General features: G+C 57.5%; 24 protein-coding genes. 15 read left to right on the top strand and 9 right to left on the bottom strand.

The window, feature by feature from the left end:
- Positions 1 to 197 precede the first annotated feature (197 nt).
- Positions 198 to 1,235 (bottom strand): SMP-30/gluconolactonase/LRE family protein, encoded by a 1,038-nt coding sequence (locus RISK_RS19430; protein ID WP_047815987.1) that lies wholly within the window; start codon positions 1,233 to 1,235, stop codon positions 198 to 200.
- Between the two features lie 359 nt (positions 1,236 to 1,594).
- The gene (locus tag RISK_RS19425; protein WP_047815995.1) at positions 1,595 to 4,270 is read right to left on the bottom strand and encodes a hypothetical protein; all 2,676 of its coding nucleotides are present in this window, start codon (positions 4,268 to 4,270) and stop codon (positions 1,595 to 1,597) included.
- 470 nt (positions 4,271 to 4,740) lie between these two features.
- Between RISK_RS19425 and purM the strand changes: the two genes are divergently transcribed.
- A complete protein-coding gene (purM, locus tag RISK_RS19420) occupies positions 4,741 to 5,820 on the top strand; it encodes a phosphoribosylformylglycinamidine cyclo-ligase (RefSeq protein ID WP_047815986.1) in 1,080 nt (359 codons plus the stop codon).
- Between the two features lie 15 nt (positions 5,821 to 5,835).
- Here purM and RISK_RS32280 read toward each other — a convergent pair whose 3' ends face one another.
- The gene (locus tag RISK_RS32280) at positions 5,836 to 5,994 is read right to left on the bottom strand and encodes a hypothetical protein (protein ID WP_160311464.1); all 159 of its coding nucleotides are present in this window, start codon (positions 5,992 to 5,994) and stop codon (positions 5,836 to 5,838) included.
- Between the two features lie 2,152 nt (positions 5,995 to 8,146).
- Here RISK_RS32280 and RISK_RS19405 point away from each other — a divergent pair.
- Positions 8,147 to 9,649, top strand: coding sequence for a S1C family serine protease (locus tag RISK_RS19405; RefSeq protein ID WP_047815994.1), 1,503 nt, complete (start codon positions 8,147 to 8,149; stop codon positions 9,647 to 9,649).
- Between the two features lie 498 nt (positions 9,650 to 10,147).
- Here RISK_RS19405 and RISK_RS19400 read toward each other — a convergent pair whose 3' ends face one another.
- Complete coding sequence (locus RISK_RS19400; protein ID WP_102017633.1) at positions 10,148 to 11,773, bottom strand: 2-isopropylmalate synthase; 1,626 nt, start codon at positions 11,771 to 11,773, stop codon at positions 10,148 to 10,150.
- 1,313 nt (positions 11,774 to 13,086) lie between these two features.
- Here RISK_RS19400 and RISK_RS19395 point away from each other — a divergent pair.
- Together RISK_RS19395 and RISK_RS19390 are read left to right on the top strand one after the other, a co-directional pair.
- Positions 13,087 to 16,197 carry a vitamin B12-dependent ribonucleotide reductase gene (locus tag RISK_RS19395; protein ID WP_047815983.1) on the top strand — a complete coding sequence of 1,037 codons (3,111 nt, stop codon included), beginning with the start codon at positions 13,087 to 13,089 and terminating at the stop codon, positions 16,195 to 16,197.
- Between the two features lie 632 nt (positions 16,198 to 16,829).
- A complete protein-coding gene (locus RISK_RS19390; RefSeq protein WP_047815982.1) occupies positions 16,830 to 17,945 on the top strand; it encodes an EAL domain-containing protein in 1,116 nt (371 codons plus the stop codon).
- 391 nt (positions 17,946 to 18,336) lie between these two features.
- Here RISK_RS19390 and RISK_RS19385 read toward each other — a convergent pair whose 3' ends face one another.
- Positions 18,337 to 20,076 carry a YTV domain protein gene (locus RISK_RS19385; RefSeq protein ID WP_047815981.1) on the bottom strand — a complete coding sequence of 580 codons (1,740 nt, stop codon included), beginning with the start codon at positions 20,074 to 20,076 and terminating at the stop codon, positions 18,337 to 18,339.
- Positions 20,077 to 20,528: 452 nt separating this feature from the next.
- On the opposite strand from RISK_RS19385, the gene RISK_RS19380 reads away from it, so the two are divergent.
- Complete coding sequence (locus RISK_RS19380; protein ID WP_047815992.1) at positions 20,529 to 21,209, top strand: redox-sensing transcriptional repressor Rex; 681 nt, start codon at positions 20,529 to 20,531, stop codon at positions 21,207 to 21,209.
- Between the two features lie 335 nt (positions 21,210 to 21,544).
- Here the strand turns inward: RISK_RS19380 and RISK_RS19375 are convergent, their stop codons facing one another.
- Positions 21,545 to 23,077, bottom strand: a complete 1,533-nt coding sequence (locus RISK_RS19375; protein ID WP_047815980.1) for a sulfatase — start codon at positions 23,075 to 23,077, stop codon at positions 21,545 to 21,547.
- Between the two features lie 146 nt (positions 23,078 to 23,223).
- The gene (locus RISK_RS19370) at positions 23,224 to 24,942 is read right to left on the bottom strand and encodes a hypothetical protein (protein ID WP_047815979.1); all 1,719 of its coding nucleotides are present in this window, start codon (positions 24,940 to 24,942) and stop codon (positions 23,224 to 23,226) included.
- A 618-nt stretch (positions 24,943 to 25,560) separates the two neighbouring features.
- Between RISK_RS19370 and RISK_RS19360 the strand changes: the two genes are divergently transcribed.
- A complete protein-coding gene (locus RISK_RS19360) occupies positions 25,561 to 26,106 on the top strand; it encodes a DOMON domain-containing protein (RefSeq protein ID WP_047815991.1) in 546 nt (181 codons plus the stop codon).
- A 52-nt stretch (positions 26,107 to 26,158) separates the two neighbouring features.
- Here the strand turns inward: RISK_RS19360 and RISK_RS19355 are convergent, their stop codons facing one another.
- On the bottom strand, positions 26,159 to 27,664 hold the full coding sequence (locus tag RISK_RS19355; RefSeq protein ID WP_236696470.1) for a S10 family peptidase: 1,506 nt from the start codon (positions 27,662 to 27,664) through the stop codon (positions 26,159 to 26,161).
- A 359-nt stretch (positions 27,665 to 28,023) separates the two neighbouring features.
- Here RISK_RS19355 and hmpA point away from each other — a divergent pair, with 359 nt between their 5' ends.
- The 9 genes from hmpA (at position 28,024) to RISK_RS19310 (ending at position 40,967) form a co-directional block, all read left to right on the top strand.
- Positions 28,024 to 29,253, top strand: coding sequence for an NO-inducible flavohemoprotein (hmpA, locus tag RISK_RS19350; protein ID WP_047815976.1), 1,230 nt, complete (start codon positions 28,024 to 28,026; stop codon positions 29,251 to 29,253).
- A 448-nt stretch (positions 29,254 to 29,701) separates the two neighbouring features.
- On the top strand, positions 29,702 to 30,166 hold the full coding sequence (gene mscL, locus RISK_RS19345) for a large conductance mechanosensitive channel protein MscL (protein WP_047815990.1): 465 nt from the start codon (positions 29,702 to 29,704) through the stop codon (positions 30,164 to 30,166).
- Positions 30,167 to 30,173: 7 nt separating this feature from the next.
- On the top strand, positions 30,174 to 31,076 hold the full coding sequence (locus RISK_RS19340; RefSeq protein WP_047815975.1) for an alpha/beta hydrolase: 903 nt from the start codon (positions 30,174 to 30,176) through the stop codon (positions 31,074 to 31,076).
- 1,629 nt (positions 31,077 to 32,705) lie between these two features.
- Positions 32,706 to 33,980 carry a tetratricopeptide repeat protein gene (locus tag RISK_RS19335; protein WP_047815974.1) on the top strand — a complete coding sequence of 425 codons (1,275 nt, stop codon included), beginning with the start codon at positions 32,706 to 32,708 and terminating at the stop codon, positions 33,978 to 33,980.
- A gap of 182 nt (positions 33,981 to 34,162) precedes the next feature.
- Complete coding sequence (gene rsmG / locus RISK_RS19330) at positions 34,163 to 34,858, top strand: 16S rRNA (guanine(527)-N(7))-methyltransferase RsmG (protein WP_047815973.1); 696 nt, start codon at positions 34,163 to 34,165, stop codon at positions 34,856 to 34,858.
- 106 nt (positions 34,859 to 34,964) lie between these two features.
- Positions 34,965 to 35,876, top strand: a complete 912-nt coding sequence (gene cysD, locus RISK_RS19325) for a sulfate adenylyltransferase subunit CysD (RefSeq protein ID WP_047815972.1) — start codon at positions 34,965 to 34,967, stop codon at positions 35,874 to 35,876.
- A gap of 155 nt (positions 35,877 to 36,031) precedes the next feature.
- Positions 36,032 to 37,975, top strand: a complete 1,944-nt coding sequence (gene cysN, locus RISK_RS19320; protein ID WP_047815971.1) for a sulfate adenylyltransferase subunit CysN — start codon at positions 36,032 to 36,034, stop codon at positions 37,973 to 37,975.
- The gene (locus RISK_RS19315) at positions 37,972 to 40,164 is read left to right on the top strand and encodes a M3 family metallopeptidase (protein WP_236696469.1); all 2,193 of its coding nucleotides are present in this window, start codon (positions 37,972 to 37,974) and stop codon (positions 40,162 to 40,164) included. Before cysN ends, RISK_RS19315 begins: the two co-directional genes overlap by 4 nt.
- On the top strand, positions 40,161 to 40,967 hold the full coding sequence (locus RISK_RS19310; protein WP_053061235.1) for a glycoside hydrolase family 16 protein: 807 nt from the start codon (positions 40,161 to 40,163) through the stop codon (positions 40,965 to 40,967). Before RISK_RS19315 ends, RISK_RS19310 begins: the two co-directional genes overlap by 4 nt.
- A gap of 91 nt (positions 40,968 to 41,058) precedes the next feature.
- On the opposite strand, the gene RISK_RS30070 is transcribed toward RISK_RS19310, so the two are convergent.
- On the bottom strand, positions 41,059 to 41,283 hold the full coding sequence (locus tag RISK_RS30070; RefSeq protein ID WP_083435056.1) for a hypothetical protein: 225 nt from the start codon (positions 41,281 to 41,283) through the stop codon (positions 41,059 to 41,061).
- Positions 41,284 to 41,500: the final 217 nt, after the last annotated feature.

Below are 41,500 nucleotides of genomic sequence, written 5' to 3'. Positions count from 1 at the left end.
GATGGAAGCTCGTTTTCCGGGGGTACGCTGCTACGCAGCAACCCCCGGCTACCATCTGAAATCCCTACCGGGATGAAGAAAGACAGAAGCCAGAAGAAAAATTGCATTCGCGATCGGAACGCCAATAGCAAACATTTCGCAACCCAAGGGAAGCTCCGTGCCGGGGAACGTGCCTGGCACCTTGCCCCGCGGAGCGATCAGTGGCCAATCTGAATTCGGCAGAGTTTGTCGTCGGCGGTCATGTACAGCCACTTTTCGTCGCTGTCGAAGGTGCAGTTGCTGGTCCGCCCGCCGGTGAGGATCCGGCCGAGCAACTTGCCATCGGGAGTCATCACGTAGATTCCGCCGGGACCGCTGGCGAACAAGGTCCCCTGGCTATGAACGGCCATGCCGTCGGGAAGGCCGGGGAATTCCTTCATCGCATCGCTGGCGTTGCCGAGCACTCGTCGCTCACCAAGAGAGCCGTCGGACTTCAACGGGTAAGCCATCCAAGTGGGTTCTTGGGGATCGCTTTGAGCGATGTACAACGTCTTCTCATCTGGCGACAAGCCGATGCCGTTTGGCCGCGCGATGGAATCCGTCAACAACGTCACCTCACCCGACGTTGAGACGCGGTACACGCCGCAGAAATCCAATTCGCGTCGTTTGTCTTCGGCACGCTCGGGCAATCCATACGGCGGGTCGGTGAAGTACAGGTTGCCGGCTTGGTCAAACACCAGATCGTTGGGGCTGTTCAGCCGTTTGCCTTGGTAGTTGTCGACGATCGTTTGCTTGCCACCGCCGATCGTCAGCACCGACACGCGTCGGTCGCCATGCTCGCACATGACCAAACGGCCTTTCGCGTCCAGCATCAACCCGTTGCTGCCCGGTTCCAACCCGTAGTACGTGTTGCCGGTGTAGCCACTGGGTTCCAAGAACAACTCCACGCCTTGGCTTTTGCTCCAGCGATAGATCGTGTTGCGTGGGATGTCGCTGAACAGCAACGCGTCTTCTTGACCGTCCTCTTGAGCGGGAACCCAAACCGGGCCTTCGGTCCAAGTGAACCCGGCCGCCAGGACTTCAATCTTGACATCCACTGCGAGGAACTGATTGAGCGAATCATCGAGTCGTTCCACTCGGCCGATGGTCGATGGCGTTTGAGCGACCGCCGCCGAATCGATTCCGACAGAGGCAATCATGGAGGCAACGAAGGCGAGCACGGCGGTGCGTGCCAAGGCACGTGGCAACAAAATCATGGTGGGAATCTCGATGGGGAAAGGCGAGAAGAACGGGAGGGGCCAAGCATCTTATCCACCGCACGATCACGACACAAATTTTTGCTGCTTGGGCATCATGCCCGTCCCAACCGCGGAGCGGTGACAGGTGTCGTGATGCAGGGGCACCTGTCGTCGCTCCGCGACTTGCCGATGCATGGCAATCTTGGGCACCTTGGGTTGAAACCCAAGGCTGTCCCATGCCGTCGCTCCGCGACTGTTGCCGGGAACGTTTCAACCGCGGAGCGATGACATTTGTCAGGCTCGGGTTTCAACCCGAGTTCTCGGCCGCAGCTCCTCCGCCCCAAAGCCGCGGCGCGGTGACAGGCGTCGTCGTGGCATCAATCCTCGGCTGTGTACCGAATGTCGCCGCGGCGCAGTCGTGCTTGCCACTTCTTGATGTCGCTGTTTCGACGCGACACGTTTTCTTGGTCGGGACGGTACCCCAGGGTGTCGCCCACGATGTCTCGCAAGTTTTCAATCGCCAGCACGCGGACCGACATGGAACTCGAACTCAGGTACTCGACCAACTTGGCATCCGCACCGGCCTCGAGTTGTTCGTTGTTGTATCCCACCAACAATTCAAACAGAGTTTCTCCATCGGCCTGTTCGGCTTGCTGGATCGCGTTGTCGATGGCTTTGGCTGCTTCCGCGTCGGACGCCATGTGTTGGCGGAGTTGCTGGAAGTGCTCGGTGAAGTACAGGCGATGACGGGGCGTGCTGAGGATGCCGGTGGCACCGAAGTACACGTCCGCTCGTCCGATCATCAGCAACGTTTGAGCTGCCAAGGCCGAGACTTCGACGCGGCGAAACGCCATTGCTTCCCGCAGTTCCTTTTCCAATTGTTTGTCATCGAACGAACCATCGCGGCTGACAAATTCCAGCAACCCTTCTCGAGCGGAGGTGACCAGCAGGTCCGCTTTTTCAGGAGGATCGATCCAGTTGGGCAATCGTTCAACGTCGCTGACCTCTGCTTCCCCGGTGCCGCGTCCCCGCCATTGCTGGTTCGGTTCCAAGGTCACCACCTCGGGGGCTGATTCCGCGTCACCGTCGATTGGAGTTGAGGCTTGGTCCTTCAGTTGGACGGAGCCCTGAACCGCCGTGACTCGGTAGATCGGCATTCGGTTGCCGGGAACTCGCGGGTCCATACCAAGAGGTCGCAGGTGCGTCATCTCAATCGCCAGCACGGTTTGGGATTCCGGCATCGTCATCTCGATCGTCCGTGGACCCAATTCCCAAGTGGCGGTCACGTTGTCTCGCGTGGATGCCAGCAGCAAGCGGCCGTCCTGCAAACGGGTGACCGTCGTGACGGATGGGGTTGGCTCCGTCTCGGGCGGCTGGGCGTCGTCACCGGGTTCTTCGGAATCGATGGCGTCTGGTTCCTCGATGGTGGCAGTGGATGGAGTCGCCGCGACGGACTGGGTATGTGAGATGGTCAGGCGTGTGGGACCCGCCAATGTCCATTCGACGCCTTGGTCACCCGCCAAGATCGGGCGGTACAACGAAGGGGCCAAGACGGTCTGGCTGGCACCGACGAAACGCAAGCGATCGTCTGGGGCGGCTTCTGGATTCGCTTCCGCGGATTCATCCTCGGGCTCTGCCAGTGCAGGCCACAATCGACGCCAGCCAGCGGTCTTGACCGCGTCAGCCTCCTCGCTGGCTTCGGCCGAGTTCGCGGTGGGGTTCTGAACCAGGACGACCGATTGGCCGTTGACCAGATGGGCGACTTCCGTGCCACTGGCAACGTTGGAAACCTCCGCCACTTCGGGTGGAGTTGTCGCGGTGGCGTCGGCGGTTGGTGCCGTTTCCGCGGGAAGTGTCTCGGGCGGCTTCGGCGGTGCGACTTCGGCCGTGTCGGTCATCTCGGCTGGCGTGACGTCCGGGGCATCGGCGCTGGTGTTTGGTGTGGAGGCTGGGGCGGTGTCGACCACATCGGTTTCAGGCGTGGTCGTTTCCGCTGGCGTCTGCGCGGTGGTCATCGGGACATCGCCGGTCGCCGAATCCTCTTGGGGTGATGGGACTGTTTCTTCCGAGCTTGTTTCGGCGGACGCCTCGTCGGGGATGGGTGTGGTCGGTGGCGAGCCCGGAACAGGCGGTGCGGGACCCGAGGGCGTGGCGGCGGGGGTTTGCTCGGATGTATCGGGAGTAGTCACGGCATCGTCGTTCACTGTGTCTCGATCAGCGATGCGTTGCTCGATCAAGGGCGCGAAGATCTTGCCCAACGAAAACAGCAGCACGGCGACCAAGGCCAATGAAACCAGCCAGGGTGTGATTCGCGAGGGACGCACCATGCCGCCGTAGCCGTCCTCTCGCATCATTGCGCGTGTGGTTCGGGCGACCAATTCGGCTTCGGATCGCGACGAGGACGGGTTGGCGGCATGTCCGACCGGGTTCCGCAATCGCGTTGGCGCGTCCGCCACGCCCGAGTCGCTGGGGCCGACCGGAGCGATCGGGGTGGCCGCATGCGTGTCGTCTTGACCGATGGTGGGGTCCCCGGATGCGTCTGCCGCCGCCTTTTCGTTGGCAGGAATGTCCAGCGAAGAATACGAAGCGGTTTCCGCGCTGGAGATCGATTTGGAAGGATTCGCGTCGGGGGCCCGTTCGATCTGTTGTTCCATGTTGCGAAGCGCCTCGCTGGCGGGCAACGTGTAGATCCGTTCCTTCAATCCATCGCTCACCCGTGCGGGCTGGCCCAGCACCATCGTCAGGATTTGGTGGCAGGCGGCCGCTTCGGCCAGCGTGGTGTCGGATTCCAAGCAGACTCGTTCGACCTCGGCGATTTGTTCGGCTGACAGCGTGCTGTCGAGGTACTCGCTGATGACGTTCGCATTTTCCAGTGGCCCAACCGCGTCGGGCGACATCGCACCCAAACTCGGGTGGTCCATCGCGGATTGGATTCGAGCGACCAGGGACGTCGCGTAGGTGCTTTCGTCGATCTTCTGCTTCAGCAATTTCTCGTCTTGCTCGTCGAGCATGTCGTCGAGGTAGGCCAGCAGGGTTCGAAGGGTCAAACGCATCGGAAATTTCCGGTGAAAAAGCAAGGTTGGATCGAAGCAAGTTTGCAAGCAGGAACTCGTCGGAACGCGGCCCGCGGCGTTCCATTTTCTCAATGCGAATGGAATCGACGCGGCAGGTCCCCACCCTTGTTAGTGACAACGCCACGAGCGATCCGTGCAAAGAATGCTGAAATCCGGACCGGTTTTATTTTTTGCCCGACAAACCGGAGGCTTTCGGCTTGTTGATTGAATCCTAACCCGAAGCATGAGCGAGGGATCGTGTGCGATTGCAACGAGCCTGTGGGTCCCTCGCTCACGCGTCGGGTTGTGAACTCGAGTGAATCAACAGGCCGTTTCGGCTGGCGAATTCGGCTTTCGGGCAGCAAAACGGAATATCTCAAGGCAATTCGGGGCCCGGTCTCGTCATTTCGGGGTTGGGCGGTCATGATTGGGCGTTTCCTAGCCCGTTCTCCCCGTCAAATTTCTCGTTCATGGCTTCGACCTACAAAGACGCCGGCGTCGATCTGGATGTCTACGCTGAATCGATGAGCCGCTTGCCTCGGCTGATGCACCGTACGTTCAGCCCTCGCGTCATGCCCAGCGACGGTGGTTTCGCGGGACTGTTTCGCCTGGATTTTCCCGGCAAACTGTTCGCTCGGAATTACGAAGAACCCGTCTTGGTCAGCGGCACCGATGGGGTCGGGACCAAGCTGAAAATCGCTCAAACGATGAACCAGCACGAAACGGTGGGAATCGACCTGGTCGCGATGTGCGTCAACGATTTGATCTGCACCGGCGCCGAGCCGCTGTTCTTCCTCGATTACGTCGCGATGGGACGAGACGATCCAGCTCGCTTGGAACGCATCGTCCAAGGCATCAGCGATGGCTGCGTCGATGGGGATCTCGCCCTGCTTGGTGGCGAAACCGCGATCATGCCCGACATGTACGGCACGGAAGATTATGACTTGGCCGGTTTTGCGGTCGGTGTCGTTGAACGCAAGCGGTTGGTCGATGGGCACCTGATCGCCCCAGGCGATGTCGTGTTGGGACTGCAAGCGTCCGGGCTGCACAGCAACGGGTTCTCCCTGGTTCGAAAAATCATCGCTGATCATGGGCATCAATGGAGCGATGTGATTGACGAACTGAACGAAGACAGCTCGTCACCTGAAACGCTCGCTCAGGTTTGCCTGCGTCCGACCAAAATTTATGTCTCGGCGATTCGTGCGATCCAGTCTCATTACCGCGTCAAGCAAGTCCTTCACGGGATCGCTCACATCACCGGTGGTGGGATCGAAGAGAACCTGGACCGGATCTTGCCGCCAGGCGTGAACGCGGAGATCGATCCGAACGCTTGGACGCCCAACCCCATCTTCCGCTGGTTGCAACAAACCGGTGACGTGGCCACGTCCGAGATGCGGCGCGTGTTCAACATGGGCATCGGCATGGCCGTGGTGGTCAATGAGTATTACGCCGCCAGCGTCGCCAGCCAGCTTTCCGAGGCCGGCATCACTTGCTCACCGATCGGCCGGATCGTGGAAGGTTCGTCGAAGGTCGTTTACAAGGACGCCTGAGGGCGCTGCCGGAACCTACTGGTAGCCGGATTCGCCAAGAATTCGGATCGTCACGCTGGTAGCCGGATTCGCCAAGAATTCGGATGGCTCGGTTGCTTGAGAGGCTTGCGTGTCGTGACGTGCTGAGCGGTGGGATGTTTCTTGACGCAGAGACGCCAGGACGCAGAGACGCATGGGATTGCTCGAGAGGAGAGAGAGGCTCAGCGGGAAGCCGTTGCGTTGAATCTCGCGATTGGGTGACTGGAATTGTCCGGCACTCTGCGCCTCCCCGCCTCTGCGTCCAACCATGCTCACGATCGCGTCATGCCGCTCGACGAGTCGGTCCCCTTCACGCAAACAGTTGAGACAACTGTTCTACTCTGCGCTGCCGGAACTCCGCTTCGCTGCGGTCCGGCCTACATTGGTAGCCGGATTCGCCAAGAATTCGGATGGCTCGGTTGCTTGAGAGGCCTGCGTTTCGTGCCGTGCTGATCGGTGGGATGTTTCTTGACGCAGAGACGCAGAGACGCAGAGACGCATGGGCGCAGAGACGCGTGGGATCGCTCGAGAGGAGTAAGAGGATCAGCGGGAAGCAGTTGCTTGGAATCTCGCGATTGGGTGACTGGAATCATCCGGCACTCTGCGCCTCCCCGCCTCTCCGCCTCTGCGTCGAACCATGCTCACGATCGCGTCGTGCCGCGCGACGAGTCGGTCCCTTCACGCAAACAGTTGAGACAACTGTTCTACTCTGCGCTGCCGGAACTCCGCTTCGCTGCGGTCCGGCCTACTTGTAGCCGGATTCGCCAAGAATTCGGATGGCTCGGTTGTTTGAGAGGCCTGCGTTTCGTGCCTCAATGAGCGTTGGAATGTTTCTTGACGCAGAGACGCCAGGGCGCAGAGACGCATGGGATCGCTCGAGAGGAGTGAGAGGTTCGGCGGGAAGCAGTGGCTTGGAATCTCGCGATTGGGTGACTGGAGTCGTCCGGCACTCTGCGTCTCCGCGCCTCCCCGCCTCTGCGTCGAACCATGCTGGCGATCGCGTTCGGTTCGTCTTCGGTGACCGTGGGCTATCGCCCATCGGCAGATCGCTCCATCTGCGAGACGCACTCCATCAACTGCCGATGCCACACTTGATCAGCGCGCAAAGAAAAACCCTCGCGTTCGAAACCGAGGTTTCAAACACGAGGGCAATCGGAATCTCAAGGGCGACTCAGTTCGTGGCTTCGTACACGAACGGGGTCATTTGAGTCAGTGTTGCGTCGGACGGATCAGTGTCCGCATCCGCAAGCTGGTGCTTCGAAGCCACAGGAAGGCTCGATGTATTCGCAACCGCAAGTTGGCTCAACGATGTCACATCCGCTGTCGCAGCAAGCGTTCTTGCGGCTGAACAGCTTCTTGAACATGCCCAAGACGGGACGGTCGCAGCAAGGTGCGCTGTCACAGCAAGGATCGACAACTTCGCAACCACAAACTGGTTCGCAAACGGATTCGCATCCGCAAACTGGCTCACAAACTGGTTCGCAGCAAGCGTCGCAGCCATGCTTCTTAGCGAACAAACGCTGCAGCAAGCCTTGTTTGGGTGCACAGCAAGGTTCGATGACTTCGCAACCGCAAACGGGTTCGCAAATTGGCTCGCAACCGCAAGTTGGTTCGCAAGCGACGTCACATCCGCTGTCACATCCGCCGAACAACGATTTCAGGTGTCCGAAAGCACTTGCTTCTTGAACGTTACAAGCAACAACAGCCAAAGCCAAAACGGCAGGAACGAGGAAACGGCTCATAGGGAATCTCCATGGAAGGTTTGGTTTAATTTGGTCGTCCGTGGAACCACTTGTTTGCTTTGGGCAAACCTTGCTGGGAGGCAATCGGTGTCCGGGACACACCTAGATATCGGACATTCCAGAAGACCAGGCGGTGGAATCTTCTCACAAAGGTTCGAAGTCGGTGTTTGGGTGGTCAGGACAGCAGGGTTGCTCCGGCAAACATCAACACAACGGATGCACGAATGGAGATCCAATTCTTGGGAGCTTTCAAACCGATTTTGTTTGACCGCGCACGGAACGCGCGCAGCAAGTCTAGGTTTGAAAACGCTTCGATGACGTCCGAAAGGGGGTTCGCGCTGCGGCAGCCCCAATCCGAGACGTTTCAGCTGCGAAAATCGCTGCGATCGGCCCCCCTCTGTGCTCGTGGACCCCTCTGCCGTGCGGTGTGAACCAAAATTGTTACGAAGTCGCTTCGCCAGGTCGCTACAATCAGGCTCCCTCCCTGACTGCATCTCTCCCACGGGGACCAGCACTTCCTCGTTTCAGTTTTGGATCTGGAACGCCTTCCTTTTGGAATTGTGGCCATGCGAAACGACCAGCCCTCTGACGAACCGATGTCGCTCGATGGGATCACGCCCATCCCTGTGCCTTCGGTGTTCTCGGCGGATCAAGATGCCGAATCAGCCATGCTGAACGCGGCCAAAGACGGGATGAGATCTGGGTGGGAGGGTTCTCAGGCGGAGGAGCCTTCGTCGGATCCCGAGATGGAGGCGGCTGGATTTTGTTTCGGCAACTTCCCTGCGGATTCGTCCTCCGCGCGAGACGACAGTCACTCGGAATGCCCTTCTCCACCTGTTGCCAGCCCACCTGTTGCCAGTTCATCGGCTGACGAACCGCGGTCGGATGCCGAGAGCGGCCCGTCAGTCACGGTGCAACCGCATCCGGTTTTGCAGAGCCTGACACTGTTGGCCACGATGGCACTGATGTTGTTGCTGGCTCGGTACAGCGTCCCGCACATCGTTGAAGAGATTCGATACGCCTGGCATCGCGGCGAGATGCGTGCCGAAAATGAAACCGGCGTCGAAGGTTTGCGAAACGTCTCGCTGGATTCTCTCAGTCGAGCGTATGAGATGGTCACGTCCGCGGTGGGCCCCACCGTGGTTCACATCGACGTCGAACGATCCGTTTCCGAGGAAGATCGCAGCCTGCAGCGTTTGCTCGGCGAAGACAGTTACACCTTGTCCGACCAAGGCAGCGGTGTGGTCATCGACGAGAGCGGCTACATCTTGACCAACCGGCATGTGATCGCCGATGGCGTCGCGATCAGTGTGACGCTCAGTGATGGGCGACGTTTGCCCGCCGCGTTGGTGGGCAGTGACACACCCACCGATTTGGCGGTGTTGAAAGTCCACGCGGACGGTTTGATTCCGATCGCTTGGGGCGACAGCGATGCGTTGCGGGTGGGGTCACCAGTTTGGGCGGTGGGCAGTCCCTTTGGTTTGGATCGCACGATCACGTTTGGGATTTTGAGCGGCAAACACCGGGTCGTTCGGGCGGGTGTGCAACACGGTTCCAGCGCCCGGTACCAAGACTTCATGCAAAGCGATGTGGCCGTCAATCCAGGCAACAGTGGCGGCCCGTTGGTCGACGCTCGCGGGCGTTTGGTTGGCATCAACACAGCGATTGTCGGTGACACTTATCAAGGCGTCAGCTTTTCGATCCCCAGCAACGTGACTCGCCAGATCTATGATCGGATTCGTGAAACGGGCAAGGTGGAACGCGGATGGCTGGGGGTTCTGTTGTCAGAGGTCCCGGATTCGATGCATCGCGGGGAGGACCTGCGAGTTCGCGGGGCCCTGATTTCTGGGGTGACCGGCGAAGATTCACCGGCCGCGATCGCGGGGCTGGACGTCGGCGACATCGTGCTGAAAGTCGACGGTGTGCGAGTCAGCGATGTCGGGCACTTGATGCGTCTGATCGCGAATCTGGGGCATGGAACGTTGCTCAACGTGGAACTGACTCGGGACGGGGAACCGATGACGGTCGAGGTGAGGCTCAAACGCCGACCCGAAAACTTGGATCGATAGAGCGAGGTTGTAGGCCAGCTCGAACACCACGCTGGTAGCCGGATTCGCCAAGAATTCGGATGGCTCGGTTGTTGGAGAGGCTTGCGTTTCGTGCCTTGCCGTGCTGAGCGGTGGGATGTTTCTTGACGCAGAGACGCCAGGGCGCAGAGACGCATGGGATCGCTCAAGAGGAGTGAGAGGATCAGCGGGAAGCAGTTGCGTTGAATCTCGCGATTGGGTGACTGGAATTGTCCGGCACTCTGCGCCCCTGCGTCTCCCCGCCTCTGCGTCCAACCATGCTCACGATCGCGTCATGCTGCTCGACGAGTTGGTCCCTGGCACGCAAACAGTTGAGACAACTGTTCTACTCTGCGCTGCCGGAACTCCGCTTCGCTGCGGTCCGGCCTACTGGTAGCCGGATTCGCCAATAATTCGGATGGCTCGGTTGTTAGAAAGGCTTGCGTTTCGGGAGCACTTCCGAAGAACCAAACCGAGCTCGGCGTTCAATCAACTTCGCGATCAGGGCTGAGGCAATTCGCCTGGATCGGAAGCGATTCCCGCGACGACGCGGTTGATCGCATTCAGCATGGCCAGGATCGTGCTCTCGACACTGTCCGTGCTGACGCCAGTCCCGCGATAAGTCTTGCCCTCGTGCTCGACTTCCAAGTTGACTTCGCCGATCGCGTCACGACCGAGCGTGGCACTGCGGACCCGGAAGTCTTTGCAGACGAGTTGAATGCCGGTGATTTTTTCGACCGCCCAAAACGCGGCGTCAATCGGTCCGTCGCCCTGAGCAACCTGTTCCGTGAAGTCTTGCTCGTCACGTCGCAGGGTGACCCGCACGTTCGGGGTTTGGTTCTTGCCGCTGGTGACTTCGTAATCGATCAGGGTCCATTCCGGAGCGACGGTTTCGCTGATTTTCTGTTGGACCAACGCGACGATGTCACCGTCGTAGATCTCCTTTTTCTTGTCGGCGAGTTCTTTGAAGGCTTCGAAGACCTCTTGCAACTGTTCCCCGGTCAACGTCATGCCCAATTGCTTGGCACGATCAGCCAGTGCGGCGCGTCCACTGTGTTTGCCCAAGACCAAATCGGTTTTGGTGAAGCCGACTTCTTCGGGCGACATGATTTCGTAGGTGGTGCGTTCCTTCAACATCCCGTCTTGGTGAATGCCAGATTCGTGTGCGAACGCGTTGCGACCGACGATCGCTTTGTTGCGTTGCACATTGATGCCCGTCGTTTTGCTGACCAAGCGGCTGACGGGGACCAAGCGTTTTGAATTGATGTTGGTTTGGCAGTGATAGAAGTCCTGGCGGGTCTTCATCGCCATCACCAATTCTTCGAGCGCCGCGTTGCCGGCTCGTTCTCCGATGCCGTTGATCGTGCATTCGATTTGTCCGGCCCCGGCGTCCACGGCGGCCAGCGAGTTGGCAACCGCCATGCCCAAGTCATCATGGCAGTGCGTGCTCAAGACGGCTTTGTCCATGTTCGGCACCCGGTCCCGCAACATTTTGAAGCGGTCGAAGATTTCGCCTGGCGTGGTGTAGCCGACTGTGTCGGGCACATTGATGGTGGTGGCTCCGGCGTCAATTGCGGCTTCGACGACGCGGCACAGGAAATCGTGCTCGGTCCGGCAGGCGTCTTCGGGCGAGAACTCCACGTCGTCGCAATGCGAAGCGGCGCGGCGAACCCCAGCCACGGCTCGTTCGACGATCTCGTCCGGTGTCATCCGCAGTTTGAATTCGCGGTGAATCGCGCTGGTGGCCAAGAACACGTGGATGCGAGCCTGAGGAGCCGTCTTCAGCGCTTCCCACGCCCGGTCGATGTCCTTCTCTGCACAACGAGCCAACCCGCAGATGGTGGCCCCGCGAATCGTGGTGGCGATTTGCCGGACCGATTCGAAATCCCCTGGGGAAGCGATTGGGAAACCGGCTTCGATGATGTCGACCCCCAAATCAACCAGCGCCGACGCAACCTCGAGCTTCTCCGCCAAGTTCATGCTGGCACCGGGCGATTGCTCGCCATCACGCAGCGTGGTGTCAAAGATTCGAATTTGGCGAGTGGCCAAGTTCTCGGTGGCTGGGGAATCGGCAGACTGGGATTCGGCGGACTGGGTCATGGCATCAGGTGTCGGTTGGTCAGACATGGGACTGCAATCTCGGAAAGGGGAGAAGATAAACTTCGGAGCCCCCGAATCGCACCCGCCACACAGGGATTCGGGCACAAAAAAACCCGAGTCGCGGCAAGTGCGGCCCGGGCAAATTCATTCGATGGAAAATTAAGACAACCGCCGTCAGGCGTCCACCACGAATCCGCTCAGGCCGTTCGCTAGAAGGCTGAGGTCGAGATTCAGTAGGAGGCAAAGTTGTCCGCTCATGCGTCTGACGATAATCGGATCCCGCCACACCGGTCAAGGCGTGAAGTGGGAAAGGGCCTCCGAAGCTCAGGGCCACAGTGGTTTTTTTCTAGCTTCTAGCTTCTAGCTTCTAGCTTCTAGCTTCTAGCTCGTGCTCGTGCTCGTGCTCGTGCTCGTGCTCGTGCTCGTGCAGTCCCTTCAGCCTCCGAGGTCGTGCCGTTTTTGATATGGCTGGTTGGCGTTTTTCCACCTGTCGCCCCTCTCCCGAAACGAAGTTTGGGGAGCGGAGCGGGCGAGCATTGAGAAAGCGAAATTGACAATTGCAAATGGCAAAGTGACTTGTGATCTGCTCAGCGAGCGTCTGTGGCAGGCCAGATCCTGCCCCGACACATGGCCGAGGCGTTGGAAACAAGCAAGGTATCCACCCGCCAGGCAGCCCACCGAGCAAGTCAGAGCCCACGCCTCCGATTTTACAATTTCAAATTGTCAATTTCACTTTTTCAATCGATCCACCAGACTCTTGTTCCCTGATTCCCTGCAGCCCCTGATCCCCTTTCCACTACTTCTTACCCACCTCTCACGATCTCCCCAAGTGACCGGGTAGTTGGTAGGTGATGAGAAGAAAAAATTGATTCCCGACAAGTTTTCCACGAGGCCAAACGGTGTTCACGGGAGATTCACTAACTCTTCACCACAGCGAGCTTTACGTCGACGGTTAGGAGGCCGAAGATGCCTGGGGTGCAATTTCGGAGCAGCGCGCAAACCGATTGCTGATCGTTGTTTACGGCAGTTTGAAATTCGAGATTGACACAATCCTGGGAACCTCTAATATTCCCGCCGTCGCCCACATGTAGTGCCTCGAAGGCATGTAAACCACTACCGGTAGTGATAGCAAATCATTTTGCATCGATTTTGACGATCAAAGATCCGAAATCGACCCTTGGATCACCCGGCAGGTCGTTTCGCCCACGGAAGTGGCACTCAGTGGCGACAGCCAGCTCTCATTTCAAATTTGACGGAATCGGTTGTTTCGCGAGGACCGCGAATGGCAACTTCCGGTGCACCGTCCACGGACGATCTCTTTAAGGAGTTTGTGACGCGCTATGTCCACTGTTCTGCCCGAGTCGAACGCCACTTCCCGCCTTCCCGCCAATGACCCCGCCTTGGAAAAGGTCGATTCCGAGCATGGCGTCGAGTACGCACGCGAGAAGTTTGGCACCGCCCTGCGAGGCGATCGTGCCGGTTTGAAGATCAAAACCACTTTCTGCCCTGATGATGGGCGGACCCCGTTCGCAACCACCGCTTGGGATTTGCGCTCGGCGTCGATCAAAGACGAATCCGGCCATGCCCTGTTCGAGCAAACCGACTGCGAAGTGCCAGCGTCCTGGAGTCAATTGGCGACCAACGTGGTCGTTTCGAAGTACTTCTATGGCGACCCGAAGAACACGGAAGAGCGCGAACGCAGTGTTCGTCAACTGATCCACCGTGTCACCCGCACGATCAGCGATTGGGGTTTGGCCGACGGTTACTTTGACTCGCCTGAAGACGGCGAGCGTTTTTACCGCGACCTGACTTGGTTGTGCTTGCACCAGCACGGTGCCTTCAACAGTCCCGTGTGGTTCAACGTTGGTTTGCACACCCAGTACGGTGTCGAAGGCGACATGTGCAACTGGCACTGGGACCGCACCAAGAACACCACCGCCCAGCCCAACAACCCCTACGAATACCCTCAAGGTTCGGCGTGTTTCATCCAGTCCGTGGATGACAACATGGAAGACATCATGCGTCTGGCGTGCAGCGAGGCGATGTTGTTCAAATTCGGCAGCGGCACGGGAACCGACCTTTCGACCATCCGCAGCCAACGCGAAAAACTCTCCGGCGGTGGAACGCCCTCCGGCCCGTTGTCGTTCATGCGAGTCTATGACTCGATCGCTGGCGTCGTGAAGTCGGGCGGCAAGACTCGGCGTGCGGCCAAGATGCAGTCGCTGAAGGTCTGGCACCCCGATATTCTCGAGTTCATCGAGTGCAAATGGGCGGAAGAAAAGAAGGCTCACGCGTTGATTCGGGAAGGTTACGATTCGAACTTCAACGGCGAAGCTTACGCCAGCGTTTGTTTCCAAAACGCGAACCTGTCGGTTCGTTTGACCGACGACTACATGGAAGCGGTTCGCAAGAACGGAACCTTCCAAACTCGCTGGATCACCGACAAACCCACCACCGATCCACCCAGTTACGTCGCCAAAGAGTTGCTCAACAAAATGGCCGAGTGCGCTTGGCACTGTGGCGACCCCGGCGTGCAATACGACACGACGATCAACAAATGGCACACGTGCCCGAACAGCGGAGCGATCAACGCATCGAACCCTTGCTCGGAATACATGTTCCTGGATGACACGGCTTGCAACCTGGCCAGCATCAACTTGATGAAGTTCGTCCAGTCGGACGGGGTGTTTGATCACAAGCGTTTCCGTGCCGCTTGCCGCACGTTCTTCATCGCTCAAGAAATCTTGGTCGATCACGCCAGCTACCCGACCGAGCCAATTGCTCGCAACAGCCACAAGTTCCGTCCTTTGGGACTGGGGTACTCGAACCTCGGCAGCGTTGTCATGACGGCTGGTTTGCCTTACGACAGCGACGCTGCTCGTGGCATGTGCGGTTCCTTGACCTCTCTGTTGCACGGCGAAGCCAACCGCACCAGTGCGGAGCTTGCCAGCGTCGTTGGAACGTTCGACGGGTACGCCGAAAACGAAGCCCCGATGCTCCGCGTGATGCAAATGCACCGCGACGCCTGCGATCAAATCAATGACGATGGCCCCGCGGAACTGAAAGAAGCCGCTCGCGAATTGTGGGATGGCGTGCTGGAAATTGGCGAGAAGTACGGCTTCCGCAACGCTCAAGCGACCGTATTGGCACCCACCGGCACGATCAGCTTCATGATGGACTGCGACACGACGGGCATCGAGCCGGACATCGCGTTGGTGAAGTACAAGCAACTCGCTGGCGGCGGGATGTTGAAGATCGTCAACCAAACCGTGAAGCTGGGTTTGAAGAAACTGGGCTACGACGCTGACACGATCGAAGAGATCCTGAAGTACGTGGATGCCAACGACACGATCGAGGGTGCCCCCGGTTTGCAGGACGAGCACTTGGCCGTGTTCGATTGTGCTTTCAAACCAGCCAACGGTGTTCGCAGCATCGGCTGGCGTGCTCACATCACCATGATGGCCGCTGCTCAACCGTTCCTGTCCGGAGCGATCAGCAAAACCGTCAACATGCCCACCGATGTGACGCCGCAAGACATCGCTGACGCTTACTTCTGGGGTTGGGAATTGGGACTGAAGGCCATCGCGATTTATCGTGACGGCAGCAAGCAGTCGCAACCTCTGAACACCAAGTCGGACGAGCAGAAAGCCACCGACGCAGCGGAGGCCGCTCGAGTCGAAACGGTCGAGAAGATCGTTTACAAACCGCGTCGCGAACGTTTGCCTGACACCCGTCAAAGTTTGACTCACAAGTTCAGCATCGCTGGACATGAAGGTTACTTGTGCGTCGGTTTGTATCCCGATGGACGTCCGGGTGAAATGTTCATCACGATGGCCAAAGAAGGGTCGACGATCGGCGGCATCATGGACAGCTTCGGCACCGCGCTCTCCATCGCGATGCAGTACGGCGTGCCACTGGAAGTGATTGTCAACAAGTTCAGTCACACCCGTTTCGAGCCCATGGGACACACGTCCAACAAGGACATCCGCATCGCCAAGAGCGTCGTGGATTACATCGCTCGTTGGTTGGGCATCACGTTCATGTCCGGCAACGATTATTCTCCCAGTGCAGAAGGTGCGGCCAAAACAGGTGGCAACGGTCCCGACCTGACCAACGCTCCTGCCGGAGCAACGGCGAACAACAACAGTCCCGTGATGGCGGAACTGCGAGCCGACGCGGGGGCTGCGGTCGCGTTGGTCGAACGAGCCACGTTGTTGGCCAGTTTGCAAAACGGTTCTAGCAACGGTGGTGCAACCAACGGGCACACCAACGGCGATTCCGCCGCCGGTGCGGTGGCAGAAAAGTCGACCGATGGATTGGGCGGGCAATCCGACCAGTTCTCGCGATTCCAAACCGACGCTCCCAGTTGTGACAACTGTGGCAGCATCACGGTCCGCAACGGCAACTGCTACCTGTGCCACAACTGTGGCAACTCGATGGGTTGCAGCTGAGTCCGTTCGTCCTTGAACGCTGAATGACATTCGCAGGCCGGCTTCTTTCCACCGAAAGAGGCCGGCCTTTTTTCGTGGATCCATGTCTCAGAGGTCGGGACGCAACGAAGGCCGGCCCAGGGAACTGTTGCGAAGAAACGTCGTGGTTTCTTTCGTCGTGGAAGGTCGCGAGCCCTCCGTTGTTGCGGCACCGGACGGCTTGCGCCCAATGCCATCTACTTTAGAACCAATCGAGGGGATTTTATTAGCGGAACGGCGCAAGCCGTCCGGTAAATCGTCGGTGTTTTCCGGCGCGTCACCGGACGGCTCGCGCCGTTCCGCTACAAAGTAGATGGCATTGGGCTTGCGCCGCTCCGCTAAGAGAGGATGCCACTCCGGGATATTTCCCAAGCATCCGGCTGGTCCTTCCTGGAGCTGGCCGGTTCAACTCTGATCTTCCGCACAATCGATTCGGGGGGCGGTCTCTTCGTTCTTATCTGTTGTCTTCCTGAGTACAGCTTGGGGGAATTGCGGAAATTTCTTGCTCACAAAGCGTTTGTTCACGGCTCGTGACCTAGCTTTGCAGCAGAGCGAGGATCCACCCTCTCGGAGACCGCTCGTTTCCCAGCACGCTCCTCCGTGAAATTGTTGTTATGGCTTCCGTTGATAGCCTTCCAATCGACCGACTTCGTCGCAGCACCGCCGTCTATGAAGACGTGTGGTTTCTGTCTGGTCCGACGAGTCCCGGTGACACTCTGCAACACACGCCGATTGATCAAGAACCGTTCATCGTGGGCCGGAAATCCGGCGTTGCCATGAAGCTGCAGTTTCGCACGGTCAGCGGGAACCACGCCGAGCTCAAGCTCGTCGATGGCAAACTGATCGTTCGGGATCTCGAGAGCACCAACGGCACGTACCTCAATGGAAAACGCGTCACCGAACCGGTCGTGGTGGGGGATGAAGATCTGATTCACTTCGCTGAAGCTCCCTTCCGAGTGCGGCGACAATCCCCGACCGGAGTCACCGCGGGGACCATTTCCGAAAACGTCTGCGACCAAGCTTTGGCGTTGGTTCAGTTCGACCGATTGATGAGCCAACGGCTGGTCCGTCCGCACTTTCAACCGATCGTCACCGTGATTGGTGCTCGCATGATCGGGTTTGAGATTCTTGGTCGAGGCAGCGTGTTCGGGCTGGAATCCGTCGGCGCCATGTTCCAAGCCGCTGAGCAACTCAACCTGGAAGTCGAACTCAGTCGACTGCTGCGTTGGGAAGGACTTCGGGTGGGCCGCGAACTTCCAGATTCACCGACCTTGTTCGTCAACACTCACCCCAAAGAAATGGAAGACGGCCAGTCGTTGATCGATTCCTTGTCCAAGGTCCGGACGATGGCATCGAACACCAAGATCGTGTTGGAAATTCACGAATCCGCCGTGACCAACCCCGAACAAATGCGGCGTCTGCATTCGACGTTGAAAGAATTGGACATCCAATTGGCCTACGACGATTTCGGTGCCGGCCAAGCCCGGTTGGCGGAATTGGTCGAAGCCCGACCCGATTACGTCAAGTTCGACATCGGCCTGATTCGTGGACTGAGCGTCGTCGACAGCAATCGCATGCGAATGCTGCGGTCGCTGGTCAACATGGTGCAAGACCTGGACATCTCCGCTCTGGCCGAGGGAATCGAAACGATCGAGGAAGTCGAAGCCTGCCAAGAAGTCGGCTTCGACCTGGCCCAAGGTTTCTATTACGGCCGCCCCGCTCCGGCGTGAGGCCAGCTTCTAGCTTCTAGTGGTCTGTCAGGACTTGTTTTTAGGGTAGTGGACGAGGCCACGAGTCCTGAACTGGCGTCAAATCCAAGGACTCGTGGCCTCGTCCACTACGATCAACCCTAACTTTTAGCTTTAACAGACCACTAAAAGCTTTCCTCCAGCGCATAAAAAACGGGGCGAACTTGTCATGCAAGTTCGTCCCCGGTTTTGTTTGATCGCGTTGAGTCCACTCAGGCACCCCGGTGACTTCGTGGCCGGTGATCCGTTATTCGGTTCGATGTCCGAATCAGCACGGCCGACGAAGTCGGGTTGGGGTCGCTGTGTGGAGAGCGTTACGTCAACGTTCTCTGGGTAGCCCCGTTGTGGGGGCTCCCCTGAGAACAAGTTTCAATCAGCAGCCGCAAGCAGGAGCAACGTCGCAGCCTGCATCGCAACCAGCGTCGCATCCGCAGTCGTTTCCGCAGCCACAACCGTTGCCGCCAAGGATTCCCTTGAGCAAGCTACGGATAGGACCAGCCGAAGCAGGTGCACATGCTGGAGCACAGGCGTCTGCACATCCGCAAGTTGGAGCTGGGCAGCAAACGGTGACAGGAACTTGCTTGCAAACCACTCGTGGCACGCAACGAGTCACGGTGTAAGGCTCGCACACTTGGCGGCACTTCTTGACCTTGATCGTTTCTTGGTAGCACTCTTTGCGGCAAGTCGTGTAGCACACGGTCTTGGTACGGCACTCAGGGATCATCTTGCAAACTTTGTACTCGCAAACTTTGGTGCGGCACTCAGGAACCATCTTGCAGACGGTGTACTTGCAAACTTTGGTGCGAGGCTCGCAAACCATCTTGCAAACGGTGTAGTTGCAAGTCTTGGTGCGGCACTCGGGAACCATTTTGCAGGTCGTGTAGTTGCAAGTCTTCTGACGGTTTTCGCAAACCATCTTGCAGACTTTGTACTCAACGGTCTTGCTACGGCACTCAGGAACCATCTTGCACACGGTGTAGTTGCAAGTCTTGGTACGGCACTCAGGAACCATTTTGCACACTTTGTACTCAACGGTCTTGGTGCGGCACTCAGGAACTCGACGGCACACGGTGTAAGGGATTTCACGAGTACGGCATTCTGAGACGTACTTGGTGCAAGTCACTTCTTTTTGCTCGCAAGTTGGGACCCAGACTTTCTTGCAGATCGTCTTGGGGCAACCTTGAACGCATTCCACTCGGCATTTGCCGGGGCAGTACACGGTTCGGCAAGTCGAAGCGTCGAAGTACGACGTACCGGGCTCACGCACGGTGCGACGAATCATCGGTCCAGGAACGGTTTCCGTGACAGTTTCCCAGTGTCCACCTTTGACCGTGATGGTCTTGGTGTACGTTTGAGGGACGCTGACGCTGTAGTTTTCCGTGCGAACCTTTTGTTCTTGCACGGTGTTGTAAACCGTGTAGTTGATGTTTCGCGTACGAGTTTCGTACGTTGGCACCATCACGGTGTAGTTGGTCACTTTTTGACGAGTTTCGTACACAGGCTTGTTGACCGTGTAGTTGATCGTCTTCGTACGAGTTTCGTACACAGGTTTCTTGACTGTGTAGTTGATCACCCGTTGGTGCTGTTCGTAAACAGGCTTGTTAACGGTGTAGTTGATCGTTTTCGTACGTGTTTCGTACACAGGTTTCTTGACTGTGTAGTTGATCACCTTTTCACGAGTTTCGTACACAGGCTTGTTGACCGTGTAGTTGATCGTGCGTTGGCGTGTTTCGTACGACGGCACCATGACCGTGTACTGAACTTCTTTTTGGTGAGTTTCTGGAACCATCCGCGTACGGTTGACCACTTGGTCTTCGAAGTACACTTCGTTCCGAGTGCGGGTGCGAGTCTCTTGGACTTGCTCCATCACTGTTTCGCGGACGGTTCGCATCACGGTGTAAGATCCACCGGCGACGGCCGAACCGTCAGAGATAACCGAACCACCAGCCACAGCTGAGCCGTCTGCCATCACCGATCCATCGGCAACAACGGAACCACCACAACTGCTACAACCTTCGTAACTGATCGCGCCGCTGTAAGCAGCGTGAGCAGCATTCGCGCCCGAGACGACCGAAATGATCATCAGAGCAGGCAACAACCACAAACGTTTCATCGTAAGTTTCTCCACAGGTAACAACGGGACGTTGTAATAACGCAGCTTCCTTTGGCCTGCCGGATACCCCCCGGCTTGACCTCCATACCAACCAAGACCCAGACTGCTAAACCGATCCGCTGCCTGATTCACTGTCACTCTTGTTGCAGTGTGCCCGTCGACTGAACGAAGGCCGAGGCTGCGGTGGTGAGAGCGGGATGGCCCACACGTGGGCCAGGGAGGGTCGGTAAGGCTTCACTTGCCAGTCGGACAGAGATAAGCTGTGCCAGGTGTGTGACCCAGGCGAAAACTCTGCGGACTAGTAAAACTGATCTTGATGCACAAACTTCATCGTCTGCGGGACACGGGTTGAACAAGCAAACAGGGAAGTCCTGGCAAAAGGGAACGATTGCGTTGTCGAGTCCTACCGACCTTGCGGGTTGTTCCAGTGAAATCAAATGCGCGGGTCGGTCATGGGCATGAACACAGAGCACGCTGCGGACGATTCCGACAATCCCGATGAGAGCGATCGTCGGGCCGAGTTGTCGACGCCCGCGGTGGGCCGTTTGTCGCTGTATTACCGTGAATTGCACCGTTTGCTGGATTCCGGCGAAACGTCCACGAACAGCCGTGACCTGGGCGCAATGGTCAATGTGTCGCCCGCCGTCGTTCGCCGCGACCTCAGTTCGATTGGATCGATCGGCCGCCGTGGGGTTGGATACGACGTTGCAATCCTGGCCGACCGAATCGGTGTGGTGCTGGGATCAGGCGTGCAGTGGAAGGCGGTCCTGATCGGCGTTGGGTCCCTGGGCAACGCGTTGCTGCGTTATCGCGGATTTGAACGCCTGGGATTTTCCCTTGCGGCCGCATTTGACACCGATCCAAGCAAGTATGGTCGCGAAGTCGGGGGCACGACAATTCGTTCCCTGGACGATCTGGAAGAAGTGTTGGCGACCGCGAAACCAGAATTGGCCATCTTGGCGGTGCCAAGTGAACAAGCCAGTCAGGTCGCAACGCGCGTGGTGGCGGGTGGGATTCAGGGCATCCTGAACTTTGCCCCCACGACGCTTCGTGTGCCTTCCGGCACAGCGATCATCAACGTGGATCTTGCCAGTGAATTGCAGCAGCTGGCGTTTCGAATCCAGAACCGGTGATGGGCGGAGGGCTGGCCTGGTAGCGGGAGAATGCGTTGGTGATGCAAGGGATGGAGCGTGGTATGGGCTGGCATCGAGCACCGATGGCTCGTGCCACGAGCACGAGCACGAGCACGAGCACGAGCACGAGCACGAGCACGAGCACGAGCACGAGCACGAGCACGAGCACGAGCACGAGGCTAGAAGCTAGAAGCTAGAAGCTAGAAGCTAGAAGCTAGAAGCTAGAAGCTAGAAGCTAGAAGCTAGAAGCTAGAAGCTAGAAGCTAGAAGCTAGAAGCTAAAAGCTAAAAGCTAAAAGCTAAAAGCTAAAAGCCAGCGACGATTGTCGCCACCGCTCAATCGTCGATGCGGAGCATTGGGTTCCAGTTGCCGACTTTGTATTCGGTTCGCTTGCCGGACGCTGGCATCCCCTTGGTTCTTTCGGTTTCGAGTTTCTGCGTCAAGTCGCGAATCACTTGGGCGATCTCGGGATCGCTTTTGCGATCGCCGTGAGCCAAGTTGGTGAATTCATCGGGATCGTTTTGGTGATCGTAAAGCTCGGTGCCACGTTTGCCGTCGTCCCACAAGGTCAGCCGGTATCGTTGGGTGCGAATGGAGTACCCGTAGTAGCGTTGTTTGGCTTGACGATCATTGCGAACGACCATCGACATCGAGTAGCCGCGACCGGTTGCCGAGGGATCTCGCAACATCGGTACAAGTGATTGGCCTTGCATCAATTCTTGCGTGGGCACGCCGCACCACTCCGTCAGCGTCGGGTACAGGTCGACCAGTCCCACGGGCGCGGTGGCCACCGCGCCTGCGGTGCGTCCGGGCTCCGCGATGATCAACGGCACACCAGCGACTTTGTCGAACAAGGCCTGCTTCTGCCACAATCCCTTTTCACCCAGGAAGTAACCGTGATCGCTGGTGAAAACCACGATCGTGTTCTTGTCCAAGCCGGTGCGTTTGAGCGTGTCGAGCACCTTGCCGACTTGCGCGTCCATGAACGTGGTGCTGGCGTAGTAAGCCTGGACCGCTTGGCGACGTAAATCGTCGGTGAGTTGCTCTTGTTCTTTTTTGCGACTGAGCAAGGCCGCCTCCGGAACGTCCGCGTTGTCTTCTTCTACATTGTCAAACAGCGGCATGTCTTCCAGGTGGTAAAGATCGAAGTATTCCTTGGGTGCCACATAGGGCGTGTGAGGTCGATAGAAACCAACGGCTAGAAAAAACGGGCGGTCATTGCGTTGGGCACAGCGTTCCAGAACCCAGGATGCGTCGTCTGCCAGCATCCCATCGGTGTGGGCTGCGTCCGGGCGAGGCGACGCGTACCAGGACAGCGTTCCGCCGAACGCGTTTTTGCGAAGCGTGAAAATGTCCGGTTCTTCGATCAGTCGATCACAGCCGGCTGGATTGAGCTCCAATTCCCAGGACGCTGGGTCATCATGGCCGTTGGTTCCGACGGATTTGGGAACGTTGTAGTGGTACATCTTGCCGATGCGACCAGCGAAGTACCCGTCCAACCGGAAGGCTTGGGGCAGCGACCAACGCTCGGGAATCGAGTCACGAAAAATTTGGGCGTTGCCGTGGATGCCGGTGGTGTCGGGATACAGCCCGCACAACATCGAATTTCGCGACGGGCCGCACAGTGGGTACTGGCAAGCCGCGTTTTCAAACAGGACGCCTCGCGCGGCCAGGCGATCGATGTTGGGGGTTTGGACCAGCGGATCCCCGTAGCAACCGATGCGAGTGTTCAGGTCATCGGAAATCAAGAACAGCACGTTCTTGCGTTGGCTGCCCTGGGATGTTTCAGGATCTTGTCCGTGGGACGTCTGGAGACTGAGACACAAGCCGAGGAAGAGTCCGAAACCGAAAATCCGCCTGATAGACATGGATGTACCTGCTGCACGAGGATTGAGACTGGTGCGGCAAGTATAAACGAGCGAAACCCACGACGTTGGTTCACAACGACGTGGGTTTCGGATGGCGATCGAAGGTCGGGACGCTCGCGTTTCAGTGGCGAGTCTCGAGGCAACGTTTAGCGTTGAACGTTGTCTTCCTCGGGACGTGTGGCCAACTGCGTTTCCGCGTCCATCGCGGCGGGATCCAGTCCCGGATTCAGCTCAGGGTAGGCTGAGTCGGGGACCACGTCGACGGCCACGATGGATTCGATTCCGGTGGCCGTGTTCAGGCTCACGATGCCGTTCGGAATTCCATCGGGCGTGGGAGCCGGGATCGCGTTGCCGTCCACCAGCATCGTCGGGATCGCGGGAGACGATTCCATCGCATCCGGAGCGTCGTCGGGCGTGGGCGCGGGAACCAAGTCACCATCGACGAGCATGATCTCGATGATTGCCGAGTTGGGCAATTCATCGGGAACCGCATCCGGGGACGGAGCCGGGATGACTTCCCCGTCGACGACCATCGTGTCGATCGAGTGAACCGTGTCGGGTTCCGCGTCCGGAACCGGTTGAGGGATCGGTTCGCCATCCACCAACATCATCGGGACAGGTTTCGCGATCAACGACGCCAAGTCACTCGCCACGACATCCAACACATCCGCTTCAATCATCGACCGGCGGTGAGCCACATCCGCCAACACCACGCCCAGCTCCCGAGGCGAGAAGCACTCCGCCACTTCTGCCACCTTGCTGACCTGCCACACTGCTTCTTCCAACAAGCAATCTGGGGATGCCTTCACCAGTTGAGCTTCGTGGAAATCGCCCTCGTTCAGGTCATAGGGCAAGTAGGCTTCTTCCAAGGTCACGATGACAGGGGAGCTCCCTGCCAAATCGCTGGGGTCTTCGACAGCCACTTCGGGCTCGGTGATCCGTTCCACGCCCAATTTCAAAACCGTGTTGCCAACCGGTTTTGAAAAGTCATGCATGGCGATGAAGGGAACGATCACGGATGGAAGTGTGACATCCAAGGGTTCTTCCGCGGCGAGTGCGGCCAACTCCTCGCGAACATCGATCGTGAACTTGTGCGGTGCAGGCTTGGCAGGCACGGCGTTTGGAACCACTTGGCTCTGCAGCACGGGTTCGTCCGAAGCGATTTCGGGCATGGATTCGTCCAACCACCACCGGTTCAGTGCCACCGCTTGAGCCAAGGCTTGGTCGTCGGCGACTTCTTCGCTGAGCCCGGGATCGAGTTCGCCAGCGACGGGGGGCAGTTTGGCTTGCGTGCGAATCATGGCGAACGGTTCGAGGAACTGTTCGAGCGGGATCCCGATCTTGGCCGCGGTGGAAGCAGCGACGGCGGCCAGCATTTCGTTGAAGTCGGAGGAGGTGCGGCGAACGCTGGTCGCGGGAGCGGACACATCGTTGATGTCGGCCGCGGCAACCTTCAGCTCGTCGCCGGTGGACTCGGGTTGAATGTCAACGCTGACGGTGGGGATGGAGTCGTGCGTGCCCGGGATCGAAATGATCGCTTGCTGAGCGGGTTGAGCTTCGGCGTCTTCCGCTTTGTTCTCCCCGGCGTTGGCCGCTTCCGCTTCGATTTCACCGGCTTCGGTCGCTTTGTCTTCGGTTGGAACGGAGGGGGCATCCACGACAACGGCGGGGTCGATCGGGGCGGCCTCCTCATCAAAGCGGTGGACGAGGATGGAGATGCCACCGGTGAGAGCAGGATCGACTTGCTTGGCATGAGCGAGCGATGGTGCCAGGCCCGAAGCAAAGAGCGAACCGGCGATGGTGACCGACAATGCGAGGCGTTTGGCGGTGGTGGAACAATGGCGAATCGGGGAGAAAATTTTCATGATTATATTGGGCCGGAGATCAGCGAACGAAGGCTTGGAATAAAGTGTTCACTGCGAAACCGGAGCTTGAATGAATGTGATGGTGGGCTGTGAGGTGGGACAGAGCGGCAACGGGGGTGCCGAAGTGGGCGTTGCCAAAATCGCCGGATGGAGATCCCGCTCCAAGGCACGCTATCGGCGAGTCGAACGCCTGGGGAATTGAAATCGCCTGGGAAAGCGATTCGTTTTCGCTGCGACCGTTCCAGTTGTTCCGTTTGGGTAAAGTTCCAGCGGTTTCACGGCCGCATTTTTGACGAAATCCCCACAATTCGCCTGCCGAAATGCCGTTGGACGCGCGCTTCAAACCGAGCTTGGGCACTCATCGGCCAGCACTCGCACCTCTGACAAGCACGGGTTGCCACCATTCCAAAACGGGACGAAGCCGGTACGCTTTTGGTACCCGTAGAAGTGTTTCTGCGGTTCGATGGTCCCGCGAATTTCCCGAGCAGGTTTGCAGTCTTGAGTTCCGCCAAAGGTCCCCTTCTCGATCCGACGATGCTATTCCGGTTCGAAGTTCGGCTGCAGCAGCACGCTTTGGATTGGACCTCGCGAGGGTTGTCGCTGCCCACTTCGTGCCGAGTGCCGTCTTTTGCGGCGCTCTCAGGCGGTCCGATCTTTGCCGATGTGCGCATCGCGTGGGACGTGACCGGCATCGGGTTTCACTTGTTGGTCAATGGGAAACGTCAGTTGCCATGGTGTCGCGAAACTCGATTGGATGAGAGCGATGGGTTGCACCTTTGGATGGACACGCGGAACAGTCCCAACATCCACCGCGCGACCCAGCATTGCCATCGGTTTTTATGGTTGCCCGCTGGCGGTGGCCCTAAACGTGAGCGAGCCGTTGCGGCGATGGTGCCCATCAATCGGGCGAGAACCAATCCCAAACCCATCCGTCCGGACGCGCTGAAGATTCACGCAATCCCTCGGCACGATGGGTATGAGTTGTCTGGTTTGATTCCCGCCGATGCGTTGACGGGATACGACCCCAAGGACCAATCGCAGATCGGTTTCTATTACCTCGTCGCGGATCGGGAACTCGGCAACCAAGCGTTGACGCTCAGCACCGATTTCCCGGTCGCGGAAGATCCATCGTTGTGGTCAGAAGCCGCGTTGATCTCCAGCTGAGCAACGGAAGCAGCTGGTTGCCGAATCGGTGGCACGGTTGCGAAACAGACGCCTATTGAGCGGTTTCGCCAACGGCATCCTTGTAGAACTCGACCAGGTCTTGACGCAGTTGTTTGAGAGACGGCTCATGAACGTACATCATGTGCCCACCTTCGTAATGCTTGATCGTCAAGTTCTTGCTTCGTTCCGAGGACAAACCCATGTGGTCGATGGTGTACTCCATCGCGAAGTGGGGCGTGGCGAGATCGTAGTACCCGCAAGCGACAAACAATTTGAAGGACGGGTTGGCTGTCATCGCTCGACGCAAGGTTTCCGACGCATCGACGTAGCGGCCTTCGAAGGGTTTGTAGCTCCACGGATGCACGTTGCCGGTCAAGATTTCGTAGACGCGTCGATCCTTGTATTTCAAATCGCGATGCATGTAATCGTTCAGGCAAGCCGTGAAGGGGCCAAAGATCGCGGCCCCACTGGCATCGAATTCGGGCGTCTCACCGGCTGAGTCACGGTCGATGCTTGTGTAACGACCGTCGAATCGGCCGACCGTCAACGCTTGATCGCGAAGCAACTCCTTGCCAAAACGCTGCATCGAAATCTTGAGGTTGGACGACAACAAGTACTCTTCCGACAGGCCTGTCAGGCTTGCGAGTTCCTCGGCGACACGTTGAAGTTCCTTTTTGCCGATGCTGGTTCCTTTCAGCAGAGCAGGGGCGTATTGGCGGTAAGCGAACTTCTCCGATTTCGCGACGACTTCCGCCAGTGGAAGCGATTGCAGTTCCTCATCGAGTTGCTTGTGGTACCAAGCCGTCGCCGTGTAGGTCGGCAGGAAGCAAACGTCAGGGACGTCGTTGCTGGGCGAGAACCGCAGCGTTTGAAAGTTGATGGCGCCGGAGATCACGATGGCGCCATTGAGTTCCATTTTGTAGTGGTCTCGCAGGTAGCCGCTCAGCCCCGCAACGCGAAGTCCACCGTAGCTTTCGCCAAGAATCAATTTCGGTGAGAGCCAACGTTCGAACTGGGTGGTGTAGTCATGGATGAACTGGCCGACGCTGCGGACGTCTTCGTTGTAGCCATGGAAATCGCTCTTGTTGACGTCTTTCGCGGGACGACTGTATCCCGTGCTGACGGGGTCGATGAACACCAGGTCGGTGATGTCCAACAGACTCTGGTGGTTTTCATCGAGGTGATACGGAGGACGCAACACAGACGCATCATCCGGGAAGCGGATGATCTTGGGCCCCAGCATTCCCAGGTGCAGCCAAACCGAAGAGGAACCCGGTCCGCCGTTGAAGCAGAACGTGATCGGACGCTTGGTAATGTCGTCGCTCTTGCGAGTGTACGAGACGAAGAAGACTTCCGCTTTGGGGTCCAGTTCGTCAGTTTGCATGACCAAGCGACCCGCGGTGGCGGTGTAGTCAATCGTCTCTCCTGCCACGCTGAAAGAGTGCTCGGTCGTGACAAATTGGTCCGTCAATTTGTCACTTGATTTCTCTTCTGCCGTGGTGTCCTTCGAGGGGGGAGCGTCGTCGCCAAGCACATTGGTGCTCAAAAACAACAGCATCCACAAGCTTGCAAAGCATTTCCAATTCATCGGGGCCATCTCAGTTGTGTCAATCGTGAAGCGTTTAAAACGGGGTCCGCACTGGTTGCCAGTGTACTTTGCCGTGGATGTTTGGGCTCCTGCAAAGGCGAACTCTTGAGGCCTCGGCAGACGCCGGGGAATCAGTGCCCAATAGCGGTGGAGAAAGGCGGATGAGTCGCCTCTCTCAGCGGGGCGGTCGGGTGTGCTCAAAGAAGACAGGAACCCATGGAATCGAAACTCCATCTTGACGTGTAGAAATGAACCTGTACGTTGAGGTAGATGTTTAGCGGCGTGATGTTTGGCCGCTTCGTTACGACTTCATTTTCGGGAGAGCCGCCTTGCTCAGTGAAAACACCATTCGCATCGTCAAAGAGATCACGCCCGCTGTCGCCGCCAACGCAGAGACGATCACGCGGCGATTTTATGAGCGGATGTTTGAGGCGAATCCGGAGGTCAAGGTTTTCTTCAACCAGTCGCACCAGCACACGGGCGGTCAGCAGAAAGCCTTGGCGGGTGCGATCTGTGCCTACTTCACTCACATCGACAATCCCGCGGTGTTGTTGCCCGCCGTGGAACTGATCGCTCAGAAGCATTGTTCGCTAGGGATTCAAGCCGAACACTATCCGATCGTGGGCGCGAATTTGTTGGCGGCGATCAAGGATGTGATGGGCGACGGCGCGACGGAAGAAGTCCTGGGCGCGGTGGAGGAAGCGTATGGGTTCTTGGCTGACATCTTCATCGGTCGCGAAAACGAGATCTATCAGAACCAAGCCCAGGTGCCCGGCGGATGGAACGGCACGCGAACCTTTGTCGTGTCGCGAAAGACGCCCGAAAGTGACTGTGTGACATCGTTCTATTTGACTCCGGAAGACGGAGGGGACTTGCCTGCTTTCAAACCAGGCCAATACATCACCGTTCACGTCGATCATCCGGTCACGCCCACTTCGCCTCGCAACTACAGTTTGTCCGACCATTGGCAAGAGCCTCACTATCGGATCAGTGTCAAACGCGAGGGAGCACTGCAAGCCGATGCGCCGGGCGGTTTGATTTCGAACCATTTGCATGACGAGATGCAGGAAGGGAATTTGATCGAAGTCGGGCCACCGTGCGGAGAATTCACGCTTGATCCCACTGAGAAGGCGGCGGAACCCATTGTGTTCTTGGCTGGCGGAATCGGAGTGACCCCGTTGCTGTCGATGGCGAAGTCATTGTTGAAGGCTCAACCCAACGCAGAAGTTGTGTTTGTGCAGGCGGCTCGCAACAGCGCATCGCAAGCGTTTGCGGATGAGTTGAAGGCACTCGCGGAATCGTCGCCTGGGTTGCAGTTGCGAACGATCTACGACAATCCTTTGCCGGATGATTTGGCATCGGGAAAATGCGACGAAACAGGGTTGCTGACCAAGGAACAGATCGCTGAATGGACGCCGGTTGGGACGGCTCGGTATTTCTTCTGTGGCCCGAAGCCTTTCATGAATCTGGTTCATTCGGCTTTGTCCGAGATGGGAGTGGCGGACCATCGGTTGAAGTACGAATTCTTTGGTCCCAAGCAAGAATTGGTGCCGGCATAGGACCACGTGAACAACAAGTGACGTAGCGGAAGGGCGCGAGCCCTCCGGTTCCTCACCGGGCGGCTTGCGCCACACCGCTAACATCGTCACTTGTTGTTCACGCGTTGCTTAACGGCCTAGTGATTTCGTCAGTCAGAACGCGATCGCGTCCGGTTCGTCTTCGGTCACCGTGGGCGATCGTCCCTCGGCTGATCGTTCAATTTTCGAACGTACTCAATCAACTGCCGGTTGAGCATGCATTCGTTTGGCCAAGCAAGGTGTCCGCCCTGTCGAAACGCATGTGCGTTTGGGGATGCGACACCTTGGAATGCATGCGAATCAGCGAATGTAAATTGAAACCAACCGCTTGGTGTGGCGGTTCCGCTCGCATAGGCTTGGCGCGTTCATCGCAAACATGGTGTTTGTGTTTTTTTAGATGGATGCAAAACGCATACAGCGAGGGGTCGAGATGGGTTTGGTTCAAGAGTTTAAAGAGTTTGCACTCAAAGGCAGCGTCATCGATTTGGCGGTTGGGGTGGTGATCGGCGGTGCCTTTGGTGGCATCGTGAAGTCGTTGGTCGACAACATCATCATGCCTCCGATCAATTTGTTGACAGCTCGCTCGGGGGTCAACTTCAAAGAGGCCGCTCTGACAATTGAAACGGAGTCGCCCAAGCTCGACGATGCTGGCAAGATCATCGAAGGCGAAGGTGCCGGGATGCTGGTTCAGGACTATCCGATTTTGAACTACGGCCCATTCACTCAAACCATTTTTGAATTCCTGTTGATCGCCATCGCCTTGTTCGTAGCGATTAAGCTGATCAATGCAGCTCGGGCGCGAATGGAAGATGAACCGGAAGAGGAAGAAGTCGCCAAGCCGAGCGAGGACATTCAACTGTTGCGAGAAATTCGCGACGCCCTTCAAAAAAGCTGAGGACACAATGAGTCACCGACGTTCGTTTGCATTTGTTTTTGCGGCCGCATTCACATTTCAATCGATCGGAGTGGGTGACTTCGTCTCCGCTGCCGATGCCACGCGCGATGCGGGACCATCGAGCGAAGTGGTGGAGGAGCAATTTGTCTACAAAACGGTCAGCGACGAATCGTCGGGCAAGACGACCAAGTTGTTCGTCGACTGGACGCGACCAGCGGATTGGTCGGCGGAAGATTCTCGTCCTGCCGTCGTCTTCTTCCACGGCGGTGGGTGGACGGGTGGCAAACCGGGCCAGTTTGCTTCGCACAGCAAGGAACTTGCGGAGCGCGGCATGGTTTGTTTTCGCGTGAAGTATCGGTTGCTGGATAAAGAGTCGAAAACGCCACCGGATACCTGCGTCGAGGATGCCTCGGATGCGTTTCGTTCCATCCGAGCCAACGCCAGCAAGTTCGGGATCGATCCGAAGCGGATGGCGACCGGCGGTGGTTCAGCAGGCGGTCACTTGGCAGCCTACTTGGGGATGATGGAGGACCAAGTCGTGAGCGGAGTTTCTCGCAAGCCAGCAGCGATGCTGTTGTTCAACCCCGTCTACGACAACGGACCCGGCGGATGGGGCACGGCACGCGTGGGCGACGACTATGCGAAGTACTCACCTGCTCACAACATCACGAAGGACGATCCGCCGTCGATCGTGTTCTTGGGCACCAACGACAATTTGATCCCGGTTGCAACCGGAGAACGATTTCGCGACCGTTGCGAAGAAGTCGGAGTTCGCAGCGAACTGCATCTCTACGAGGGCCAGCCACACGGGTTCTTCAATGCGAAGAAGACCGATGGAGGAGGCAAGATTTACCGCGACACGATGGAAAAGACGTTCGCGTTCTTGGAGTCGCTTGACTGGATCGATTGAGCGAAGTCAGAGTAGAACCGTTGTTAAAAGTTAGGGTTGATCGTAGTGGACGAGGCCACGAGTCCGTGGATTCGACGCCAGTTCAGGACTCGTGGCCTCGTCCACTACCCTAAAAACAAGTCCTGACAGACCAGTGGTCAGAGTCGAACCGTTGTCCTCAACTGTTCCGCTGGGCAGTCTTGATCCGCCAGGCCTTCTTGCGACCGAGTTCCCTTTCAACCGTTCGTGTCACGCTGCTCGACGACAATGAACCGGGCACGCAAACATTTGGGGGCAAATGTTCTACTCTCGTTCAGCTTCGTTTTGAGAGCGGAGTGGTCCGTCAAAGTTAAAAGTGAGGGTTGATCGTAGTGGACGAGGCCACGAGTCCTTGGGGTCGACGCCAGTTCAGGCCTCGTGGCCTCGTGGCCTCGTCCACTACCCTAAAAACAAGTCCTGACAGACCAGTGGTCAGGGTCGAACCGTTGTCGTTATCTGTTTCGCCGGGCAGTCTTGATCCGCCAGGCCTTCTTGCGACCGAGTTCCCTTTCAATCGTTCGCGTCATTCTGCTCGACGACAATGAGCCGAGCACGCGAACATTTGGGGCAAATGTTCTACTCTCGTTCAGCTTCGTTTTGAGAGCGGAGTGGTCCGTCAAAGTTAAAAGTGAGGGTTGATCGTAGTGGACGAGGCCACGAGTCCTTGGATTTGACGCCAGTTCAGGACTCGTGGCCTCGTCCACTACCCTAAAAACAAGTGCTGACAAACCACTAGTGCGTTTCGCAGATTGAGCGATCAGCCGATGGACGCTGGCCTGGACTGCTAAATCTTTGCCATTGCCGCTTTGATAGCGGATGCAAATTTTCTTCCGGCTTCCATCTTTCTCCATCCCGGTAGGGATGTCAGATGGTAGCCGGGGGTCGCTGCGTAGCAGCACACCCCCGGTCAACGAGCCCCCGGTAAACGAGCCCCCGGTAAACGAGCCCCCGAAAAACTCACCATCCCGCCGTGGCCAATGGCCACGGCGGGATGGTGAGTGGTGGCGTGGGGGGCATGTCCATCGGTGGCGCTATCGCTTACCGACGGCTACCATCTGACATCCCTACCGGGATGAAAACTTGCGCAAACGAATACGCTCCATCGCACCAAACATTTCGCAGTCCATCGCTAGCCCACGGTCACCGAAGACGAACCGGACGCGATCGCGTTCCGGCTGATTGAATCAACAGCCCGTCACGCGTCGGGTTGTGATTGATGGACTTGGAAGTCCCTCGCCCGAGTTTCACTGCGAGGAGAAAGATCGCCGCGTTGTCGTCAAATTGGGATCGAATCCGGGGCGGATCCTGACCGATAAGAATGCAACAGCGGCTTCACGATTCGTGCAGACGAATCGAATTGGCAGGGCAATGGGTAGGTGTGTGAACAGGGGCTGCCGCGAGCATCACGGAGCTCACATGTGTTTGAAAACCGATTTTCAGAAAAATCGTTGCACGCCCTAAAGTCGATCAAGCGAATGGTCGATCAAAGCCAATGGAATGATCCGTTGTGATCTGATTTTCCAACGAAAGGCCCGTTTCACACATGTGTGAGAGACGGGCGGTGCCGGTTGCAATGATCGGCCACAAATGCTCCTTAACGAAGTGTGAAACATGGACGCCACACGTCAGCCAAACGCAACTCGCAAGACTCATCCAGCCAAACGCGAATGGATTTTCACGTTGGTGGTGGGTGGTTGCCTCACGTTGACTTCCACTGGATGTGCCTCTCGATCAATGTCGTTGGCATCCATGAATCCCTTCGCAGGCAAGGGAACAGCCACGGTCAGCGAGCCCAACAAGGGCCCTAGTTTCATCGCTTCTGCGGGGGACTCGGTCGGGAAAGCGGCAGGGGGTGTCGGCAATGCAACCAAGAGCGCGTGGGGAAAAACCACCGGAACGGTTGCCAGCTGGTTTGGTCGTGATTCGAAAGAAAACGACTACAACAGTGATCCGTTGTCGTTGGAGAACGAGCCTGGTCAATTGGAACCGGATGTGTTGGTTGCCAACGGACAGCTTTGGGAATCGACCGGCAATCTGACCAAGGCCATGGAAAGCTATTCCAAGGCACTCGAGGAATCACCGAGTCACGCTTCCGCGTTGACCAGCGTGGCACGGCTGCATTTTCGAGAAGGCAATCATTCGAAGGCTGCGGAGTTCTTTCAAAAAGCAATCGCACAAAGCCCAAACGACGCGGCGTTGTACAACGACCTGGGTTTGACGCTCGGGAAATTGAATCAGCACGGGATGGCAGTGCAAACCTTGGCTCGCGCCTTGGAACTGGCACCCGGCACATCTCGCTATGCCAACAACCTGGCCAGCGTGCACTTCGAATCGGGGCAGAGCGAAGAGGCCTACAAGGTCTTGGCGGCCAACAACAAACCCGCCGTGGCTCACTTCAACATGGCGTTTTTGCACTACAAAAAAGGGCAGAACGCGGACGCTCAAATCCACCTGCAGCAGGCTGTCACTCATGAAGCCTCCGCCGCAGGCGATCCGGCCACCAAGCGTGCCATCGATCGCTCTCGTGAGATGTTGGCTCAGTTGAACCCTGGAATGGGAACGTCGCCGGCTGCCAACATCGCTTCGGCGGGATCGACTGGCAGAGCGATTGGTGCCGCTGCGGGACCCGTGGCCACCGTGGCTTCGGCACCTGCCCACATGGCAAACCAGACACCGCCTAGCTATGCCGCTCCGCCCAGCTACGCCATTCCTGGTGCGATTCAGCCCACTGCGACCCAGCCAGTTGTTCCTGGCAGCAATTCCGCGGTGAGCTTCCAGGAATCCAGTGCGGGCCAGACTGCTGGCTCGCCGAAGGCGGACCCAGCAGCGGCTTCGACAGAAGCCACGGGCTCCACTCCACCGGTGAACTTCAGTTTGCCGGAGTGATCGGGTGTGTTGGGGAGCGTTCTCTCAGGGGAACCAAACCGTCGCGGGAAGCCTGCGACCAGCGTTCATCCGGGCATTTTGGCTCGCGAAGTCCGTCTGACGGTCGTTTTTGTGGTCTTTCGGCCATTCTGGGGCACTGTTCCGCTACCCAGGTTCGGTCGCCCCTGGTATGACCTGCGGGCATGATTGACGCAGAATTCAAAACGGCCTTGGAACAATTCGGACTCGAGCTCGACGAGCCTCTGGGCATGTCGCTGCAGCAATACGCGCAGTCGCTGTGGCGGTACAACGAGCAGATCAACCTGACCCGGCACACGACGTGGGATTTGTTCGTCACCCGCGACTTACGTGATTGCCTGCAATTGGCTCAGTTGATCCAGCCCGGCGAGGAGGTCCTCGACATGGGCAGCGGAAACGGCGTGCCCGGCATTCCATTGGCGATGTTGCGGCCCGACATCGAAGTCGCTCTGGCCGAATCGGTTGGCAAACGAGCCAAGGTGCTCGACGAATTGGTGACCGAGTTGAATCTGCCCGTGCCGGTTTACGCGGCTCGCGGCGAAGATTTACTGGAAGATTTTCGCTTCACCACGATCGTCAGCCGAGCGGTTGGCAGCCTGTTAAAGTTCTGCCGTTGGGTGGAGCCGCATTGGAGTCAGTTTGACCGGCTGTTGCTGATTAAAGGCCCCAAGTGGGTCGACGAACGGGGGGAGGCCCGTCATCACGGCGTGCTCAAAGGTCTGGATCTTCGCGTTGTGGCCACCTACCCCTTGGGGAATTTGGCTCCTGAGGTCACCGAGGCGGAAGCGGATGACTCGTCCGAGGCAGCCGATGTCAGCCGAGGCGTGATCTTGGAATTGACGAAGAAAAAGAAGGGCTGAGCCTGCTGGAAGACCTTCCGGCTGGATCGATTCTGCACCCCGTCTATACTGCCAGGCTTGATGCCGCGGCGAACCCGATTCGTTTCACTCTTTCTCCAAAGATCGCATGTCCGATTACAGCCTCACTCACCTGAAACAGCTCGAGGCCGAGAGCATTCACATTTTCCGAGAAGTGGTCTCGGAGTTCCAAAAACCTGTGATGCTGTACTCGATCGGCAAAGACTCCGCGGTGCTGCTTCACTTGGCCCTGAAAGCATTTTACCCTGCGAAGTTGCCCTTCCCGTTGTTGCACGTCGACACGACGTACAAGTTCAAGGACATGATCGAGCACCGCGAAAAATATGTTCGTGGCACGTTGGGTTTGGATGTGCTGGTGCACATCAACGAAGAGGGCTTGAAAGCCAACATCCCTCCGTGGGAAGACAGCGAGCGACACACTGAATTGATGAAAACCGACGCGCTCAAGGCCGCGTTGGACATGTACCAATTTGACGCCGCGTTTGGTGGTGCCCGTCGCGACGAAGAAAAAAGCCGCGCTAAAGAACGCGTGTTCAGCTTCCGCGATAAATCGCACCGCTGGGACCCCAAGAATCAACGCCCCGAACTTTGGAACCTGTACAACGGTCGGGTCAACAAAGGCGAGTCGATTCGCGTCTTTCCGATGAGCAACTGGACCGAATTGGATGTGTGGCAGTACATCCACATGGAAAACATCCCCATCGTGCCGCTGTATCTGTCGGAACCTCGCCAAGTCGTCAATCGCGATGGAATGTTGTTGATGCGTGATGACGATCGCATGCCCTTGTTGCCGGGCGAGAAAGAAGAGACCCGGATGGTGCGATTCCGAACCCTGGGTTGTTACCCGCTTTCCGGAGCGGTCGAGAGCGAAGCGACGACACTGCCCGAGGTCATCCAAGAGATGCTGCTGACCCGCACCAGTGAACGCCAGGGTCGAATCATTGACCAAGACGAAGGCGGCGTCGGCATGCAAAAGAAAAAAGAACGCGGCTACTTTTGATCGCTTTGCGATCCGCTGCTGGCTACTAGCAGCTAGCGGCTAGCTCGTCGGTAGCGGTGCCGCCCAAGCGGCATTCGCGCCCGTCTCAACGTAATCTGTACCTCCGATCGGCTGTTGCTAGAAGCTAACGGCTAACTGCTAAAAGCTGTCCTCCTATGTCTCATCAATCTGATCTGATCGCCTCCGACATCGATGCTTATCTGAAGCAGCATGAGCAAAAGCAATTGTTGCGTTTCATCACCTGCGGCAGCGTGGATGATGGCAAGAGCACGTTGATCGGCCGCCTGCTCTACGATTCCAAGTTGGTCTACGAAGACGAATTGGCGAAGGTCCAAAGTGACTCCGTTCGTCAAGGCAGCGTGGCAGGTGGATTCGACCCCTCGTTGTTCATGGACGGTTTGAAAGAAGAACGCGAGCAGGGCATCACGATCGATGTCGCCTACCGCTACTTCAGCACAGCGAAACGCAAATTCATCATCGCTGACACGCCCGGTCACGAACAATACACGCGGAACATGGCGACCGGTGCCAGCAGCGCGGACCTGGCGATCATCCTGATCGACGCGCGGCACGGGGTGCTGACCCAAACCCGTCGCCACTCGTTCATCGTTTCGTTGTTGGGCATCCGTCACGTGGTCGTGGCGGTCAACAAGATGGACATCGACGGTGTCGAATACAGCGAAGAACGCTTCAACGAGATCTGCGAAGACTATCGCAATTTCGCCACCCGCTTGGACTTGCCTGACCTGCACTTCATTCCGATCAGTGCTCTCAATGGCGACAACTTGGTTGACCGCAGCGAGAACATGCCGTGGTACACCGGCAGCACGTTGATGAATTTCTTGGAAACCGTTTACATCGGTTCGGATCGCAACCTGCAAGATTTCCGATTGCCGGTTCAATACGTCAATCGTCCCAACCTCAACTTTCGTGGGTTCTGTGGGACGATCGCATCCGGGATCATCCGCACAGGCGAAGAGGTCACCGTCCTGCCCAGTCGTCAGAAGTCCAAGGTCAAAGAAATCGTCACCTACGACGGCAACTTGGATGAAGCCTACGCTCCATTGGCGGTGACGCTGACATTGGAAGATGAAATCGATGCCAGTCGCGGTGACATGATCGTTCGCAGTGGCAACATGCCACGAAGCGGATCCGACGTCGAAGCGATGTTGGTTTGGATGAATGAAGAGGCGATGGTTCCTGGCAAGACGTACCTCGTCAAACACACCACTCAAACGGTCCCAGGGAATGTTGAAACGTTGGCTTACAAAGTCGATGTGAACGACCTGCATCGCTTGCCAGCACCTACTCTGGAACTGAACGAAATCGGACGTGTTCGATTGTCTTTGTCGGCACCGATTCACTACGACCCATACCGTCGCAACCGAACCACGGGAGCGATCATCCTGGTCGATCGGATCACGAATGCGACCGTTGCCGCGGGCATGATCCTGGATCGCGGGACCACCGGAAGTCACAAGTCGGTTTGGGACGACGAAGCTTCATCGGATGATTCCGGCGACACTCTCTCGGCCGTGACCGCGGAAGAGCGTTTGGCACGATTCGGACAGAAACCAGCCACGGTGCTGCTGACGGGGCTGACCGGGAGCGGCAAGACTTCGATCGCGCAAGCCGTGGAACGCAAATTGTTTGACGCGGGCCGATCAGTTGCTGTGGTCGATGGCGAGTATGTTCGTCGCGGGCTGAGCCGTGATTTGGGCTTCAGCGCGGATGATCGCAGTGAAAATTTGCGTCGCAGCGGGCACTTGGCTCACACGCTGAATGATGCTGGGCTGATCTGCTTGGCATCCTTGGTGGCACCGTCCGATGATGTGCGTCAGAAAGTCAGCAAGTTGATTGGCGAAGATCAGTTCTTGGTCGTTCACGTCGCGACTCCATTGGAAGTTTGCCGGGAACGGGATACCAAGGGGCAGTACGCGAAAGCGGATGCTGGCGAGCTGGCGAACTTCCCCGGTGTGACTGCCACATACGATGTTCCAAGCGATCCTGACTTGGCCGTCGACGCCTCCACCACTTCCATCGCTGACTGTGCGGATGCGGTGGTGGAACTTCTGAAATCCAAAGGGTTCATCAAATGAGATGGTGTGTTGTTCCGGCAAGCTTCCTTGCCGCGATCGTGTTGGTCCAGCCTTCCTATTCACAAGAAACTTCCGTGAACAGCTCGCAATCTCTCCTTTCAAATTCACCGCTTTTGAAACCCTGGCCGGGGCCTCATGGCGGGGTGCCGCCGTGGAACGAAGTCCGTGTCGATGAATTTGGTCCCGCCTTTGACGCTGCGATCGAGCAGGCTGAAAAGGAAATCGATCAAATTGCCAATCAGTCGGCGGCGCCCACGTTTGAGAACACCTTGCTCGCGATGGAAACCGCGGGTGAAGCCCTGCACCGAGTCGAGGTGTTGTTCGACGTGCACGCGGGGAACCTGAACCTGGGGCCGATCCCGGATTTGGAACGCAGCATCACACCCAAGTTGGCTGCTTACTCGGACTCAGTCACGCAGAATGTGGCTTTGTTTGCTCGCATCGAAGCGATTCATGACGACGTTTTCGAGAAGAAGACCGTCACTCTGGATGATGATGCGAAGCGTTTGCTGGATGAAACATTCAAGAGCTTTGTCCGTCGTGGGGCTCGGTTGAGCCCAGAGGACAAATCCAAGCTGTCGCAGATCAACACGCGATTGGCTCGGTTGTTCACCGACTTCAACCAAAACGTTTTGGAAGAAGAGAAGGGCCACGTCACTTGGATTGACGATGAGTCGCGATTGTCTGGTGTGCCGCAGTCGAGTCGCGATGCGATGGCGGTCGCTGCGAAAGAAAAAGGCGGCAAGGCCAAGTGGGCTGTGACCAACACGCGTTCGTCGATGGACCCGTTTTTGACAAACGCGGATGATCGTGAGCTTCGCGAACAGGTTTGGCGGAACTACTACTTCCGCGGCGACAACAACGATGCCCACGACAACAAAGCCATCATTCGCGAAATCTTGAATCTGCGTGCGGCCCGCGCCAAGTTGCTCGGCTATCCCACACACGCTCATTGGCGAATGGAATCCACGATGGCGGGCACCCCCGATCGTGCGATGGAATTGATGATGAAGGTCTGGCCTCACGCCGTGCAGCGTGTCGCGACGGAAGTGGCGGACATGCAAGCCATCGCCGACGCAGAAATGCAAGCGGCTGGTAAACCGAAAATCAAGATCGAACCGTGGGATTACCGCTACTACGCCGAAAAGGTCCGGGCTGAAAAGTACGACTTGGACATGGCGGAAGTGCGTCCTTATCTGCAACTCGATCGCTTGGTCGAAGCCATGATGTGGTGTGCGGAGGAACTGTTCGGGTTCCAGTTCCGGCCCATCGGCAACTTGCCTGTGTTCCATCCCGATGTCACCGTTTACGAAGTGGTGCAGAAGTCCGACGGAAGCCACGTGGGACTGTTCTACCTGGACCCATTCGCTCGCGAAGGCAAACGCAGCGGTGCATGGATGATGGATTACCGAGGCCAATCAGGATGGGATCTTGATCCCGCCTCCGCGGACGTTCCCGTGCGAACACCAATCGTGTCCAACAACAGCAACTTCGTTCCCGCTGCGGACGGCAAGCCGGTTTTGATTTCCTGGGACGACGCGACCACGTTGTTCCACGAGTTCGGCCACGCCCTGCACGGACTTTCCAGTCGTGTGCACTATCCATCGCAGTCCGGCACCAACGTGGCTCGCGACTTTGTCGAGTTCCCCTCGCAGGTGTTGGAGCATTGGTTGTCGACGCCCGAAGTGTTGACTCGCTACGCGACGCACTACGAAACCGGCGAGCCGATGCCGAAAGAGCTGCTCGACAAGATCGAAGCTTCGTCGAAGTTCAACAGCGGGTTTGAAACCGTCGAGTACTTGGCCTGTGCGATCCTGGACATGCAGCTGCACCAGTTGCAGGCCGGCGACATTGACGTCAGTGAGTTTGAAAAGTCGGCGTTGGCGGAGATCGGCATGCCAGACGAATTGCCGATGCGTCACCGCTTGCCTCACTTCAGTCACCTGTTCAGCAGCGACGCGTACTCAGCCGGTTACTACAGCTACCTGTGGAGCGACGCGCTGACGGCAGACGCGGCGGAGATGTTCGTCGAGGCAGGAAGCTTCTTCGATGAGGAAACCGCTGCGAAGCTGTTCGATCACATTCTCAGTGTCGGCGACACAATCGATCCCGTCGAAACTTACCGCAATTTCCGCGGTCGTGATGTCGACACAGAAGCCCTGCTTCGCAAACGCGGTTTCGCAGAATGATCCGACTCGCGGTCGCTGTCGGAATGGCGATCACGATGTTTGGATGCAGTTTCCGCCACGCAAACGCTCAGACGTTTGACCGATTGGTTTGGCAAGACGATTTCAGCGGGGACTCGTTGGACTATTCCAAGTGGGAGGTCGAGGTCAACGCGTTCGGCGGTGGCAACCACGAGCTTCAGATCTACACCGACCGCCCTGAGAACGTGCGAGTCGAGGATGGCTGTCTGGTTCTGGAGGCTCGGCGTGACAACGCGGCCATCAGCGGAACGTCGCGAGAGTACTCGTCGGGGCGAGTTCGAACCAAGCACCGAGGGGATTGGAAGTACGGTCGCATCGAAGTGCGAGCGAAGTTGCCCCAAGGACAAGGCATCTGGCCGGCGATTTGGATGTTACCAACCAAGGACGAATACGGTGGTTGGGCGGCCAGCGGCGAGATTGACATCATGGAGATGCGAGGCCAGCAACCCAATGTCGTGTTGGGGACGCTGCATCACGGCGCACCCTGGCCGAACAACATTCACACGGGCGATGAATACACGCTGGAGCAAGGAACCTTCGCCGATGACTTTCACACGTTTGCCGTGAACTGGCGAGCGAACGAAATCGAATGGTTGATCGATGGAAAATCAGTGCAAAAGCAAACGAGATGGGAAAGCTCTGGCGGAAAGTACCCTGCCCCGTTTGATCAACCGTTTCATCTGTTGATGAACGTCGCCGTCGGAGGAGGATTTCTGGGCCCGCCGGATGCCACTACCGAATTTCCGGTGCAGATGTTGGTTGATTCGGTGAAGATCTACCAGTAGCGGACGAGAATCCTCTCGATGTTTTCCCACCCCGTAGCCGGATTCGCCAAGAATTCGGATCACCACCGCCCCTCCGTCCCAACCCACCGCGTCAGTTTTGAAATTGCGCTTTTGCGGTCGGTTTTGTTGGCCAACGGCCATCCTCATCGAAGCCAGGGGCATCGCCTGGGCTGATAAAGATGAAATCAACAAGGCGGTTTGGGCGGTTTCCGACGAATGGTATTGATACGGCGTTTGTCGCGATTGAAAAAGTGAAAGTGCAAATTGACAATTGTAAAATGCCGGAATGCGTGGATGAAATCGCATCAATTCGCATTTTTCAATTGTCAATTTAACTTTTTCAATGAGTTGCATTCGGTTCGCGCACTGACCACCCTGCCAAGGATAACCGGATGGGGCCACCCACCAAACATAACAACCGGATGGTGCCACCCACCAAACATTGACTCCCAACCGCCGCTGCGTAGGATCCAGTTGTCTTGTCAGTCGGTTCCGAGAGGGAGAGCTTTGCCATGCCGCGGCCTCAGCGATGT

It is taken from the genome of Rhodopirellula islandica, from assembly GCF_001027925.1.
Classification (GTDB): Bacteria; Planctomycetota; Planctomycetia; order Pirellulales; family Pirellulaceae; genus Rhodopirellula; species Rhodopirellula islandica.
This window is presented reverse-complemented; position numbering and strand designations above follow the sequence as displayed.

Excerpts from the sequence above, each read along its gene's own strand:
- RISK_RS19430 (WP_047815987.1), bottom strand. The coding sequence starts at position 1,235 with ATGATTTTGTTGCCACGTGCCTTGGCACGCACCGCCGTGCTCGCCTTC.
- RISK_RS19425 (WP_047815995.1), bottom strand. The coding sequence starts at position 4,270 with ATGCGTTTGACCCTTCGAACCCTGCTGGCCTACCTCGACGACATGCTC.
- purM (WP_047815986.1), top strand. The coding sequence starts at position 4,741 with ATGGCTTCGACCTACAAAGACGCCGGCGTCGATCTGGATGTCTACGCT.
- RISK_RS32280 (WP_160311464.1), bottom strand. The coding sequence starts at position 5,994 with ATGCGTCTCTGCGTCCTGGCGTCTCTGCGTCAAGAAACATCCCACCGC.
- RISK_RS19405 (WP_047815994.1), top strand. The coding sequence starts at position 8,147 with ATGCGAAACGACCAGCCCTCTGACGAACCGATGTCGCTCGATGGGATC.
- RISK_RS19400 (WP_102017633.1), bottom strand. The coding sequence starts at position 11,773 with ATGTCTGACCAACCGACACCTGATGCCATGACCCAGTCCGCCGAATCC.
- RISK_RS19395 (WP_047815983.1), top strand. The coding sequence starts at position 13,087 with ATGTCCACTGTTCTGCCCGAGTCGAACGCCACTTCCCGCCTTCCCGCC.
- RISK_RS19390 (WP_047815982.1), top strand. The coding sequence starts at position 16,830 with ATGGCTTCCGTTGATAGCCTTCCAATCGACCGACTTCGTCGCAGCACC.
- RISK_RS19385 (WP_047815981.1), bottom strand. The coding sequence starts at position 20,076 with ATGAAACGTTTGTGGTTGTTGCCTGCTCTGATGATCATTTCGGTCGTC.
- RISK_RS19380 (WP_047815992.1), top strand. The coding sequence starts at position 20,529 with ATGGGCATGAACACAGAGCACGCTGCGGACGATTCCGACAATCCCGAT.
- RISK_RS19375 (WP_047815980.1), bottom strand. The coding sequence starts at position 23,077 with ATGTCTATCAGGCGGATTTTCGGTTTCGGACTCTTCCTCGGCTTGTGT.
- RISK_RS19370 (WP_047815979.1), bottom strand. The coding sequence starts at position 24,942 with ATGAAAATTTTCTCCCCGATTCGCCATTGTTCCACCACCGCCAAACGC.
- RISK_RS19355 (WP_236696470.1), bottom strand. The coding sequence starts at position 27,664 with ATGCTGTTGTTTTTGAGCACCAATGTGCTTGGCGACGACGCTCCCCCC.
- mscL (WP_047815990.1), top strand. The coding sequence starts at position 29,702 with ATGGGTTTGGTTCAAGAGTTTAAAGAGTTTGCACTCAAAGGCAGCGTC.
- RISK_RS19340 (WP_047815975.1), top strand. The coding sequence starts at position 30,174 with ATGAGTCACCGACGTTCGTTTGCATTTGTTTTTGCGGCCGCATTCACA.
- RISK_RS19335 (WP_047815974.1), top strand. The coding sequence starts at position 32,706 with ATGGACGCCACACGTCAGCCAAACGCAACTCGCAAGACTCATCCAGCC.
- rsmG (WP_047815973.1), top strand. The coding sequence starts at position 34,163 with ATGATTGACGCAGAATTCAAAACGGCCTTGGAACAATTCGGACTCGAG.
- cysD (WP_047815972.1), top strand. The coding sequence starts at position 34,965 with ATGTCCGATTACAGCCTCACTCACCTGAAACAGCTCGAGGCCGAGAGC.
- cysN (WP_047815971.1), top strand. The coding sequence starts at position 36,032 with ATGTCTCATCAATCTGATCTGATCGCCTCCGACATCGATGCTTATCTG.
- RISK_RS19315 (WP_236696469.1), top strand. The coding sequence starts at position 37,972 with ATGAGATGGTGTGTTGTTCCGGCAAGCTTCCTTGCCGCGATCGTGTTG.
- RISK_RS19310 (WP_053061235.1), top strand. The coding sequence starts at position 40,161 with ATGATCCGACTCGCGGTCGCTGTCGGAATGGCGATCACGATGTTTGGA.
- RISK_RS30070 (WP_083435056.1), bottom strand. The coding sequence starts at position 41,283 with ATGCGAATTGATGCGATTTCATCCACGCATTCCGGCATTTTACAATTG.